Origin of the sequence: Burkholderia sp. Ac-20353, from assembly GCF_017104785.1 — a bacterium.
Taxonomy (GTDB): domain Bacteria; phylum Pseudomonadota; class Gammaproteobacteria; order Burkholderiales; family Burkholderiaceae; genus Burkholderia.
Genome location: NZ_JAAGPL010000013.1, coordinates 1 through 57671 on the forward strand (window position 1 = coordinate 1; position 57671 = coordinate 57671).

The window sequence follows — 57671 nt, forward strand, 5'->3', positions numbered from 1 at the left end:
TACCACGTCCGTTGCGTTGCTTTGCATTTCCTGTGTACACATGACGCCCTCCGGTGAGGAACTTCACGACACGCTGATTTTACCGATATGGCTTCGTTGCCCCTTGCTGTACATAGGATCTATCTGGACATGCTTTCCCGGTAACGGGGCGGTGCGAAGCGCTGGTGACTTGCCCCTTGGTTAGGGCCAGCCTGCTTCTAGCAAAGTCCTTTTGAGCCAGGCGGAACTGCGGGGCGCGGTCCAGCGCTCGAATGACGTGCACGCCAGAAATGCCATGGTCCACGACGATATCGACAGCCTCCTTGGTGAAATCGTCAACGATGGTCAGGCACTTCAGACGCCGCCCGTTCGACGGCGCGCCCATCACAAATCAATAGACCAAACCTCGTTGGCCCCGCTCGGCAAAGCCAACTGGACTAAGGCCGGAAGTTTTATCATCCGAAAGCTGGCGAGTCCACCCCCTTAAGAATGCTGTACTCGGGGTGACAGAAACTAAAGATTTCCCCAGTGGAACCACGAGTTTCCTGTATTCCTTTAAAAGATAACTTCGACTAAAGTTGCTTGGACCGCCGCAAGTTGATGTCTGTTGAAAAGGTACTTCTTGGGGGGTGGTTTGTTATGGCGGTGGCATCGGTTATTTGGTGAGGCTTCCAGTCTGTATCTTAGTGCCTGGCACCATGTGCCAAGTGCGGCAGCACGGATGGTCATAAATGTGCTGCGATTAATATTTGTCGAGTGATTTAATTGAGGCCGCAAATTATGAAATTGATGCATCTTCTGAATTCCGCTGGGGCAGTAATTGTTACGGCGGCGCTCTTCGCGACATCTGCGTCGGCGGCGCAATCGAGTATCGAAGCAGAGCTTCAAGCGAGGCTGGCGGTTATCGAAACTTCTTGGGCAAAGCACGATGCTCGTTCGGTCGCGGATGTGTACGCGCCGTCGGCTATGGCAACTGGTCAGGATACGCCAGATGTAGCCCAGGGGCGTTCCGGTATTCAGGGGTTGGTCACGGAGCTTATGAAGGGCACGAAATCAACGCACATTGAAATTTATGAGGCTAAGCGTCTCAGTCAGGAAGTTGCAGTCTCGTGGGTAACCTGGAACGTGGTAACGGATGACCCGGCAAAGCCGGGATTTAAAACGAAAAGTCTTTTTGTTTGGCAGAAGATTAATGGAACCTGGTTGATTATTCGCGACATGTACGCGATGGGTCCAATGCCGACGAAATAGCCTTCTTCAATTGGAAGGGGGCGAGGGCAAGGGCGCGGGAAGATGGGCCGCTTTTCAGTGTCACGGGTGATTCGCTGAGTCGAATGTGGTCATCTGTCTTGCCCCCTTGATTAGGGCCAGCCTGCTGCGAGACCCTTGAACCAGTGCTCGTTGAGGCATTCATCGCGGAACTTGCCGTTGAACGATTCGATGTCCGCATTCTGCGTCGGCTTGCCCGGCTGAATCAATTCCAACGTGACGCCGTTGGCGTAAGCCCGTTGGTCGAGCGCCCGGCTCGTAAATTCCGGGCCCTGGGCCGTTCGTAGCGCTTTGGGATAACCTCAAGCGCGCTGCTCGGTCAAGTGCTCGAGCGACGTACACCCGAGATGTCGTGGTCCACGACGTTATCGACAGCTTCCTTGGTGCAATCGTCGACGATGGTCAGGCGCTTCAGACGCCGCCCATTCGACAGCGCGTCCATCACTGATCAATTGATCAAACCTCGTTGGGCCCACTCAGCAAAGCAAGATGCTCGCGTCCAATCATGATGCCGTGGCGCCGGCGACGGCGCCGCACGGCGAGCCCTGCTTCACGATAAAGACGTTGCCCGCGCTTGTGGTTCACGTGGATAACAGGCGCTGGCAGTCATTTTTCAACAGACTCTAGCATTCCGAGGGGCAGGTTTCACGCATAAAGAACAGCGTGATGAGTGTCAGCAGTCCCAAGAAAATCAAAAAGCATGCGACCGGCCAGTAAGCTTGGTAATGCGCCAGCAGAGCAGTCGCTATCACCGGGGAAAGACCACCGGCAAAAATCGACGCGACTTCGTGTCCGAGCGCAACACCGGAATACCGGACTTCGGTGCTGAACATCTCGCCAACCAACGCGGGAAGCGTCCCGATCATGGCTCCGTGACAGAACGCGGTTCCCAAGATGAACGCGCAGTAAATCAGGGCCGGTTGCTTCGAATTGATAAGTAGGAAGAATGGGAATGCCATGAGAATCAGGCCGAGCGTGCCGATTAGATACACCGGCTTGCGACCAATCTTGTCGGAAAGACGCCCCCATAGCACCATCGTGATCATCTCAACTATGATGGCTGCGGTGACGCTAGAAAGCATGAGGGGCGTAGGCAAACCAAGGTATTTTCCATATACCAACGAAAAAGCGAGAAAGATATAGGCCGCGCCGTTTTCAGCCATGCGTAGGCCCATGGCCATCAGGATTTCTTTCGGATGGCGTTTAATCACATCGAGGATCGGCATCTCCGGTTTCTTCCCTTGAGACTCGGCCTCGGCGAAGTCGGACGTCTCGGGGAGTTTGCGTCGGATGAATACCCCGATTGCAAAAATCACGATGCTGAAAAGAAACGGAAGTCGCCATCCCCAAGCGAGAAAGTCCTCTTTGGGGAGCATCTGCACTGCTAGGAAAGCAGTCGACGATAGGACGAAGCCAGCTCCTACGCCCAACTGACTATACGCAGCAAGATATCCTCGTTGATGTGGCGGGGCGCTCTCACTGATCATCAGCACGCCGCCGCCCCACTCGCCGCCGGAAGCCACCCCCTGAAGAATGCGCACCAGAACGAGCAGTGCAGGAGATAGCAGTCCGATCTGGGAATACGAAGGCAGCAACCCAATCATAAAGGTCGCGAAGCCCATAATGAAGAGCGTCCATACCAATGAGGCTTTGCGGCCGTAACGGTCACCAATATGGCCGAAAATTATGCCCCCAACGGGCCGCGCGACGAAGCCGATCGCGAAGGTGGCGAAGGCACTTAGCGTACCGATCAACGGGCTTGCGTTTTTGGGAAAAAATATCTGTCCGAAGACTATGGCAGCTGCAGTACTGTATGCAAAGAAATCATACCATTCCATAGCGTTTCCACCGACAGAGGCAATCACAATTTTGCGCAACGTTGCCTTGCTAAGGTCGGAAGTAGCTACGTCTTGTGCCACGATTGACTGGCTTGACATGGGGAACCTTTAGACGCTCAAAATTAAGGGACTGTGGCGACAGTTCGTAGGCGCTGCAAATTAATCAAATTGGACGAGAGCCTCAGTCAGTCTGGTTGCCGTTGTTCGAAAGGCAAGAAGGCTGTTATCGCCCTCACGCTGTGAGACAGCGCTAAGTTGGATAGGGCAGTGAAGGAGCTACAGACAGGTAAAGCAAGCCCGTGCCGCTACTGGCATCAGAAGAGATGTCGAATGCCAGCAAGCGCGGCGAACTGAGAGTGCGAGTTCGAAGGCGTTGCAAGGAACAATACGGCAGGTGCGTATGTGAGAGGCCCCGAGCTTCTGATGGAGTTGGCCCAGATTGCAATGTCTGTCCGCTTGGACAGGCTGTAGTCAAGCGAGATCTGTCCTTGATTCCAGTGGGGGTTAACGTTCAGACCGCTATAGCGTCCGGTCGTGTAAAGATATGCTAGAGACAGAGACAGTGCCGGCGTAAAGCGGTACCTCCCGATCAGATCGAAGTTGTCGAGATGCAGTCCAGTGTGGTCAAGGTACTCGTATCGTACGTCCGAGACGATCCCTGAAAGCACAAATTTGCCGACGCTGTACATACCGCCAACAGCAGCGACACGCTGGTGTTCGACGCCCACCTTTGAATCGAGTGGGCTTGTATGGAAGAGAGCGAAGCCGGCACCTTGGTAGTCGTCGCTCACCGCGCCCATGGAGTTGGCAAGACCGGGACGGTCGATATCGAGATACGCAGCGACGATTCGGTATGACGGCGTCACGTAGCCAGCACCGAAGCTATACGCCCGGTTTTGGGTGAACGCGCCGGCTTTGTTGCTGAAGGCGTACAGTCCCTCAAATGTGAATCCCCCGAAATCCGGTGATCGGTACTTGAGAGAGTTGCTATATCGGAAGTTACCCTCAATATTGTCGTTAGATCCAACGCTTACGCCAAACCCGGGGCCCATACCCTGAGGCTCAAGGTAGTCAAGGTAGTCCCACATCATGTCGTACTGTCGTCCGGCGGTTAGAGTACCGTATTTTTTGTCGCTCAAACCGACCCAAGCCTGACGGCCGAACATGCGGCCACCTTGCCCCAAGGCCCCAGTGGAGGAATTGAAGCCGTTTTCCAATGTCGCCATTGCCGATGTTCCGTCACCAAGGTCTTCGCTGACACGCAAGCCCCACCGGTTATTCTGAAGCGGGCCACTGACCATCTGGACGCCACTCTTTCCACCTTGATTGCTTACGTACGAAATGCCAGTTGAGATAATCCCGTAGAGGGTAACGCTGCTTTGTGCTTTCGCGGGGATGGGTAACACCATGGGAGTGACGGCCGCCAGAATCGCGGCGCATAACGCCGTGGTAGTTGCGCCTTTGTCGGCGTGTCGACTATCCAAGCGGAGCGATCTTCTTAACATTCAATTTCTCCAATTTTTATGTAGGAATACATATGGATTGAATTTGATTTTTTCGCATCCGACCTCGCCGATAAATCTAAGTAGCGTGCGAAGGTGGCGGTCGCGGAGCGTACGCTGACTATCGAGGGTCAATGTGACGACGTCAAATCGGTCGAAATTGGGCCCACTATCAGCGAGGTTGATGGGGGCTGGTGGGAGATGGAGTTGACCCAGTAGTCCGAGACATGACCTCACACTACTGTTGTGAATCCATCGAGCGCGGAGACTCGCTTGGCGAGGCGCGAAAGCTGGCCGCTACTAAGGAGTGGGCCACGCCGTCGACGTTGATCAATTTCGTGTTGCTGGGCTGCGCGTCGGGTTTCACGCTCGCGACGGCGTGTGCGGCATGGTTCGCGCCTTCTTTGATCGCGCCGCTTGCAGTAGGGGCATGCAGCCTGACGGTTGCAGGATGTGCATCACGAGCCGCGTCGTCGGTGCGCAATGCGCGGCTCAGACCCAGATCGATCGTGCAAAGCGCGACGGGTATTCGCGGCGCGCTAGTTGAGCAGAAGTCGCGGGGCTTCACGGCGGGAGCATTCAATCTTCGCGAGTTCTTCCACGGAAAGACGCCCCAGAAATTGAAGCGGATCAAGTGGACCTTTCTGACTTCCGCGTTCGTCATGCCGTTCTTTCTGAACGCATTCGGCGGAAGCGTGCGGTCGATCGGGCTTTCATTTGCGCTGCTTTGCGCGGCTTCTGTGATTCAGTACGCGGGTCTTGTTGCCGAGCGGTGGTTCTTCTTTGCGGAGGCGCGGCACCCGCAGAATCTTTACTATCGACAGGCGTAAGGCAGCTATGCGGTGACCTGCAAGCAGGCACGATGGGACCGTCAGACGCGCAGCAGAGAACATGCGCTCCGGATTGCCCATTGCACAAATGGAGTGTGAGCATGTCGGGTAGTCCCGGACGCGCTGATCGTCCGGGAGCGGCCGCTCGAGTTCACGATTCGAAAAACGGGTATGAAAAGGGTAAGCGTAAATTCCTATCATAAGCCGCGTTATTGATTTTGGAATTTACTTCGCCGATTCCGTATATAGGCTCAGCCTTGCCGAGCGCTATTCAGCGCCTGCAGCGATCCCAAGCCGGCCGCGATAGTCGGCAAGCAGCAATTGCTGCGCGTCGAGCCGGGCTGCAAGCGTCGCTCGTTCGGCCGCCACAGACTCGAGCGTGCCGCGCGCCTTCGCCAACTCGTCGGCCTGCGTGTTGAACGTGACGCGCAACGCCTCGCGCTCGGCCTCGACCCGAGCGTGGTCGGCGAGCGCCCGCGTGAGTGCCGTCTGCAGCTGCTCGCCGTGCGCTTGCTGCTCGCGCAGGCCTTTGGTGGCAGCGGTCTTCGCTGCGAGATCGGAGAGTCTACACGCCCGAGTCCGTGGCCGAATCGACTACGTCCAGCCGGGTCGCCGATCGCCGGAGTGCCTCCGGCGTCACGAGTGGGAACGGCGACACCAGCGCCGAGCAGGGGCAGTAAGTACTCTGTCGCGATGAGGCCTGCGATCTACCGAGCCTCGAGTGAATCCACGCAGCAGAATAGGACATCGCATTGGCCAGCTGCGATAACTGATGATCGGACTGTAGTGATCGATTTATGATGTTCGCCGCACGTAGGTCAACTGTTCAACAAGGTGCAGCAGGGCTTTGATCGTATTCACCTAGATGCAGGGGAGAATCGACGGGAGACGATCCATGTTCCGCAGAGACAGCTTCAATACTGGTCCACTTCGTATCAGAGATGGGTCACTGAAGCCGCAGGGCGGAACGTGTTTGTCGGTGCTTCGTCCCGGGATATTCGACTGACAGGTTCCATAGCCGAAAATTGATTCGCTGGTGGCTCGTTGGTGGAATGCGAGGTAAATTGACCTCACCTCGCTGAGTAATCGGGTAGCCGCACTCCTGCCGGAGTGCGGCCCCGAAGAACACTGCGAGCGAATTTCACCGGACCACGCTCGAAACAGTATTCACTGTCGTAGCGACGCCGGTTCTGCCTGTTACGCGGGCCTTTCACAGGCATTCACGTTGCTGATCTGCGTTATTGGTCAGACATGGATCGGCTGATTGAGCCGCTACGACAGCCGCGCAATGACGTCGAGGATAGCGCGCGACTGGACTTCTCCCGAGGCAGGCCTGATTGTACGCACATACAGCCAAGGGTATGAGTGCGGCCACGGGCATACTCGTGCAACCGCCTGACTGGATCGATTGTGCGAGTGTGTTTGCCGCATCTGGATGAGGGATCAATCCTTGGCGATATCGTCCCAACAGAGGTATTTGACTTCAAGGAACTCCTCGATGCCGAGGTGCGAACCCTCACGCCCGAGACCGCTCTGCTTCACGCCTCCAAACGGTGCTACCTCGTTTGAGATTAGGCCGCAGTTGATTCCGACCATTCCCGATTCGATTCGCGCGGCGTTTCGCCAGATGCGTGAAGCGTCGCGACTATAGAGGTACGCAGCCAGCCCGTACTCGCTGTCGTTGGCCATGGCGATCGCGTCTTCGTCGGAATCGAAGCGGAACAGCGGTGCGACAGGACCGAACGTTTCTTCGTGGGCGATCAGCATGCCGGGCGTCACGTCGGCAAGCACCGTAGGCTCGAAGAAGAACCCGCCTAGCGAATGCCGGCGGCCTCCGTGCAGCAGCCGGGCGCCCTTGGCGAGCGCATCGTCCACGTGTTCTTCAACTTTTATTACCGCAGCTTCATCGATCAGTGGTCCGAGCTGCACGTCCGGCTCCAGACCGTTGCCCACGCGCAGTTGCGCGACGCGTTCGACGACGCGCACGGCCAAAGCATCGTAGACGTTCGACTGCACCAGAACGCGGTTCGCACTGATGCACGCCTGGCCCGTGTTGCGGAATTTCGCGGACACGATGCCGTCAGCGGCGGCGTCGAGATCGGCATCGTCGAACACGATGAAGGGCGCATTGCCGCCGAGCTCCATCGAGCACTTCTTGACGGTCTGCGCGGCCTGCGCGAGCAACGTACGGCCGACTTCGGTCGACCCGGTGAACGTGACCTTGCGAACCAGCGGGTTGGCCGTCAGCTCGCCGCCGATCGAGCGCGTGTCGTTGCCGGTCATGATGTTGAGTACGCCAGACGGAACCCCGGCGCGCTGAGCCAGCACGGCAAGAGCGAGCGCGGTCAACGGCGTCTGGCTCGCGGGCTTGACCACCATCGTGCATCCCGCGGCAAGCGCCGGCCCGGCCTTGCGCGTAATCATGGCGGCCGGGAAATTCCAGGGCGTGATGGCTGCGCATACACCGATCGGTTCGCGAAGCGCGATGATCCGCTGCGTCTCCGTGACCCCGGGGATCACGTCGCCGCGCACGCGCGTCGCTTCCTCCGCGAACCAGCGCAGGAACGATGCCGCATAATCGATCTCGCCGCGTGCTTCGGCCAACGGCTTGCCTTCCTCGAGTGTGATGAGCGTCGCGAGATCTTCGCGGTGCGCGATCGTCAACTCGTACCAGCGCCGCAGCACTTCGCCGCGGTGCTTCGCGGTCGTACGTCGCCACGGGCCGAATGCTTCATCTGCGGCGTTGATTGCGCGCCGCACTTCTGGCTCGCGGCAGCGCGGCAGCTCGACGAGCAGCGACTGGTCGACCGGGTTGCGGAGCGCGTAGCGGCCGTGCGGCGTTTCTTCGACCCATTCGCCGGCGATGAATGCACTTTCCCGCCACAACGCAGCGTCTTTTAGCAGATGTTTCATCGTTAGCTGTCTCAGCAGGGGAAACGTCCCACCATGAAGGCGGAATCCGGGTCGGAGGTCACGGGCAGTTCCGAGGCCACGAGCCCCTGGCGCAGCGTCTTCATGATCCGGTCCGGCACGCGCATCGCCGGCGCGCGCAGCGGGCCGCCGTTGAAGCCGGCCAGCCAGTCCTGGTATTTCCACATCGTGCGGTTGAGCACGCCGGTGCCGCCCGCATAGGACTGCGCCGCGGCGCCGTTTGCATTGCGCGCCGGGTTGACCTTCCAGTACATCGCCATCGCCTCTTCCCATTGCCCGTTGCGCGCGAGCTCGAATGCCTTCGGGTAGTAGCCGCTCATCCAGGCGGTGTTGCTGGTGCCGGAGAACTGGAGCTTCATCAGGCTCATCAGCGGAATCGCATCGCCTTCGATCGGACAACTGATCACGACTTCGTCTCGGAAGTGGTGGTACATCTCGCAGATCCCGGCTGGCAGTGGAAAGCCTTGCTCCGACTTGATGGCGACGATATTGGGGCAGTCGTCCAGCAGGCGACGCACCAGCTCCACCGACATGCCAGCGGGATGGATGCGCTCGAATCCCCACAGCGGAATCGGGAACAACATCACTGCCAGATCCGTTGCGTCGCAGAAGGTCTTCGTGTAGTCATAGATATCCTGCTCAGTGGTCGGCCAGAACTGCGGCGGGTACGAGAGCAGGACGATGTCGGCGCCGGCATTTTCCGCGAGCTTCACGGCCTCGATGTTCTCTGCCAGCGTGCCGAACGCGGCATGGAAGAAGAGGCCGAGCCGGTCACCCGCCGTGTCGCGGGCCCAGGCCGTGAACTGCGCATTCTCTTCCGGCGTGATCGCCACTTCGCTGCACAGCAGCGTGTAGCGGAAACCGAATTCCATCGCGAGCTCGATGTCGTGACGAATGCCGCGCTCGTTGAGGCGCTTGAGGTCCGCACTATAGCTCGGGATCGTGACGGCCGAGCAGCCGGTGAGGTGTTCTCGCGCCCAGGCGCGGGCGTCGGACTTCTTGTAGCTAGCCATGAAGATGAGTCTCCTTGAGTGAGTTCTTGAACGGGTTCTTGACCGATAGGGAAGGCTATTTCTCAACCGGCGCGATGCTGGCTGGAAGCGGCAAGCCGACGCCTTGCTGAACGGCGTGCGCGAGCAGCATTTCGGCGATCACGACATCCTGGAGCGCGGACCCGACCGACTTGTAGACGACGATGTCGGTGTCGGCACAGCGCGGCGTGATGTGTTTCCCTGCCAGCTCGGCGAGCGGGAAGAGCTTGTCGGCGAGCACGACACCGGCACGCGCGGCAGCGATGGCGTCGCCGGTGTCGTGCTCGACTTCATCCGGCATGTCGGCGACGATGCAAGCGGCGCGAGCCATCGTTTCTTCGTCGACCTCCCGCTGCTCGGGTAGGGTCGAGCCCAGCGAGACGACGGTCACACCCGGCGGCAGCCAGGCGCCGCGCAGTACCGGCGACTCGTCGCGGCTGCGCGCGGCGCAAATGACGACGTCGGCGTCTTGCACGGCCGCTTCGGGGACGTTTGAGGCGGTGATATCCATTACATGACGGAAGCTTTCGGCGAAGCGCTCGCGGCTCGCCGGCGTCGGGCTGAATACGCGCACGCTGTGCAGCGTGCGCACGGCATGCAGGCATTCGAGTGCGCCGCCCGCCTCGAACCCAGAGCCGATCACCGCGACGCGCAGCGGCCGGTCGGGCGCCAGCAGCGTAACCGCCAGCGTGGCCGTCGCCGCGGTGCGCAGTCCCGTCACGCGGTTTCCGTCGATCAGCGCCCGCAGATCCATGGTCTGCTGGTCGAACAGCGAGATCAGATAGCTGGCTCGGCGGGCGCGCGTATTGGCGGCGATCAGTTTGCAGCCCATGTGCCCGCCGCTCGGCGAGATCGCGGTCAGGCTGCGCAGCCAGGTTCCGTCGCCGCGCGCCATCGAGCGCGGCGGCACCATCGCGGCGGAGACGGGCCGCGCATATGCATCGGCGAGCGCCGCGACGGCCGAAGGCCAGTCGGCGAGCGACGCGACATCGGCGTCGCTCAGGAAAAGCGTGGGGGAGGAGGGTTCAGCGTTGACGGCGTCTGACATGGCGCGGGCCTGGAAGTGAGTGGCCGGCACACGATAGAACGCGCTACCCGTTTGGGGTACTGCCAGAGGTCGAAAGCAGCTATGACGAAGATCGATGGCTGGCGCCGCCGCCTTCCAGCGATTCGGCCAGGCGGCAGAGCAGGTGCCGCACGGCGCGGGTTGCGCGCGTATGCGGGCGGCGCGGCGACTCGGCGAGCACGACGAACCGTTCGAGGACCGGCTCGACGATGCGCGACGAGGCGAGCCGCGCATCGAGCTTGCCGGGAAGCACAGAGGCGATCGTATAGCCTCCGCCGGCTACCACGACTTCGTATTGCAGCCGCAACGAGTCCGCTTCGACGGCGGCCTGCAGCGTCAACCCATGCCGCACGGCGAGCCGGTCGAGCCGCGCGCGCAGCAGGTGCGGGCGGCCCGGCACCACGAGCGGCAGCCCGGAAAGCGCGGCGAGCGGCACGTCGCCGCTGCCGACGACGGGATCGTCTCGGCGGCCGATCAGATGCAGCGGCACCCGCACGAGCACGTGGCAATCGCCGATGCTCGCTTCGTCCTCTTTCAGCACGATGGCCATGTCGAGGCGGCCTTCGCGCAGGTGCTCTTCGAGTTGCGCGCTGGCGGCTTCCGTCAGATGGAGCCTGACGGCCGGCAACTCGGCGCGCACCGCCGCAAAGAGCGGCCCCGCAAGATGGTTCACCGCCGACGGCAGCAGCCCCAGCAGCACTTCCCCCGCGGGCTGACCGCGGGCGCTGCGGATGTCGTCGGCGAGCGCATCGGCTTCGGTCGCGAGGCGCGTGACGCGCGGCAGCATCTGCTCGCCGAACTCCGTGAGGACGACGCCGCGCCCGGTCCGGCGAAACAGGCGTTCTCCGCACTGCTGCTCGAGCTGCGCGATGTTGCGGCTGACCATCGACTGCGGCATGTCGAGCGCCGCTGCCGCCTTGCTCAGGCTGCCCGAAGCCGACACCTGCAGGAACACGAGCCAGCGAGGATCGACGATAGTCGGCGCGCCGGGCGCCGCCTGGCCGGTTGGGTCTGCCTTAGCGAGCGTCATCACGCGCTTCGTCCATCGCCGCGACGGCCTCGTTCAGCAGCCCACGCAACCAGGTGAGTCCGGGGTCCGAAGTGCGATGCTTGTGCCATTGCATGGCCTGCTCCATCGTGGGGACGGGAACCGGCACATCGCGCAGCACGATCGGCAAGCTGCGTGCGGCCTCTTCGGCGAGCCGCCGGTGCATGGTGGCAATCCGGTTCGTGCCGGCCAGCAGATGGGCCGGCGACACGAAGCTGTAGGTGCTCGCCTCCACGCGCCGCACGACTCCGAGCCGTTGCATGAACCAGTCTTCGAGCGCCGTTTGCCCGTCACCGACCTGCACGACGACATGCCCGGCCGCCATGTAGCACTCGGTCGTCAGGTCGCCATTGGCAAGCGGGCTTCGCTCCCACACCACGCAGCAGTACGTTTCCTCGAGCAGCACCTCGGCCGGATGCTCGGTCGAGCAGTACTCCTTGGGGATGATCAAGAGATCCGCCTCACCGCGCTCCAGCACGCGGTGCGGATAGGCGACCTGCGAGCGCAGCTCGAAACGGATGCCGGGCGCCTGCTTATACGCGAGCGCGAACAGATGCGGCATCAGCGTCGTCATCGTGTAGTCCGAGACGAACAGGCGGAACAGTCGATTCGCCTGCGCAGGCACGAATTCGGGCTGGGCCGCCACCGTCGCGTCGACGCGCACGAGGATGTCACGCACGGCGTCCTTGAGCGTCTCGGCGCGCGGCGTCGGTTCCATCTTGCGGCCGACCTGCACCAGCAGCTCGTCGTTGAAGTATTCGCGCAATCGCGACAGCGCATTGCTCATCGCCGACTGGCTCAGGTGGATCTTCTCCCCGGCCCGGCTGATGTTCTGTTCGCTCAGGAGCGCATCCAGCGCAACGAGCAGGTTGAGGTCGAGCTTGTTGAACCGCATGCGTGCTGTCTCCGTTCCCCTTTTTCATGGCCGGCAGCCTTCGCGCCGCACGCGTCTCCGTCGGGCGCGGTATCAGGGTTTAACCTGAAAGTATTGATGCCGCCGATATTGGCAATGGATCGAATCCATTTTTAGGATGCCTCGGCCTATCTTAACCTACGCCACATCTCGAAGCGAAGGCGGCATGAGCATCGCATCGGGAGACCAGCGTCAGGGCACTTTCGGATCGAGCGTACCGCCGTACGTCGACCGTCCGCCCCGAGCTTTCCACTATTAAAGAGACGCCGGGCGGCGCAAACGCGCCCCCCAGGCTGAGGAGACAGCATGTCCACGAAATTGATCGCGGCCGTCGTCGGCAGCGCCGTGTTGGCACTCGGTTCGATGAACGAGGCCCAAGCGTTCGAAGGCGGCGTGTCGCCGTATCCGGCCGGCGCCGTCGGCACGAACATCGCCAACCTGCCGCCGATCCCCGGCCTGTTCGCGCTGGAGCAGTTGAACTACAGCTTCGCGAACGCCCTCTACGGCAACGACGGCAACAAGCTGCCAATCCCGTTCCGTTCATCGGTGTTTTCGGAAACCACCCGTCTGCTGGCGGCGTATCCGTTCCACCTCGTCGGCGCGAACGTCTATACGCAGCTGGTCATTCCAGTCGTGTCGCTGCATACCAGCGTCTTCGGGCAATCGGGCACGCAGAACGGCCTCTCCAACATCACGCTGACGCCGGTGTTGCTTCAATGGCATCTCTCGCAGAACCTGGCGATCGCGTCAGGTATCGACGTTGCATTCGAGACCGGTTCCTATAGCCCGGTCAAGTCGAGCGTGGCGGTGGGCTACACCTCGGTGCAGCCGGTGTTCTCGGTTCGCTACAACTTGCCCAACGGCATCGACCTCGGCCTGTCGAACCGCTTCCTGCTCAACCAGAAGAACGGCACGACGAACTACCGCTCGGGCGACGGCTACGTCGGCGAGTTCGAGGCTGGCTGGAACTTCGGCCAGTGGAAGCTCGGCGTGGTGGGCGCGTACCTGAACCAGTTCAGCGACGACAAAGCGAACGGCGTGAACGTGGGCAACCGCATGAGGACCTTCGGCGTCGGTCCATCAGTCGTCTACGACGCCAGAAGCTGGAATGTCAACCTCAACTATCAGCAAGGCGTCTATGCCGCGAACACAGCCAAGAGCAGTAGCGTCTGGCTGAACATCGCCATCCCGCTGTGGCCGGGCTTCGGGCGGAAGGGCTGAGCACCGTCGATTGGCCCGGACAGCGCGCACACGCCGTCATCGAGCAATCCGCAATTTCAACCGAGGCAATCAGCATGTTTCGCTACTTTCCTACCAACTACGTCTGGAATCTGTCCGTCAATCTCGCCATCGAAATGGGTGCGCGCATCGGCGAAATCGAGGACATGTGCGGGCCGCTTCAGGAAGCGGCCAAGCAGCCGGACGCGGACGGCACTCGCGCGTTTCGCGAGGCGTGGGTCGACAAGGCCGATCGTCTCTGCGATCTCGCGCAGGAAGACGAAACCCAAGGGCGGCTGCTGTCAGCGGGCGAGAAATACAAGCGCGCCGCGATTTATCTGATCACAGCCGAGCGCATGCTGGCGCTCGATGCGCCCGGACGCATCGAGCTTTACCGGCGCTCGCTCGATACGTTCGGCAAGGGCATCGCGCTTTCGGGCGACAACTGCGAGCGCGTCACCATTCCGTACGGCGACAAGTATCTTTCTGGACTCCTCGTGAAAGCGAAGAATGCCGACGCGCGCAGTTCGCTGCTCGTGCAGGTGAACGGGCTCGATTCAACCAAGGAGATGAAGTACCTCGTGGGCCTGCCGGCATGGCTCGCCGCGCGTGGCGTGTCGTCGCTGATCGTCGACCAGCCCGGCACCGGCGAAGCGTTGCGTCTGCACGGCATGCACGCGGTGTACAACTCGGAGGTCTGGGCAAGCTGGATCGTCGACTGGCTCGAAGGCCGTGACGATGTCGATCCGAAGCGGATCGGTTTGGAGGGTGTGTCGCTCGGCGGCTACTACTGCCCGCGTGCGGTCGCCTTCGAGCCGCGTTTTGCGTGCGGCGTGGTATGGGGCGCCAATCATGACTGGCGCGACGTGCAGAAGAAGCGCCTGCAGCGCGAGGGCAACTTCCCGGTGCCGCATTACTGGAAGCACGTCTGCTGGGTCTGGGGCGCGAAAGACATCGACGATTTTATGCGCATCGCCGAAGACGTGCATCTCGACGGAGTGCTCGATCGCATCAAGGTGCCGTTCCTCGTCACGCATGGCTCGAAGGATTCGCAGATCCCGGTCGCCTGGGCGCATCGCACCTACGAGCAGCTCGTAAACAGCCCGAAGCGCGAACTCAAGATCTTTTCCGAACGTGAAGGCGGGGTGCAGCACTCGAGCTTCGACAACTCGATTAACGCGGGGCACTTCATCGCCGACTGGATCGCAGAAACACTCGGCGGACGTACCGCGCTTTGAACCATCCACCTTTTTTAAGCACGCACATCTCATGAAAATCATCGGACCCGATACGCTGGTCTTCGGCGTGGACGACGTCGCCGCCTGCAATCAGTATCTGATCGACTACGGCCTGCTGCCGGTTCGCAGCGACGATACGGGCGGCCGCTTCGAGGCGCTCGACGGCACGGGCATCGAAATCGCGCGCCGCGACGATACCGGCCTGCCACCCGCGCTCGGCACGGCGAGCATGCTGCGCAAGACGGTCTACGGCGTCGCCGATGCCGCGACGCTCGATGCGATCGCGGCGGAGCTGCACCGCGACCGCGAGGTGCGCAAGCTTGCCGACGGGTCGATCGAATCGGTCGACGACATGGGCTTCGCGATCGGCTTCCAGATCACCACGCGCCGCTCGCTCTCCCTGCCCGCCGAGCCGGTGAACGCGCCGGGCGCGCCGGCGCAGCGCGCGCCGAACGTGGTGGGCGTGAGCGACGATGCGGTGCTCACGCCGCGCACGCTGTCGCATGTCGTCTATTTCGTGCCCGACGCCGCCACGGCAGAGGCGTTCTACGTGGAGCGTCTAGGCTTTCGCTGCACCGACCGCTTCACGGGCGTCGGCCCGTTCCTGCAGCCGGCCGGCACGCTCGACCATCACACGCTGTTCATGATCGAGACCCCGCCGTTCATGAAGGGCTGCGAGCACTTCACGTTCCATATGGGCGGGCCGACCGAGGTCATGCAGGCGGGCACCCGCTTCGTCGCGAAGGGCTACCAGTCGTTCTGGGGGCCGGGGCGTCACCGCTTCGGCTCGAACTGGTTCTGGTACTTCAACAGCCCGCTCGGCTGCCATGTCGAGTACGACGCCGACATGGACCTGCACGACGACGCATGGGCCGCACGCGAAGCGCCGATGGGCGCCGACACATCGCAACTGTTCCTGTTCCAGCATCGCGAGAAGTGGGCGCCAAGCGGTCCTCCGCCGGCGGCGGCGGAAGCAGCGGCCAAGGCTGACTGAAGACACGCGTCGTACGGCCATGTCCAAGCGATTCCCTTCGATTCGCCTCGCGAGCGTCGACGATCTGCCCGATCCCGGCGCGCGCGGCTTCGATCCCGACGGACTCGGACGCGACACATTGTTCGTCGTCCGCCGTGGTGCTCAGATTCGCGCGTATCGCGACGCGTGCCCGCATTTCGGCGACACGCCGATGGCCTGGCGCAAGGACGCCTATCTGAACGGCGACGGCACCCGCATCGTCTGCCACGCTCACGGCGCGCAGTTCGACATCGCGAGCGGCGAGTGCCTGCTCGGCCCTTGCCTGGGCCAGCAGCTGACGCCCGTCGAGATCGACGTGACGGGCGACGGCGACGTCATGCTGGCCGCGACGTGACAAATCAATAACAGACGTAAGTAAGGAGACACCCAAATGACATCCCCTCTTCAACACGTCCTCGTCATCGGCGGAGGTTTCTCCGGCATGGCGACAGCGATCCAGTGCGCGAAGCTCGGCCTCACGGTCGACCTCGTCGAGATCGATCATGGCTGGCGCTCGTACGGCGCCGGCATCAGCATCGGCGGGCCGACGCTGCGCGCGCTGCGCACGATAGGCGTGCTCGATGCGTTCTTCGAGCGCGGCTACGGCGGCGACGGCGTGAACCTGTTCACCGCCGGCGGCCAGCCGGTCGGTACGCTGCCGACGCCGCACGTGGCCGGCGAGGATGTGCCTGGCGGTGGCGCGATCATGCGTCCGGTGCTCGCGGACATCCTCGCCAAGGCCACGCGGGCGGCGGGTGTGCGCGTGCGGCTCGGCTGCACGTTCTCGCAGATCGAGCAGCGCGACGACCAAGTGCATGTGGCGCTTACGGACGGCACGCAGAGCAGCTACGACCTCGTGGTCGGCGCCGACGGGCTGTACTCGAAAGTGCGCGACACGGTGTTCCCCGATGCGCCGAAGCCGCACTACACCGGCCAAGGCGTGTGGCGCGCCGTGGTTCCACGTCCGGTGGACATCGTCTGCGCGACGATGTGGCTGGGGCAGAAGGTCAAGGCAGGCGTCAATCCGGTCTCGCAGGAGGAGATGTACCTCTTCGTCACCGACGACCGGCCGACCAACGAGTACATCGATCCCGCCGAATGGCCGCGCATGCTGTCCGATCTGCTGGCGCCGTTCGGCGCGCCGCTGATCCAGTCGATTCGCACCCAGCTCGGGGCGGAATCGCGCTGCAACTATCGCCCGCTGGAAAGCCTGCTGATGCCGCGGCCCTGGTTCGGCGAACGCGTGGTTCTGGTCGGCGACGCGGTGCATGCCACCACGCCACATATGGCGGCGGGTGCGGGCATCGGCATCGAAGATGCGATCGTTCTCGCTGAGGAGCTGGGGCGCAGCGCGACGGTAGAGGCGGCCTTGCAGACGTTCCAGGCGCGCCGCTGGGAGCGCTGCCGCATGGTGGTGGAAAACTCCGGACGTCTCGGCGAGATCGAGATTGCCGGCGGCGACAAGGCGGAACACACCCGCATCATGCACGAGACGCACATGAGTCTCGCGCAACCGATCTGACCGAGTGGAGGCACGATGGAAACGAACCTTTCTCCCACGACGCCGGCGCATGCCGATCTTGCGGCCGGACCTGACGCCGCGGCACGACTTGGCGCGCTCGGCACCATTGCGTTGATGATCGCGCATTGCGCGGGCATGGTTGACCTGGTCGCCTTGCCGGTCTGGGTCGGCACCTTGATCGGCGCCTATCGACTCGATCCTCAGCAGGCGGGCTTGCTCGCCACGCTGTTCCTGGCCGGCGCCGTCCTGAGCAGCCTGTTCTTCTCGCCGCGCCTGAATCGCCTGCCGACGCGCGCGATGGCGACCATCGGCTTCGGCGTCGCGACGCTCGCGTTTCTCGGCATCGTGTCGATCGACCGGTATCCGGTGATGGCGGTTTTGCACACGGTCGCAGGCATCGCCGTCGGCTGCGGCCTGAGCTTCACGCATGGCACGATCGGACGCAGCCGCAATCCGCATCGTCTGTTCGCGATCGCAGGCCTCGCGCTCGGGGTCTTCGCGATTACGTTTCTCGGCGCCACGCCGGGGCTGATCGCGATGCATGGCGGCCCGACTCTGTTTCGCGTCTTCTCGGGTGTCATGGGCGTTGCGACGATCGCTTGTGCGCTCGCGTTTCCGTCGATCCACGCGCGGCACAGTGCGGCCATGGCCGATGAGCCCCGCTTCGAGCGGGCCGTCTGGTTCGGCATGGTTGGCGTCGGTTGCATGGCGCTGACCCAGGCGATGCTGTTCAGCTTTGTCCAGCGTATCGGCCTCGACCGCGGATTCGGCTTTAGCGCGGTGACCGCGACGCTGATCGCGCTCGGCCTCGTCAACCTGTTTCCCGCTCCTGTCGCGGGGCTGCTGGAAAAGCGCGTTCCGGGCCGCAGAGTGGCGCAGGCTGGAGCCGTGGTGCAGGCCGTGCTCGCGCTGATCATCACGCAAAGCGCGACGTTCGCGCCGTATGCGGCGGCCACCTCGGTCTTTGCCGCCGTGATGATCTTCACCCACACCTTCGCGTTCGGCATGCTGGCTCGCATCGACCGCACCGGCCGCGCCGTCGCCGCGACGCCGGCCATGCTGATGACGGGCGCCGCGATCGGCCCAGTTCTCGGCGGCACGCTGGTCAAGCAATCCGGCTATGGCAGCCTCGGGATCGCCGCGGTGCTGATCGCCGCCGCGGCAGTGTTCTGCTTCTCGCGGCTCGAGCGCCGTTCCGATTCTCAAGGAGTCCGAGTATGAAGCCCGTTCTCCGGTTCGTCGATCTCTCCATCTTTCTGGAGAACGATGTTCTTTCCGATCCGCCGCCGCTCGCGCCGAAGATTACTTACCAGAAGCATGCGGACACGCTGCCGGAATTCATGGCGATGCTGCCCGGCACGAAGCCCGAGGACTATCCGGATGGCGAAGCGGCTGCTGCGGAGTGGGTCACGCTGACGACCCATAGCGGCACGCATCTCGACGCGCCCTGGCATTTCCATTCGACCATGGATGCGAGCCTGGGCGAGGCACGACCTTCCATCACGATCGATCAGGTGCCGCTGGAATGGTGCTTCCAGCCGGGAGTCAAGCTCGATTTCCGGCATTTCCCGGATGGCTATGTGGTGACGGCCGCCGACGTCGAAGCGGAGCTGGCGCGCATCGGACATGAGTTGCAACCGCTCGATATCGTCGTCGTGAACACGCGTGCCGGATCGCGTTACGGACACGGCGACTACGTCAACGCGGGCTGCGGCATGGGCTACGAGGCGACCATGTCTCTGCTGGAGCGCGGCGTGCGCTTGACGGGCACCGATGCATGGAGCTGGGACGCGCCGTTCTCCTATACCGCGAAGAAGATCGCGGAAACGGGCGATACGTCGCTGATCTGGGAAGGGCACAAGGCGGGGCGCGACATCGGTTATTGCCATCTGGAGAAGCTGCACAACCTCGAAGCATTGCCGTCGACCGGCTTCCTGATCAGTTGCTTCCCTCACAAGATTCGCGGGGCGTCGGCTGGGTGGACGCGCGCCGTTGCGATCTTCGATACTCCCACGGAGGAGGCCGCAGCATGAGCTTTCCCGCGATTCGTCGTGTGGTAACGGGGCACGATGCAGACGGCCGCGCGGTCGTCGCCTCGGATGGCCCCCTGCCGACCGTGGTGGAAATCGCCGCGATTCCCGGCACCGTATTCCACGAAGTGTGGAGTACGTCGGAAAACCCGGCTGCCGTGGACAACGGCGCCGATCCCACGGTCGGCGCGTTGATGCTGCCGCCGCCGAAGCAAGGCACGCGGATGCGCTTCGTCGACATACCGCCCGACACGCCGGAATTCCTCGCGCACGGCGCGACGAAAATGCACGACGCGTTCAGCCAGATCGGCGACGCCGAAGCGTCGACGGTGAAGGCCGGCTCGCCGCATCCGCTGATGCATCGCACCGAGTCGATCGACTATGGCGTGGTGATCGAAGGCGAAATGACGCTGGTTCTCGACGACGCCGAGGTTGCGTTGAAGCCCGGCAGTGTGGTGATTCAGCGCGGGACCAATCATGCCTGGGCGAATCGCTCGGGTCGCCCGTGCCGGATGTTGTTCGTGCTGGTCGACGGTGTCTACGATCCGGCGATTGCCGCCGCGCTCGATGCGCCCGCGCAAGGAGACGCGCGATGAAATTTGCTACGTTGCCAGGCGGCGGCGCCGATGGCCACCTGTTACTGGTGTCGCGCGACCTGCGCCATGCCGTGGAGGCCTCGCCGATTGCGGGAACCTTGCTCAATGCGCTCGAACGCTGGGACGACATCGCGCCACGCCTGCAGGCGCGTTACGATGAACTGAACGCCGGTCGCGTGCCCGAGGCGTTTCCGTTCTACCCGGCGGCGTGCGCCGCGCCCTTGCCGCGCAGTCCCCAGTGGTGCGACAGCTCGGCATTTCTGAACCACGGCCGCCTGATGGAGCAGGCGTTCAACACGCCGCCGATTCCCGAGTTCGATACGGTGCCGGTCATGTATCAGGGCGCCAGCGACGATTTCCTCGGCCCGGCCAGCGACGTGCCCTTGCCCCACGAGGCCGACTGCATCGATTTCGAAGGCGAATTCGGCGTGGTGGTGGGGCGCGTGCCGTTGGGTGTATCGGCAGCCGATGCGATCAAGCACGTTCGCCTGATCGTGCAGCTCAACGACTGGAGTCTTCGGGCGTTCGGGCCGCGCGAGATGAAGACCGGATTCGGCTTCCTGCAGGCAAAGCCTTCCACGAGCTTTGCGCCCGTCGCCGTCACGCCCGACGAGCTCGGCGAGCACTGGCGCGACGGCCGCGTGCATCTGAGCCTGCACGTCGAATGGAACGATCGCTGGTTCGGCCATCCGCATGGCCGCGAGATGAACTTCGGCTTCGGCGAGCTCGTCGCGCATGCCGCGCGCACGCGCAGGCTGTCGGCGGGGACGATCGTCGGGTCCGGCACGGTGTCGAACGTGGACCGCAGCGCGGGCTCGGCATGCATTGCCGAGCGTCGCGTGATCGAGATGATCGACGAAGGGAGCGCGCGCACCCACTTCATGCGCTTCGGCGACCGGGTCAGGATGACGGCCCGCGACGACGCGGGCGGCGCGCCGTTCGGCGTGATCGACCAGCGGGTAGTGCATGCGCCGCTCGCCGGCGCGGAGGAGCCGCGGTCATGAGAGCGCTGGTGACGGGGGCGGGCGGATTCGTCGGGACGGCGCTGGTCGACCGGCTGCTGCGCGAGGGGATCGCCGAGGCGGGCGACGTGTCGGAGCTGCTGCTGGTCGACCGGCAATTCGGCGCGCCGCACAGCGATGCTCGAATCACGGCGCTTGCCGGCGATTTCAGTAGCGCGGAGATCCTCGAGCCGCTGCTGTCGAAGCCCGTCGACGTCGTCTTTCATCTGGCTAGCATGCCTGGCGCGCAGGCCGAAGCCGAGCCAGCCGAGGGCGACAGTGTGAATCTGTGGGGTACGCTTGCCCTGTTCGAGCGCCTTGCGAAACAGGCCACGGAGCACGGATGTGCGGTGCGCGTCGTTTATGCCAGCAGCGTGGCGGTTTACGGCGACTCGCTGCCGGCGGCCATGGACGAGCACACCGCCGCGCGACCGACGATCAGCTATGGCGTGCACAAGCTGATCGGCGAACTGGTCCTCTCCGACTGGACGCGGCGCGGCAAGCTGGACGGCCGCTCGCTGCGGCTGCCGGGCATCGTGTCGCGCCCGGGGCTTTCCTCGGGACACGGCTCGGCGTTCATGAGCCAGATCTTCCGCACGGCACAGCGAGGCCAGGCCTACACATGCCCCGTTTCGCCTTCGGCAACCGTGTGGTGGATGTCCCGCGGATGCTGCGTCGACAACCTTCTGCACGCAGCGCGCATGTCTTCCGAGAGCTTGCATGCGGGCCGGGTCTGGGCGCCTCCGGTTCTGCATCTGTCCGTGAAAGAGATCGTCGATGCGCTGGCGCGGCGCTTCGGCTCGTTCGAGATACACTACGCTCCGGTAGAAAGGATCGAGCAACTTTTCGGACGACAGCCGCCGCTGAACGACCGTCCCGCGATCGAGGCCGGATTCCGGCACGACGGCACGATCGACGACCTCGTCGAGCGCGCGCTCGAGTTGGCGTAAGTCCCGCGGCGAACCTTATGGCGAACGATTACCTGAACAGGCATTGTCACGTTGGTGATCTGGTCGGTTAAGATTGGTCGATGAAAGGGAAATCTCTCTACCACGGCCACCGGTTCCCGGCGGCGATCGTCAGCTGCGCGGTACGTTGGTACTTCCGGTTCCAGCTTAGCCTGCGCGACATCGAGGAGCTGCTGTTCGAGCGCGGAGTGACGGTAAGCTACGAGACGATCCGCCGATGGTGCGAGAAGTTTGGCGCGAGCTTTGCGCGTCGTGTGAAAGCGGCGCGATGAGACGGCCGCGCAGCGTTTCTTCAAGCGCGTGCTGCGCTCGAACCCGGTGCCACGCGAAATCGTTACCAATCAACTGCGCAGCTATCCGGCGGCGAAAGCCGACATCCCGGAGCTGGTCGACGTCAAGCATGTGTTCGTCAATGTGGCAGCCCGGGTCAACAACCGCGCAGAGAACAGCCATCAGCTCACGCGGGAGCGCGAGCGGCGCATGCGGGGTTTTCGCGACCCGAGGCGCGCATGGGCCTTCCTGTCAAGCTACGGGCCAATCCGGCAGCACTTCGCATTGAAACGCCATTTGCTGTGCGCTTCTCTCTATCGCAAACAGCTTGCGATGAGGGCCACCGCATGGCACGAGCTTACCAACGTCACCCAAACTCCGTCGAATGCTTTCTGAGCCATAGTGGCTCTACGCATCGTCATCGACGAACTACGGTAAGTTGACAGGGCCCGCGGAGGTGCTGGATTCATGTTCCGATGAGTGTGGGCTAGAAAGCGGCGTGCAAGGTCGTAGAATCTCCGGCGCGCATGATCGACACACGCGATCTTACTGATGCCCGGATCGAATCCGGCCTTGTAGCCCATGAGCTTACCGCGCCAGGCTCTCAGGAACTTTCGGGCATGTTCGTTGGCGCGGCTATCGGTGAAGGAGTGGACCATGGCCTTCAGTTCGCACCAGCTGCTTGAACGTGAATGAGTTCGCGGTGATGGTCACAGCTCGGCCATTTGTCCGCTGGCCGGTCCGAATTGATGCCGCAATATTCGACGTGCGGCATGTCCAGCCACCAATTGCGTCGCCGTATACGTTGGCGCTGCTCGGCTGCAGTACAACGCACAGAGCTGGCGCTTCACCGGCAGGAAGCTTCGTTGCGAACTTCGGAGTGTCGTTCCTTCCAGCGTGCGATGTTACACACTTGGAGCGCAACTGTTTGGCTAACCGTAAACGTTGGTCAGCCAGTGTTCGTGCGCAGGAGGCCGCCCGGCGACCACTTCGAAGTAGCGGGCTTGCAGCATCTGCGTGACTGGTCCGCGTATGCCGGCGCCGATGACCCGGTCATCGAGTTCGCGAATTGGTGTAATCTCGGCGGCCGTTCCGGTGAAAAATGCTTCGTCGGCACAGTACAGCTCATCTCGCGTGATGCGCTTTTCGACAACAGACAGTCCCGCTTCTTGCGCAAGCTGGATGACGGACGCACGCGTGATGCCGTCGAGACAGGACGCGAGGTCCGGCGTGTAGAGCTGATCATTACGCACGACGAACACGTTTTCACCGGCGCCTTCGGAGACGTAGCCTTCGGTGTCGAGCAGCAACGCTTCGTCGTAGCCGTTGCGGGTTACCTCGCGATTTGCGAGGATCGAGTTGATGTAGTAGCCGCTCGCCTTCGCGCGGACGAGCGACACGTTTACGTGATGGCGCGAGAACGATGACGTCTTCACGCGAATACCATGCGTGAGACCTTCCTCGCCAAGATAGCTGCGCCAAGGCCATGCTGCAATGCCGACATGTACAGTGTTGCCGCGTGCGCCAAGACCCATCTGCTCGCTGCCCAGCCAGACGAGCGGGCGGATATAGCAGTCCCTGAGCTGGTTGCGGCGGATCACTTCGAGCTGCGCTTCGCGTACGGTGGCGAAGTCGAACGGGATTTCCATTTCGAAGATTTTGGCCGAGTTGAAGAGGCGGCGCGTGTGATCGTCGAGCCGGAACACTGCACAGCCGCGTGCGGTTTCGTATGCGCGCACGCCCTCGAATACGCCCATGCCGTAATGCAGCGAGTGCGTTAGAAAATGTAATTGCGCGTCGCGCCAGCTGACGAACTCGCCGTCGAGCCAGATGTAGCCGTCGCGGTCATTCATGGAAGGTTTCATTTCGGTATCGTTGTCCGTTAGAGATCGAGTGGATGCGCCACCTTGGCGGCTGACGCGTTGTCGTAGTCGGCAAGCAGGCGCATCCGTTTCGCTTCGACAGCCCGGAGATTGCGCTCCTTGACATGACCAAAGCCGCGGATCTCGTCGGGCAGGTTGGCGAGCTGGATGGCGGGTTCGAGCCGTTCGCGATCGAGCGTTGCGCAGAAGCGATCGATCATCGCCATGTACTGATTGATCAACTCGCGTTCCTCGCGCCGCTCTGCCGTGTTTGCGAACAAGTCGAACGGCGTGCCGCGCAGCGCCTTGAGCTTTGCCAGTACGCGGAACATGGGTAGCACCCACAGACCATAGCGGCGCTTGTTCAGGTGGCCTTGTGCATCGCGTTTCGCGACCAGCGGCGGTGCCAGGTAGAAACTGAGTGTGTAGTCCTTGCCGGGTTCGCCTTCGAACTGAGCGCGCAGTTTGTCGAGATACGCCGGGTCGCTGTAGAGGCGCGCCACTTCGTACTCGTCTTTGTAGGCCATCAGCTTCGCGAGATTGCGCGCGACAGCTTTCGTCAGGCGCAGTCTTTTTGCGCCTTGTATGTGCGTCTCGATGTCCCGAATGCGCGTGACGGCAGCACGGTAGCGCGCCGCGTAAGCCGCGTTTTGCCATTCCGTTAGCCACGCCGCATTGCGATCGACGATAGTTTCGAGCGATTCCGGCAATTGCACTACGATGGCCTTCGACCTAGCTTGCTGTGCGCTTTGGCTAAGGAACACCGTTGCTGCGCCGACGCCGTGATGCGCGAGATAACGGCCCCATGAGAACGCCAATTTGTTCTTTTCGATGGCCACGCCGTTCAGCTCGATCGCGCGCATCAGGCTTGCATGGACAAGTGGGACGAGCCCTTCCTGCCATGCGAAGCCGAGCAACAGCGGGTTGGCGTAGATCGTGTCGCCGAGTAGATTCAGCGCCAGTTCATTCGTATCGACGAACGTGCAGGCGTCGCCGATACTTTCGCGCAGCGCGCGTTGTGCGTCGTCCCCCGGAAACACCCACTGCGGGTTGCCTATGAAATCCGCCGTTGGGGTTGCGCCGCTATTGACCACTGCGCGTGTAACGCCACGGCGAATTTTCGATCGCGCTTCGGCAGAAGCGGACACGATTGCATCGCAGCCGAGGATCGCGCGGGCTTCGCCGGAGGCAATTCGGGTGGCATGCAATAGATCGGCGTTGCCCGCGATCTGGACGTGGCTCAACACGGCGCCGCCTTTTTGCGCGAGCCCGGCCATGTCGAGCACCGATACGCCCTTGCCCTCGAGATGAGCGGCCATGCCGATCAGTCCGCCGATCGTCACGACGCCCGTGCCGCCCACGCCCGTTACGAGCAGGCCATAAGGCTTGTCGAGCGGCGGGAGGCCGGGAAGGGGCAGCGAGGCGAAGTCGGGCGTGACGGCTTTGCCGGTTCCTGCCGGCTTCTTCAGTTGCGCGCCTTGCACGGTGACGAAGCTCGGACAGAATCCTTCGACGCAGGAAAAATCCTTGTTGCACGATGACTGGTTGATCTTGCGCTTCACCCCGAACGGGGTGGTCAGCGGTTCGACGGACAGGCAGTTCGACTTTACCGAGCAGTCTCCGCAACCTTCGCAGACAGCGTCGTTGATGAACGCTCGCTTTGCCGGATCAGGATAGCTGCCGCGTTTCCTACGCCGCCGTTTCTCGGTCGCGCAGGTCTGATCATAGATGAGCACGGTCGTGCCGACGATTTCGCGCAGTTCGCGCTGGATGCGGTCCAGTTCGCGACGGTGATGCACTTCGACGCCTTCGGGCAGCGCGATGTCGCCCGTGTACTTGTGTGGCTCGTCGGTGACGACAACGACCTTGCGCGCGCCCTCGGCGACGACCTGGAGCGCGATCTGCGGCACTGTTAACACACCGTCGACAGGCTGGCCGCCCGTCATCGCGACTGCGTCGTTGTACAGCACCTTGTAGGTGATGCTGGCGTGCGCCGCGACCGATGCGCGGATTGCGAGGAGGCCGGAGTGGAAGTAAGTTCCATCGCCGAGATTGGCGAATACGTGTCGCTCGCCGGTGAAATGCATCTGCCCCAGCCAGGCCACGCCTTCGCCGCCCATCTGGCTGAACGTCTCGGTGCTACGGTCCATCCACATCGCCATGTAGTGGCAGCCGATGCCTGCCATTGCGCGCGATCCTTCGGGTACCCGCGTCGACGTGTTGTGAGGGCATCCGGAACAGAACCACGGCATACGCTCAGACAGCGGCGCGGGCGTTGCCGCTTCACGTTCTTTCTCGTCGATAACCGCGAGGCGTGCTTCCAGACGCGCGCGCAGATCGGCGGTTACACCGGCCTTCAGCAGGCGGCGTGCGATAGCCTTCGCAATGATGGCCGGAGACAGTTCATGGTGAGCGGGCAGCAGGGAGGGGCCACGCGGTACCGACCATTCGCCGCCTTCGTCGCCGTCGCGTTGATCAAACTTGCCATAGATATTTGGGCGCACATCCTCGCGCCAGTTGTAGAGCTTTTCCTTGAGCGCGTATTCGAGTATCTGGCGTTTCTCCTCGACCACGAGAATCTCATCCAGGCCGGTTGCGAAACGGCGTGTGTCCTGCGCATCGAGCGGCCATACGCAACCCACCTTCAGTACGCGGATACCGACCTGCGCACAGGTTTCATCATCGAGTGACAGGTCTGCCAGTGCCTGACGCACGTCGAGGTATGCCTTGCCCGCCGTCATGATCCCAAGACGCGCGTTGGGCGAATCGACGACGATGCGATTGAGCTGGTTGGCGCGCACGTAGGCAAGTGCTGCGTACCACTTGTGATTCACGAGGCGCGTTTCCTGCGCGAGGGGCGGGTCGGGCCAGCGAATATTGAGGCCACCAGGCGGCATCTCGAAGTCGTCGGGCGTGACGATCTCCACGCGCCCGGGGTCGAGTTCGACCGAGGCGCTTGACTCGACAACGTCTGTCACGCATTTCATCGCAACCCACAGGCCGGAATAGCGGCTCATTGCCCAGCCATGCAGACCGTAATCGAGATACTCCTGCACATTTGACGGATAGAGCACCGGTATTCCGCTTGCAATGAACATGTGCTCGGACTGGTGTGCGACCGACGACGACTTGGCGGCATGGTCGTCGCCCGCGACCACCAGCACGCCGCCACGGGGATCGGTGCCAGCCGAATTCGCATGTTTGAAGACGTCGCCGGTGCGGTCCACGCCAGGGCCTTTGCCATACCACATACCGAATACGCCATCTACCTTTGCGCCCGGCCACAGGTTAAGCTGCTGCGAGCCCCATACCGCGGTGGCCGCGAGGTCCTCGTTTACGCCGGGTTGAAACACGATGTCGTGGGCGTCCAGATGCTTCTTGGCCTTCCACAGGCTCTGGTCGAGCGCACCGAGTGGGGAGCCGCGATAACCGGAAATGAAACCGGCGGTGTTGAGTCCGGCGCGGCGGTCGCGTTCGCGCTGCAGGAGCGGTAAGCGCACCAGCGCCTGCGTGCCGCTCAGGTAGACGCGGCCTTTTTCCAGCGCGTATTTGTCTTCGAGCGTTACGTTGGTCAGAGCTTCTTGCAACTGTGGGGAAAGGGGGGCGTTCACCTTGGTTGTCTCCGGTCCTCGATCGACGCGGAGTATAGGAAGCCGATTTGCTATCGTAAAATAACAAATATCGAAACCGGGTATTCGAAAAAGACATGGCCAAGGACGTAACGTTGCGCCAGTTCCGCTACTTCGTGGCGGCGGCGCAGAACGGGCAATTTTCGATGGCAGCGGCCGTCGAGCACGTATCGCAGTCTGCGATCACGAATGCGGTGCTCGCGCTCGAGGAGGCGCTGGGTACGCGGCTTTTCATACGTCTGCCGCAAGGCGTGGAGCTGACTCCGGAGGGACAGGACTTTCTCAATCACGCGCGACACGTGCTCGAGTCGGTTCGCGATGCGCTGCACAAGCCGCCGTTTCGTGCGCACAGTCTGAGTGGCACAGTGCGTATCGCAGCGTCCTATACGCTGCTGGGCTACTTTCTGCCGGATCTGCTCGCGCGTTTTCGTTCGACTTACCCCGAGATCGAACTCGATTTGCGCGACCTCGACCGCCCCGCCATCGAGGCAGCGGTTCAGGCGGGGGAAGTCGATCTGGGGGTGGCACTGCTCTCGAACGTCGAACGTCACTCGCGCTTCGGCCATCACGTGCTGATTCGGTCGCGCCGCCAGCTATGGGTCGCGCCGACCCATCCGCTCATGCAGCTCGGAGCGCCCACACTGCGCGACATCGCGCGATATCCGTACATCCAGCTGACCGTGGACGAGGGGGAGCGGTCGACCCTGCGCTACTGGAAAAAGAAGCGTCTTGCGCCCAACATTGCGTTTCGCACGAGCTCCATGGAAGCGCTGCGGGGTCTCGTTGCACACGGCTTCGGGGTAACGATCCTGTCGGATATGGTGTTCCGGCCGTGGTCGCTGGAAGGCAAGCGGATCGATGCTCGTGCCGTACACGATGCGATTCCGCAGATGGAAGCCGGCATGCTCTGGCATCCGAGTGTGCCGCTGAACGATCCGGCAAGGGCGTTGCAGCAGTTTCTGATTCACGCTTGCGGTAGTTGATGCAGCGGAAACGTGCGAGACACCCATGCGGGCTAAGGACTCTATCCAACAATTTCTGCCAGAAGGCAGTGCCAATGAAGTTGGGCGAGCGAACGCGCGGTGAAGAAGGGTGGCAACTGACTTTACTAGTATTTCTAAGAAGTCGCTGGTTGCGCGCCATAGATGAAAGTAGTCGGTACGTGGTATCAGCGAGCTCCGGGATTGGGAAGAGGGAGCATGCGATCATCCTTCACCGCTTTCAACGAAAAGCTTGAATAAAGCTCCTTCACGCCCGGCAGTGCTTGAAGCACATTTCGAGCGAACTCGCCGAACGACTTCAGGTCGACTGCGACAACTTCCAGCAGGAAGTCGTACCTACCCGAGACGTGGTGGCACGAGACTATCTCGGGGATTTCTGAAATGCGCTTCTCAAATTGTCGGACCACGTGCTGGCCGTGGTCCCCCATCATTACATTCACAAACGCCGTCACCCCGTAGCCGAGTTGTTCGGGCGACAGGATCGCTCGATAGGCTCGTACCAGCCCGAGTTCCTCGAGGCGCTTGACTCTCCGCCAGCAAGGCGACGATGTCAGCGACACGCGTTCGCCCAACTCGGCCACCGTCAGCCGAGCATTCTCCTGGAGAGCTTCTAAAAGGGCGCAATCGGTGCGATCCAGAGTGTTAGATGTGGTCATGGGCAAATTATTCCAATAACGCTATTTGTGGCAACAGAATCATGCCTTGATATTCATCTCTTGGTCAACAATTTGGGAGCAAATTCTATGAGTTGGGGCATAGACTTTGTGTACCCAAACTAGGAAGACCATGGAGGTGTCCAATGTCCGAAAAGAGCGTGAGCTCAGGCTTCAGCACTCGAGCAATTCATCACGGTTACGACCCGATTAAGAACCAGGGCTCCCTGGTTCCCCCAGTGTACCTGTCGGCTACATTCGCATTTCCGTCGGTTGAATACGGTGGTCGCTGCTTCGCAGGCGAGGAGGACGGCTACTTTTACACGCGTATTTCCAACCCCACGCTGTCGATTCTCGAGGCGCGCATGGCAACGCTCGAGGGCGGTGAGGCAGCCGTTGCGTTCTCGTCGGGAATGGGCGCAATTACGTCGACTCTTTGGACGCTCGTTCGGCCTGGCGACGAGATTCTGGCGGACCGCACCCTGTATGGCTGTACCTTCGCGTTCCTGCAGCATGGCATTGGGAACTTCGGTGTGCGAGTGCGGCACGTTGATATGTCCAATCTCGACGAAGTCGCTGCCGCAATCACGCCGCAGACGAAGGTCATCTACTTCGAGTCGCCGGCCAATCCCAACATGCGACTCGCTGACATTGCGGCCATTGCCGAGCTAAGCCATAGAAACGGAGCAAAGCTCGTCGTGGACAACACGTACTGCACCCCGTATCTGCAGCGTCCACTCGAGCTCGGCGCAGATGTTGTGGTTCATTCGGCAACGAAATACCTCAGTGGCCATGGCGATGTCACTGCCGGCATTGCCGTCGCAAGCAAGGAAATCATCGACCAGATCCGCCTGTATGGACTCAAGGACATGACCGGTGCCGTGATGTCGCCGCAGGATGCATTTCTGCTGATGCGTGGCTTGAAGACGCTCGCCATTCGCATGGAACGGCATTGCGACTCGGCGGAGCTGATTGCCGGCCTGCTGGCCAGCCACCCGGCCGTCGCGGAAGTGTATTTCCCCGGGCTTTCGTCGTTCCCGCAGCATGAGCTGGCGACGCGGCAAATGCGTCGGTATGGCGGAATGATCGCGTTCGAACTCAAAGGCGGCGAGCCGGCCGGCAAGCGATTCATGAATGCGCTGAAGCTGTTTACTCGCGCCGTGAGTCTTGGCGACTGCGAATCCCTGGCACAGCATCCGGCAAGCATGACGCACTCCACGTATACGCCGGAAGAGCGCGCGGCCCACGGCATCTCGGAAGGGCTGGTGCGCTTGTCGGTTGGCCTGGAAGACGCTCCCGACATCCTTCAGGACGTTACGCAAGCCTTGGATGCATGCCATCAGTGAACACGTTGCAAAAGCAATAGTGCGTCGTAGCCCACCGGCAAATCGACCTGGTGGGCGCTTCCCTGATCACGCACAGCCTGAAATTTCCCTAGGTTGTCTCTAACCGCTTCGATGCTAGAGCATATGGATATGTCAGTTACTCGCTCTAAGGACTCGGTCCGGGCGGAACCGATGGTGATGAGTGGTGCCGAAATGATTATCGAGGCGTTGCGTCTCGAAGGGGTCACCAGTATCTGGGGATATCCCGGCGGTGCCGTGTTGCCGATATACGACGCGCTTCGCGGGCAATCGGGAGTTGATCACATCCTGGTCCGACACGAGCAGGCAGCCATTCATGCTGCGGATGGCTATTCGCGGGCCACGGGAGGCGTTGGCGTCGCGCTTGTGACGTCCGGCCCTGGTGTAACGAACGCCGTCACGGGTATCGCGACTGCCTATTTCGATTCAATCCCGCTTGTCGTGATTTCCGGCAACGTTCCGTTGCCGATGATTGGGCAGGACGCGTTTCAGGAGTGCGACGCGGTCGGAATTACTCGACCGGTCGTGAAGCATAGCTTCCTGGTTCGCAGTGTCGACGAACTTGCGCAGACCCTGAAGAAAGCGTTTTACATAGCTCGTACCGGGCGCCCTGGGCCAGTTCACGTTGACGTGCCTAAGGATGTCGCGCTCGCGAAAGGTCCGTTTATCTACCCCGACAAGGTCAAGCTTCGCTCGTACCGTCCCACGGTCGACGGGCATCGCGGACAGCTGCGCCACGCCGCTCGCCAGATTCGTGCTGCGCGGAAGCCCCTGATTTATACAGGCGGGGGTGTCGTGTCGTCAGGAGCTGGTACCGAGGTCATGGATCTTGCGGTGCTGCTGAACGCACCCGTGACCAGCACGCTGATGGGGCTGGGTGCGTATCCCGCGTCCGACCGCCGGTTTCTCGGAATGCCCGGTATGCATGGGACCTACGAGGCAAACCAGGCGATGCAAGAGTGTGACGTCGTGATCGCTATCGGTGCGCGCTTTGATGATCGTGTCATCGGCAATGTTGAGGACTATTGCTCTCGCCAGCGAGAGATCATTCATATCGATATCGATCCTGCCTCCATTGCAAAGCGGGTGCGTCCGACAGTACCGATCGTTGGTGATGCCAGAAGTATAGTCAAGGAATTGAATCAATTGCTTCGCGCAGAGCATTTGCCCGCGTTCGCCAATGCCGAATGGTGGGCGCAGATTGAGATGTGGCGCGCGAGGAAATGCCTCGCTTATTCGCAGACAGACGACGCGATCAAGCCGCAATACGTGATCGAAAAGATCTCGGAACTTACACAAGGGTTGGCGTACATCTGCTCTGACGTAGGCCAACATCAAATGTGGACGGCGCAGCATTATGGCTTCGAGCTGCCCAGACGATGGATCAATTCCGGCGGGCTCGGGACGATGGGCGTGGGGCTGCCCTATGCAATGGGTGTCAAGCAAGCATTTCCGAACGAGGATGTCTTCACGATTACTGGGGACGGTTCTATCCAGATGTGCATTCAGGAGTTGTCGACCTGTAAGCAATATAACTTGCCGATCAAGATTGCGTCCTTGAACAACGGCTACCTCGGAATGGTGCGCCAGTTACAGGACGTGGAGTACGAAAGGCGGCACTCGCAGTCCTACATGGAGGCACTGCCCGACTTTCCAGCCCTGGCGAGGGCGTATGGCCATATTGGCTTACGGATCGATCGAAAGGCGGATGTCGAGCCGGCGATCCGGGAAGCGTTGGCTTTTCGTGATCGAACCGTGTTCATGGATTTTCATGTGGATTCCACCGAGAACGTCTGGCCGATGGTACGTGCCGGCAGGGGGCTTTGCGAAATGCTCTTACAAACCGATTCGCCCACGCTTGAAATGAATTAGGAGCGGCGGACATGTTGAGAAACTCAAATATGGCAGATGCTATGCAGGAGGCAGCTATGAAGCGGCATATCGACGCGGGAGATAGTCACGAGCACTTCGGTGGAGCGTTCGTCGACGACGATATTCAGGAAACTGAGGAATGGCTTGAGGCACTGGATGGGGTCTTGAAGGCCGCCGGTCCGGATCGTGCCCGCTTCATCCTTGATAACCTTGATCGGCACGCCAAGAATCTGAAGATTCGCAAGTCGCAGCATCCTTATTCGGCGTATCAGAACACCATCTCTCTCGAAGAGCAGCCGCGATATCCGGGCGATCTCGCGATCGAGCAGAAGCTGACATCCATCATCAGATGGAATGCGCTTGCGATGGTTGTGCGGGCGAACAAGTCCTATGGGGAACTGGGCGGGCACATCGCGAGCTACGCGTCGGCTGCGGAACTGTTTGAGGTCGGCTTCAATCATTTCTTCCGGGCAGACTCCGAGACCGAGAAGGGGGATCTGGTCTATTTCCAGCCACACTCTGCTCCCGGTGTCTACGCACGTGCTTTTCTGGAAGGGCGACTCACCGAGGGCGAGCTGTCGAACTACCGTCAGGAAGTCGGGAAGAATGGGCTTTGCTCCTACCCGCACCCGTGGCTGATGCCGAATTTCTGGCAATTCCCGACCGGGTCAATGGGCATCGGTCCGATCAGCGCGATCTATCAGGCGCGGTTCCTGCGTTATCTGGAACACCGCGGGCTCGCGACGACTGCTTCGCGTCACGTGTGGGGCGTCTTTGGCGACGGTGAAATGGACGAGCCGGAGTCCATCGCGGCACTGTCGCTGGCTGCGCGGGAACGTCTCGATAATCTGACTTTCGTCGTCAACTGCAATTTGCAGCGGCTTGACGGGCCCGTGCGCGGAAACGGGCAGGTGATCAATGAGCTTGAGGCACTTTTCTCGGGAGCCGGGTGGAACGTCATCAAGGTCGTTTGGGGATCCGAGTGGGATGCGTTGTTCGCGCGTGACAAGAATCACGCGTTGCTTCGCCGTTTCTCCACTATGGTGGACGGCGAATACCAGACGCTTGGAGCAAAGAATGGTGAGTACAACCTCGCTCACTTCTTTGAAACGGACCCGGAGCTCAAATCACTTGTCAGTGGCCTGACGACTGCCGAAATCGATGGGCTCCGCCGTGGCGGGCACGACTTCAAGAAGCTGTATGCAGCGTTCCATGCCGCCAAAAATCACAATGGTGCTCCGACTGTCGTCCTGGCAAAGACCAAGAAGGGATTTGGGATGGGTGCGGCCGGGGAATCGAAGATGACTGCGCACCAGCAGAAAAAGCTGGATGTTGACGCACTTCGCGCATTCCGGGATCGCTTCTCTTTGCCACTGGACGACGCCGCCGTGGGGGAAATGAAGTTCTACAAACCGGCCGACGATTCTCCGGAGATGGAGTATTTGCGTTCGCAACGCGCAGCGCTTGGGGGCTACCTGCCTCGTCGTATCGGGAAGGCGGAGAGTGTCAAGGTTCCCGGTCTCGACGATTACGGACAATTCGCGTTGCAAGGCGACGTGCGAGAGTCGTCGACCACGACCGGTCTTGTCCGACTCTTCACTAATCTCATCAAGGACAAATCCGTCGGACCTCGCGTCGTACCGATCGTCGCCGACGAAGCACGCACGTTCGGGATGGCGAATCTCTTTCGGCAAATCGGTATCTATTCGCCGATGGGGCAGATGTATGAACCGGAAGATGCCGGCTCGATGCTCTTCTACAAGGAGGCCGTCGACGGTCAGTTACTGGAAGAAGGGATCACGGAAGCGGGCGCAGTAGCATCTTGGACGGCTGCTGCCACGTCATACAGCGTAAACGGCATCGCAATGCTGCCGTTCTACATCTACTACTCGATGTTCGGCTTCCAGCGAGTGGGAGATCTGATCTGGGCCGCGGCGGACCAGCGTGCGAGAGGGTTCCTCATTGGCGCGACATCCGGTCGAACGACCCTGGCAGGTGAAGGACTGCAGCATCAGGACGGGACCAGTCATCTGATTGCGTCGACAGTGCCGAACTGCCGTGCGTATGACCCTGCGTTTGTGAGCGAAGCGGCGGTGATCGTTCATAACGGCGCAAAGCGCATGCTCGAAGATCAGGAAGACGAGTTTTACTACATTACCGTCGGCAACGAAAACTATCCTCAGGCCCCACTCTCGGAAGACAAGCACGAGGCGGTGATTAAGGGGATGTATCTGTTCGACGAACGAAAGGCGGATGGCAGTTCCATGCGCGTGCGGTTGCTCGGCTCCGGCGCAATTCTGCGCGAAGTCATCGCCGCAGCCGATTTGCTTGCGACAGATTGGAACATTACTGCGGAAATCTGGAGTGTGACCAGCTTCTCGGAGCTCGCACGAGATGCACGAGCGTGCGAGCGCCGTCGCATGTTCGGTGGCGATGCGGCCGCCGAGTGCCATCTTGAAAAATGCCTGGCGGGCGAGACACCAGTAGTGGCCGCCACCGATTACGTTCGCGCGTACCCGCAGCTGATCGCGTCGTACGTCGCTGCGCCGTTCACAGCTCTGGGTACCGACGGATTTGGGCGCAGCGACACACGTGCCGAGCTTCGTGGATTCTTTGAGATCGACCGCCACCACATCGTCGCCGCAGCCGTGCATGCCGTGGCGCCGGAGAAGCATGCTGAGGTTCTGAGTCGCTATGGAATCAAGGCAAGTGCATTCGCACCGTGGGAGATCTAAGTCCGTAGCGAACAAAGCCGCACGAGAGTCCGGGGCATCGGCACAGGATAAATTTCCTATCTGTGCCGTGCCCTTTCCAAAGAAAAACACAATCGGCGAGCCACGGTGCAGCCTGATGGGCGGCGCTGGCCATCAAGGATCACACGAAGAATGAGTCAAGCAAGCGAAATTAGAGTTCCGGATATCGGCGACTATAAGGGTGTGCCGGTCATCGAGATTCACGTGAAGCCGGGTGATGTCATCCAGGCCGAGGACGCCGTTGTGACGCTTGAGTCGGACAAGGCGACAATGGACGTGCCAACGCCAGCAGCCGGTACCGTCAAGGAAGTCAAGATCAAGGTTGGTGATGAGGTGTCGGAAGGCTCACTGCTGTTGATCCTCGAGACCGCAAATGCTACCGCTGAAGTGCCGTCGATCTTGGAGAGTGCATCCACTTCGGTAGCGTCGCCGGCACCCGTTCCGACCGCACAAGCGACGTCGGTGGCGCCTCCATCAGTGACGGCGCCGGTCGCCGCAGTTGTCACGTCGACACCAGTGCATGCCGTGGTAACCAGCTCGGGAGGGCACGCCAGCCCGTCGGTGCGCATGTTTGCACGAGATCTGGGCGTCGATGTATCGCGCGTTCCCGCCACGGGGCCGAAGGGCCGCGTCACGCAGGACGATGTCCGGCGCTTCGTGAAGGGGGTGATGATTGAGCGGACGGCGGCGCCGACCCACTCGATGGCTGGACACGGCGCTGGCAGTGAACTGAATCTGTTGCCGTGGCCGAAGGTCGATTTTACGCGCTTTGGCGAAATCGAAAGTCAGCCGCTGTCGCGCATCAAGAAGATCTCCGGCGCTAACCTTCATCGCAATTGGGTCATGATCCCGCACGTTACCAACTGCGAGGAGGCCGATATTACGGATCTGGAAGATCTGCGCGTCAAGCTCAACAAGGAGAATGAAAAGCAAGGCGTCAAGGTCACCATGCTCGCCTTCTTGATCAAGGCGGCCGTGGCGACGTTGAAGAAATTCCCGACGTTCAACGCCTCGCTCGACGGCGACAACCTGGCGCTGAAGAAATATTTCAACATCGGCTTCGCTGCCGATACGCCGAACGGGCTCGTGGTGCCGGTAATCAAGGACGCTGACAAGAAAGGGGTGGTTGAGATCGGTCAGGAGATGGTCGAAATGGCCAAGCTTGCGAGAGAGGGGAAGCTCAAGCCGGACCAGATGCAAGGTGGCAGCTTCTCCATCTCCTCGCTCGGCGGCATCGGCGGCACCTACTTCACCCCGATCATCAACGCGCCGGAGGTGGCCATCATGGGTGTGGGCAAGTCGTATCAGAAGCCAGTCTGGGACGGCAAGCAATTCGCGCCGCGCCTGACGCTGCCGCTATCCCTGTCCTGGGACCATCGCGTAATCGACGGCGCGGAAGCCGGCCGCTTCAACGCTTACTTTGCGCACTTGCTGGCCGATTTCCGCCGCATTCTGCTTTAAGGCTGCAGGGGCAGTACTACAAAGAACCCGAGCGTCCCTGCGAGGCAAGCCGCTATGGCGTGACCTGCACGACGCGTAAGTTCAAAAGCCGCCGGAGGTACTGTGCGAGTGGAGTGTGAGTAGCAAAGTCGAAGTGGGCGTGAAGTCAAAAATTCCGACTGCCTATGTGCATGCACATTTTTTGCGAATCCGCGAAAAAGACGACGCAGGCGTCTGCAAACGCCAACTACGACGCTGTCACCTTCATTTTGGTCGGGCGGCGCATTGAGGAGCAAAGGATGAGTGTGATCGAGGTCAAGGTGCCGGACATCGGCGATTTTGATGCAGTGGACGTAATCGAAGTGATGGTCAAGCCCGGCGATCAGGTCGAGATAGATCAGTCCCTCATTGTGTTGGAGTCGGACAAGGCAACAATGGACGTGCCGTCCACCGCTGCTGGCGAGGTGATCGGCGTGTGCGTCAAGGTGGGTGACAAGATTGGCGAGGGTGTGTTGATCTGTACAGTCGAGGGGGCCGTGCAGGTGCCGCCTCTATCGGAGCAATCCAAGAAATTGCCTCTCGCGGCGCCAGTCGCGATACCTATGCCGGTTGCGGCGATGCAGAGCGGCAGCACTGACATCGAATGTGAAATGTTGGTGTTGGGCGCTGGTCCGGGTGGCTATTCCGCCGCGTTCCGTGCCGCTGATTTAGGCATGAAAACGGTGTTGGTCGAACGTTTCGCTACGCTTGGTGGTGTTTGCCTTAATGTCGGTTGCATTCCATCCAAGGCGCTGCTGCACAACGCGGCTGTGATCGACGAAGCGAAGGCGTTGGCCGCCCATGGCATCGTGTTCGGCGATGCCAAGATTGATCTGGACGGCCTGCGTAACTACAAGCAGTCGGTGGTTAGCAAGCTGACCAATGGTCTCGCGGGTATGGCCAAGGCACGCAAAGTGCAGGTAGTGCGCGGCATCGGCAGCTTCGTCGATCCGCATCACCTGGAGGTCGATCTGACCGAGGGTGATGGTAAGGCGAGTGCGGGCAAGAGGACTATGATTCGCTTCGAGAATGCCATCATTGCCGCCGGAAGCCAGGCGATAAGACTGCCGTTCATTCCCGAGGATCCGCGCATCGTCGATTCAACCGGTGCACTAGAGTTGCCCGAGATACCTGAAAAGATGTTGGTCATCGGTGGCGGGATTATCGGTCTCGAAATGGCGACTGTTTACAGTACCCTGGGTGCGGAAATCGATGTCGTCGAAATGCTTGATGGCTTGATGAATGGTGCCGACCGGGATCTCGTCAAGGTCTGGGAGAAGAAGAACAAGGACCACTTTGGCAAGATTATGCTGAGGACCAGGACGGTTGGAGTGGAAGCCAAAGCCGATGGCATTCATGTGAGGTTCGAAGGCGAGCAGGCGCCGGCCGAGGCTCAGCGCTACGACCTTGTATTGGTTTCGGTTGGACGATCCCCCAACGGCAAGCGCATCGGCGCAGAGAAGGCCGGTGTGGCTGTGACCGATCGCGGATTCATCGACGTGGACAAGCAGATGCGCACCAATGTGCCGCATATCTTCGCGATCGGCGACATCGTCGGCCAGCCGATGCTTGCGCACAAGGCCGTTCATGAAGGGCATGTGGCCGCTGAAGCGGCGCATGGCGAGAAGGCATATTTCGACACCCGACAGATCCCGTCGGTTGCTTTTACCGATCCGGAAGTGGCATGGGCCGGCCTGACCGAGGACCAGTGCAAAGAGCAGGGTGTGAAGTACGGGAAGGGTATGTTTCCGTGGGCTGCGTCCGGGCGCGCGATCGCCAATGGTCGTGACGAGGGCTTTACCAAACTGCTGTTCGACGCGGAGAACCATCGCATCATCGGCGGCGGCATTGTTGGTCCTCACGCCGGCGATCTGATCAGCGAGATCTGTCTGGCGATCGAGATGGGCGCAGACGCTGTCGACATCGGTCGCACGATTCATCCGCATCCTACGTTGGGCGAATCCGTGGGTATGGCCGCCGAGATTTACGAGGGCGTCTGCACTGACGTACCGCCGCCGCGCAAGCGCTAGCAGTCGGGCAACAGTGGCAACGCCGTCATTTCTCGCCTGCGTAAGGTTTCAATCTTCGCTTAATACAGAGACAAAACAACGGAACGCCTGGGTTTCTGGCGTTCCGTCGTTGTAGCCGTGTCTCGCGCGACAGGCGGTCGGCGTCGTCCCTTCCAATCCGCTTCTTAAACGACGCCAAGCTAAACGCAGGCACGCAATTGAAGCCGAGCGATTGTGAAATCCCGTCCATGGGATTCCGACCACGCCTCAGGTCCCGGATCGCGATGCGACATCGAAGTCTGTCCCTTAATTCCTGAAACGTGGCGTCCTCTGCAGCCGGCGTGCGAATCAAGGATCGGTCGGCCTCGTGACGGCACCGGAACAGTGCGGTGCCGTTTTTGTATCCGCTCCGGCGGCAGGTCCGCCTGTACAGTCCGGGCGGCGCGCGCCGGGACGATCAACCCTTACCGGTCTTTTCTAGTTGCCCGCAGTGCCGTCGAGGCGACGTGATTCCTCGCTTACCCGCCAGGCGCAGCGCCATCCGGCAGCACGGGCCAAGGAGCTTTAAATGGATATTTTCGTCCAGCAGATCCTCAACGGGCTGGTGCTCGACAGTGTCCACCCCATCATCGCGTCTATCTAGTTTTCATTGATACCGGCTTGCTCCGCGCTAACTCTTTGATATTGGCGCAGGGTAGTGAGGCACGCTGGTAAACCGAGCCCTACCATTGCTCATCCATCAACTTATTCATGCAAGGCATCAGAAAATTTCGATTTCGGTCGTATTTTCATCGCCATAGGTTAGATAGTGCGTCGTCGATTGGTCGATCTAGTGACGAGGCAGACATGTTCACGCGGATCTCGCGTGTCTTCCAGTTGCAACGAAATCTTCAAGAAAGGGTTTGGATATGATTCGGGCAATTCGTCGGATTTTTGGTTGCATTTCTCTTCTGACAATCCTGTTACACACTACGGCCTCCATGGCTGCTGATGAACCGAAGGTGTGTAACGGAGGAAAGCCTATCCGCTTCGCTCAAGTGACTTGGGAAAGTGGAGAAGTGTTTGAGGAGATGTTCAGATCAATTCTGGAAAAGGGGTATGGCTGCAAGACTGAACTCGTAACCGGTGCGAGCTTTGTCATGTACTCCGCAATTATCAACGGTGATGTCGATATTTTTTCGGAGGTCTGGCGAAATAGAGTTCCAGCCGTAGAGAAAGCCGCCACGGAAGGGAAAATTCAGCTTGTTGGCAGTTTGCTTAAAAGCGCGGGCGGTATTGAAGGCTGGTTTGTCCCTGAATATGTGATCAAGGGAGATAGTAAGCGGGGTATCAAACCGTTGGCTCCAGATCTTGTGACGGTGGAAGACCTGAAGAAATACGCTTCGATTTTCCGTGACGACGAAAATCCGAATAAAGGACGTTTCTATAATTGCCCGACAACTTGGCAGTGCGAGCGTGATAATACGGAGAAGATGAAAGCGTACGGGATGGAATCGTCGTATGTGAATTTTCATCCTGGAACGGGGGCAGCCTTTGATACGGCAATCACTTCAGCGTACAAACGCGGCGAACCCATTCTGTTCGCCTACTGGAAACCATCCGCTCTCATGGGGCAGGTAAAAACGGTTCAGTTGAAGGAAAAGGCGTACAACGAGGCGTGCTGGGAGACGATCAAAACCGGACAGCCGAATCCGTGCGCCTCTGCCACGCCGGAAACGGCATTGAGCGTAATGGTCAATCAAGGCTTTGCCAGCAAGAATCCAGACGCCGTCGAGCTTTTTAAGAAACTGTCAGTCCCTCTCGAGGATCTGAACGGTGCGATCGCGGCGATTCTGCCGCCCGCCCGCACGCCGGCGAGAAAGATTGCAGATGATTTTATTCGCAGCCATCCGGATCTAGTTAGTCAATGGGTATCGGCTGATGTGGCTAAGAAAGTGAATGCCGCGTTAAGGTAAAAATCGGATTTGCGTGTCCCGTCCCGTATTGTGGTAGGGGCACGCATCGAGAAATTTAGGAGATCTGTAGTGGCTACACGAGGATTTATAGGCCGCCGGCCACGTCAAGAAATCGCAACGCGGGTTCCGCCAGGTCAGCACGAGACTACGGAGTTTCCCGTGCTATCGATTGGCCCCACTCCGCTTATCGATATGGCGAAATGGTCGCTTTCTATTCGGGTGGAGCAGACCTTGATCGTATCGTGGCAGTGGGATGAATTCAATGCACTAGATCTGTTCGATTGGACTGGTGACATTCACTGCGTTACGCGCTGGTCAAAGTTCGATACGCAATGGAGCGGCGTGAGCATCGATACGATGCTTGAGACAGCGGGTCTAAAAGATCCTCCGCCGTACTGCACCGCCGTGTCGATGGACGGGTACTCATCAAATTTGCTGACGAGCGATCTCGCTGATGGAAGAGCCATGGTCGCGACGCATTACGAAGGTAAGCCATTGGATCGGCATCATGGAGGCCCCGCCAGATTATTCGCTCCTCATCTTTATTTTTGGAAAAGTGCGAAGTGGATTTGTGAGTTGAATTTCAGCAATATTGAAAAACCGGGATTTTGGGAGTCGCGCGGATATCATCTTTACGGTGACCCATGGCGCGAGCAACGATTTATCGAGGGTGAATAATTCTATGTTGGCTGAAGCGCCTATTCTTCTTCAAAGCACTCCCATCTGGATCGAGGTGGAGATTGAGAAAATATCTCAACTCACGCCTACTATTAAATCTCTTCGCTTTCGTGTGCCATGGGGTGCCACGTTCAGGGCGGGCCAGGCGGTGGATTTCCGGCTCACAGCCGAAGATGGGTATAGTGCGCAGCGCTACTACTCGATTGCTACTGCTCCGTGTCCAGATCATTATGTAGAGGTGATGGTTGAACGGAAGGAAGGTGGAGAAGTATCCTCGTTCTTTCACGACACACTTGAGGTTGGTGACAAAATTGAGGTGCGTGGGCCTATTGGTGGGGGACCATTTACGTGGCAGCCGTCTGACCCTGGTCCTATCATGCTGATTGGTGGTGGATCGGGAGTTGTGCCGCTGCTCTCAATGCTCAGACATCGACATGCAGTAAAATGTTCGACGCCTTTTACTTTGATTTATTCGGCAAAACAGCATTCCGATGTGCTGATGAAGAATGAATTGCGGGAAATGTCTGATTCTGATCATTCGCTACAAGTTGCTATCACCCTTACTCGAGAAAAAAACATGCCGCCTGGATTCAATTCGGGAAGAGTGAGCAAGGCTTTGATTGCTGGTGCATTTTCGGGAGATTGGAGTGATCCAAAAACATGTTTCATATGTGGATCGAATTCGTTTGTAGGTGATATTTGTGATCTGCTACTGGAATTGGGGATGCCGATGCACCAGGTACGAACAGAACGGTTTGGAGGGTGAGCATCTGCGATTAGCGCACTCGTCAGTGCAGGCGGAGCTCTCGAGGAAAGATGAAAGGACGCGCTTATGGAGGTAGTCGACGCTGGACCATATGAATTGGTCCAGCTGCTTATGGGGATGTTGATCGCAAGGCTTATTGTCGCATTTTGGAGCATTTCGCCAGGTGGACGACGGCGTGGAAGCGGATATTTTGCCAATCGGAGGCGTATGTATGGTGCGCCGCATGCTTACGCCTTCTCGCCGCAATGAATAGATTTGTCACCGCTCCCGCAGCGAGCGAGGAGGAATTATGATATGTGGCGATATGTATTCCAAATGGCAATAGGAGAACATTCTGATTTGAGCGTTGCGGTGAAGTGCATGATTAATCTTTGATTTAGCTGTTATCAGGAGTAAGCGCGGTAAGCTGGTGTCTTAATCCAATAAAACTGGGTGGTTCGAGGATGCGAAAACGTTGAAAGTTAGCATCGCGCCTGTTAAGAAAATCTAGGAGCCCAGATAATGTCGGCACATATTGTTCTCGACGAGGAAAGTGCAGGGGGTGTTCTCACGCCATCTTCGCTGGAGGTTATGCGATTATATCGCAAGAGTCGCTTGGTTCGGCAACTCCAGCTGCGCGATTTGCCTGCGATTCTTTTGTATGATCCTTTGAATATACGTTACGCTACCGATCTGTCCAATCAGCAGGTGTGGTGTCTTCATAATTTTTGTCGTTACGTGCTAGTCTTCGCAGATGGATACACTATTAATTTTGAATTCAGCGGCTGTGAGCATCTATCCGAACGGCTGTCTACGATACAGGAAGTCCGAAACAGCATCGGCTGGTTATTTTTTTTATCTGGTCAGAATCTGAACAGCGACGCCAACGCATGGAGTGCTCAGATTTCGGGCGCGTTGGCTGAACGAGGTTGTCAGGGCTTGCTCGCCGTTGATAAACTTGAACCGCTGGGTGTGGCGGCGCTTGCCAAGCGCGGGATTGAAATTGTCGACGGACAAAATCTTACTGAGTCTGCGCGATGTATAAAAAGCGCTGAGGAATTATTGGTTATTCGCAATGCGATCAAGGTCGCTGAGTCCGGTTTGAAGAGAATGTATGACGCCTCTTATCCCGGTATGTCCGAACAGGCGATTTGGGCAGAGCTGCATCATGAAAACATCTCAAGGGGTGGCGAATGGATCGAGACCCGGTTGCTAACCGCAGGTCCGCGAACGAATCCCTGGTTTCAGGAGTGCTCCAATTACGCATGCCAGTCAGGTGATATGTTGTCAGTCGATACGGATATGATTGGTCCGTACGGCTACTGTGCCGATTTGTCCCGGTCATGGACCATTGGCCACACACCGTTCACGCCCGAACAACGTGTTCTTTATGAAACTGCGCTTGAACAGATACATCACAATCTTGAATTACTGCGTCCTGGACTCAGCTTTGCCGAATTCAATCAAAGATCGTGGCGAATCCCTGAGAAATATCTCGACCGACGATATGTGGTCGCGATACATGGCGTTGGCCTTGCCGACGAATTTCCTATCGTCAGACTACATCCGGATTTCGAGGAGAGTTATGCCGGGCAATTCGAGGAGGGCATGGTCGTTACGGTGGAAAGCCTCATTGGCGAAGTCGGCGGCCGCGAATGCGTCAAACTCGAAACGCAAGTGCATATCACAAGAAGCGGCGCGGTACGTCTCGACACATTTCCCTTCGAATGCATGTAGTTCGAGCCGTACCAACGTGCAGGAGGATGTGCGAGCGTGAGTCGCACGCGCGAGGCGAGGTGAACGCTGCCTGTCGCCCAATCGGGAACTGGTGATGGATGAGTGCATCATTGTCCGCCACAAGGAGCAACTAGCCGCAGTCGCGCGGAACCGATACTTGGTTGCCTGCGAACGGGTGCACCCTTTCATCATGGCCGGCAAGCGTTTGAAAATTGTGACGGGATCGGAAACCTTGCGCATTGATCTGAACATAAACGCTCCTCCGACGATCATCCCTTCCTTCGATGATGTCGGTGTAACGCGGCGGCTCCTTGCATCAGTATTTTCATGCAATGACTCAGATCTTTTGTATTGACCGGCAATTTATGTACCGAAAATATCAATCGTAGAAAAACGGGTGGGAGATCATGATGTCTCGGAAAGTGGTGAGCGTGATGGCGCTTATGATGCTTGGTTGTTGCGGTGCCGCACTGGCCCAAGAGGTGGTCAAGATTGGGTATGCGGGACCAATAACCGGTCCGGTGGCGCAAATCGGGAAGGATTCAGAAAATGGTGTCCGACTTGCGGTCGACGAGGCGAATGCACAAAACATCCGGATCGGAGGCAAGGCGGTACGGTTTGCAGTGGATCCCCAGGATGACATGGGTGACCCGAAGACCGCGACAACAGTTGCCCAAAAGCTGGTCGATGACGGGGTGGTCGGCATCATCGGTCACTTGAATTCGGGCGCAACGTTGCCGGCGTCGAAGATTTACTCGGATGCGGGTATAGCGCAGATTTCGCCCGCGTCGACGAACTCCTTGTACACCCGACAAGGCTTCAAGACGGCCTTCCGCGTTATTGGCGATGATCGTGACGTCGTCAAGGTTCTTGTGGGTTACGTTCTCGGGAAGATGCATGCCAAACGCATCGCGGTCGTCGATGATCGTAGCGCTTATGGCCAGTCATTTGCCGATCAGGTGGTCGAAGAACTCAAGGTAAGGAATGTCACTCCCATCGATCGGCAATATGTCACGACGCAGACCGTCGATTTCAGAGGAATCCTGACAGAATTGAAATCCCACAATCCTGACGTGTTGATCTATGCGGGTGTGGATGCTCAGGCTGGCCCCATGCGTAAGCAGATGGTCAGTCTGGGGATGGGGAAAACGCAGATCGCGGGTTGCACAATCGAGACTGACAAGTTTATCGACCTTGCGGGCGGCCCGGCGAACGCGCAAGGAACAGTGTCGTCGGAGTCCGGCTATGCGCTCGCCAGCATGCCGAAGGGCAAGGACTTTGAGCGGCAGTTCGCGAAATATGGCAAACCGGTTCTGTTCTCGCCCTACGCCTACGATGCGACCTGGGCTCTTATCAAGGCGATGCAGGCCGCGAATTCCGTGAAGCGTGCGGACATTTTGGCCGCACTTCGGCGCGTGAGTTTTGAAGGGGTTACGGGCCCCATATCCTTCGACGGCAAGGGCGACCTTCAGACTGCACGGGTGACCATATTCAATATGGTTGACGGCCGCTGGAAAGGGGTAGAGACGGTCGCAGTGTCAAAATGAGTCTCCTTGGTGTTGATTGGGCGTGCATCCGGATCACTTCCGCTTGCACGCCATTTTTCTGAGGGAGACTCCGGCTCGACTCACGGTCCGTATGCTTGAGATACGACTTCGCTCCACGACTGACTTCACATGCGGTGCCTTTCGATTGGCAGGAAGGGATGGTATTTCCCAGTTCAAACGTGCATGCCGCGGCCGTGCGTGCTGACTGGATGATTGGGAATAACCCTTGCTCGCGTAGTAGGCGCCAACGTTAAGCTTGGGCTTGTTCGTTCGCGATTTCAGCGTGAACTTTTTATCAATCCAAGTAAATTTCATGATTTGGCACGTCTCGATTCATGAAAGGTTTTACCGGTTAACTCATCGTAAATTTCCACATGCGCCAGTTCTACCGGCGATTTCATTATTTCGTCCAGCGCATGGGTGAGGAAAGCATCGGAGTCGGGTGCTCCAGCGGTCATCAGCGCGTCACGCATGATGTTGTAGTCAAGGACATCTGTCAGTTCGTCGCCACTGGAACTGGAGTTTTCGTATCGAACCCAAATTTCGACGTTGACAATCCTGGTACTTGGGCAACCGTCTGCAGAAACACATCTCCAGCCGCGCAGGTAGATTCGGCGCCAGTCCACAGCCTCTTCTGCGGTCGGTCCAATAGTATCATTCATCGTCATTTTCCTGAAGGTTTACAAACAAATATATAAATTTTGTACGTAATTTATAGGCAACGATTGGATCGTGCAAACATATAAAAACAAGTGCAAACGTACTTTTTGCATGCGAAAAAATGGTGCTGATGCTGAGCAATTGAAGGTGTAAATTTATGTGAATTTTGGGTGCCATTATGGCATCTGGTTCGTTGAATAGTCGTGCGAGTGCGGAGTTGAAATATGAGTCAGGCAGAAATCATTGATGGTGTTGCGGTTTCCCAGCAGCTACGCGAAGAGGTTTCGCGGCGAGCTGCTGAGTTGACGCGAAAGGGAGTCACTCCGGGGCTCGCAGTTGTACTGGTTGGCGATGATCCGGCGAGTGCGGTTTATGTGCGCAACAAGGTTAAGGCCTGCGAGCAGCACGGCCTGCACTCGACGTTGGACCGCCTTCCTACCGAGACCTCAGAAGAGGCATTGCTCGCTCGCATCCGGGAATTAAATGAGGATCCGAAGATTCACGGGATTCTCGTGCAGCTTCCGCTTCCGGCGCACATCGACAGTCACAAGGTCATTGAATCTATTGCGGCTGAGAAAGATGTGGATGGATTTCACGTTGCCAACGCTGGCGCGCTGATGACAGGCCGCCCGCAGTTCCGGCCATGTACCCCATATGGGGTGATGAAGCTTCTCGAAGCTTATGAAATTCCGGTTTCCGGCCGGCAGGCCCTGGTCATCGGTCGTTCGAACATCGTTGGCAAGCCCATGGCGATGCTTCTTCTCGAGGCTGGCGCGACAGTTACCATCTGCCACAGCAAGACCGCCGATCTTTCGGCTCACACGAAGGCCGCGGACATCGTGGTCGCCGCGGTCGGCAAGCGGAACATTCTGACGGGCGCCATGGTGAAAGCCGGTGCAGCGGTTATCGATGTCGGGATGAACAAGACCGATGAGGGAAAGCTTTGCGGCGATGTCGAGTTCGCAACGGTTCGCGAGGTGGCGGGTTACGTTACTCCGGTTCCGGGCGGAGTGGGGCCCATGACTATCACCATGCTCCTCGTCAATACACTGGAGTCGGCAGAGCGTGCTGCAATGCTGTAACGTGCCCACTTGTCGTCCGCCGCTTTAGAGGCGGACGACGCACGAGCCACGCAGCCAGGGTGACAGGAAGTCAGCGATGCCTGTCGGTTGTGAGACGTGGTCACTTCCTGCGGCATCGTAACCCTTCTGGTCCACGCTCGAGCACGCTTTCGTGTATCGAATGCAGCATTCGTCCATCGAGAATCAATGCGACGGATTGGCGTTGATGCCCTTGATCTACGCGCAGTACCGAACGCAAGCCATGAAGCACCGCTTCGAAGCGGTCTGCGCGCAGCTGTCATAGTGTTTGTCGATACACCGTCGCGCAACGTGGACATTGGTTGTCAGCCATGCGCAATGCAACCCCCATCCGCACGGTCATGGCGAGACGGTAGGCGGTTCGCGTGTTTTTTTGCGCCTTCGTGCCATGTGTTCTTTCGTCAACGTCACATACGGTTTGTCGAAGCCCCTTTCTTCATCCTTCACGTTACTGGGGCAGGAGCCGCGTTTTTCCATCCCACTATGACCGCATAAACGCAAAAAATGTATAGCATGCCCTACGCTCCGATCAAATCGCTGCTCATTGCCAACCGCTCGGAAATCGCGATCCGCGTGATGCGTGCCGCGGCGGAATTGAACATCCACACGGTCGCAATCTATTCGAAGGAAGATCGCCTCGCGCTACATCGTTTCAAGGCCGACGAGAGCTACCTGGTCGGCGAAGGCAAAAAGCCACTCGCGGCCTATCTCGACATCGACGACATCCTGCGCGTCGCGCGGCAGGCCAAGGTCGACGCGATCCATCCGGGCTACGGTTTCCTGTCCGAGAATCCGGATTTCGCCCAAGCGGTCATCGACGCCGGGATCCGCTGGATCGGCCCGTCACCAGATGTGATGCGCAAGCTCGGCAACAAGGTCGCGGCCCGCAACGCCGCGATCGCCGCCGGCGTGCCGGTGATGCCCGCCACCGCGCCGCTTCCACAGGACCTCGACGAATGCAAGCGCCTGGCGGAAACCGTCGGCTATCCTCTGATGCTCAAGGCGAGTTGGGGGGGCGGCGGGCGCGGCATGCGGGTGCTCGAGAGCGAGCAAGATCTGGCGACGTCGCTCGCGGCCGCGCGCCGGGAAGCGCTGGGTGCGTTCGGCAACGATGAAGTCTATGTCGAAAAGCTTGTGCGCAACGCGCGCCACGTTGAGGTCCAGGTGTTGGGCGACCTGCACGGTACGTTGGTGCACCTCTACGAGCGTGACTGCACCGTGCAGCGCCGCAACCAGAAGGTCGTCGAACGCGCGCCCGCGCCGTACCTGGATTCTGCCGGCCGGGAAGCGCTGTGCAAAGCGGCGATGCGGCTGATGCGCGCGGTCGGCTACAGCCATGCCGGTACCGTCGAATTCCTGATGGATGCCGATACCGGCCAGTTCTACTTCATCGAGGTGAATCCGCGCATCCAGGTCGAACACACGGTCACCGAGATGATTACCGGGGTCGACATCGTCAAGGCGCAGATCCGCATCACGGAAGGGGGCAGGATCGGCCTGACCGAGGATCTGCTCGACGTACATGGAACTGTGGCGACGCATGCGGCGGGGGTGCCGGCGCAGCCGGACATTCCGCTGAACGGACATGCGCTGCAATGCCGGATCACGACCGAGGACCCCGAGAACGGCTTCTTGCCCGACTACGGACGACTCACCGCGTACCGTAGCGCAGCAGGCTTCGGCGTGCGTCTCGACGCCGGCACGGCCTATGGCGGTGCGGTCATCACTCCGTATTACGACTCGCTGCTGGTCAAGGTCACGACCTGGGCGCCGACGGCCGCCGAGTCGATCCGGCGGATGGACCGGTCGTTGCGCGAGTTCCGCATCCGGGGCGTCGCGTCGAACCTCCAGTTCCTCGAGAACGTCATCAACCACTCGGCCTTTGGTGCGGGCGACGTCACGACCCGCTTCATCGACCAGACGCCTGAGTTGCTCGCCTTCACGAAACGGCGCGATCGCGCTACGAAGCTGTTGAGCTATCTGGGCGACGTCTGCGTGAACGGACATCCCGAGATGAGTGGCCGAGCACTCCCCGCGTTGCCGCTGCCGAAATCCATCCCGCCGGCCGTGGACACGGCGCTGCCATTGCCGTCCGGCACACGCGACCGGCTGCGGGAACTCGGGCCGGAGAAATTTGCGCGCTGGATGCTGGACCAGAAGCGGGTGCTGCTGACCGACACAACGATGCGCGACGCGCACCAGTCGTTGTTTGCGACGCGCATGCGCACCGCCGACATGCTCCCTATCGCGCCGCACTATGCGCGCGAGCTGTCGCAGCTTTTCTCGCTGGAATGCTGGGGCGGCGCGACGTTCGACGTCGCGCTGCGTTTCCTCAAGGAAGACCCGTGGCAGCGCCTCGCGCAGTTGCGTGAACGGGTGCCCAATATACTGCTCCAGATGCTGCTGCGCGGTTCGAACGCGGTGGGTTACACGAATTATGCGGACAATGTGGTGCGCTTCTTCGTCCGGCAGGCGGCCAACGCCGGAATCGACCTTTTCCGTGTGTTCGATTCGCTGAACTGGGTGCGCAACATGCGCGTCGCAATCGACGCGGTATGCGAAAGCGGCGCGTTGTGCGAAGGTGCGATCTGCTACACGGGAGATTTGTTCGACAGCAAACGTGCGAAGTACGACCTCAAGTATTACGTGGGCATCGCGCGAGAGCTGCAACAGGCCGGCGTACACGTGCTGGGTATCAAGGACATGGCGGGCATCTGTCGTCCGCAAGCTGCTGCGATGCTCGTGAAGGCGCTCAAGGACGAAACCGGCCTGCCCGTGCATTTCCACACGCACGATACGAGCGGCATCTCGGCGGCATCCGCATTGGCCGCGATCGCGGCGGGCTGCGATGCGGTGGACGGCGCGCTTGATGCGATGAGCGGCCTTACCTCCCAGCCGAACCTGTCGAGCATCGTGGCGGCGCTCGCGGGTAGCGAGCGCGATCCGGGGCTCGACATGGATCGGCTGCATGAGGCGTCGATGTACTGGGAAGGCGTGCGTCGCTACTACGCGCCGTTCGAATCGGAGATCCGGGCCGGCACCGCCGATGTTTACCGCCACGAGATGCCAGGCGGACAGTACACGAACCTCCGGGAGCAGGCCCGCTCGCTCGGCATCGAGCACCGCTGGACCGAGGTGTCGCGCGCGTATGCTGACGTGAACCGGATGTTCGGCGACATCGTTAAGGTGACGCCGACATCGAAGGTGGTCGGCGATATGGCGCTGATGATGGTGGCTAACGACCTGAGCGTCTCCGATGTGCAGGACTCGGCCAAGGAAATCGCGTTTCCCGAATCGGTTGTCTCGCTGTTCAAAGGCGAACTGGGTTTTCCGCCCGACGGCTTCCCGGCAGCGCTTGCGCGCAAGGTGCTCAGGGGCGAGCCGCCGGCACCTTACCGGCCCGGCGACCAGCTTCCGCCGGTCGATCTTGAAGCGGCGCGCGCACAGGGCGAGGCCGCTTGCGAGTCTCCGCTCGACGACCGGCAGCTCGCTTCATATCTGATGTATCCGAAGCAGACGATCGACTACTTCGCACACGTGTGCACGTACAGCGATACTTCAGTTGTGCCAACGCCAGCGTTCCTGTACGGCTTGCAGCCGCAGGAAGAAGTGGCGATCGATATTGCGCCGGGCAAGACCCTGCTCGTCGCGCTGCAGGGGCAGCACGCCGACGTCGAAGAGGGCGTAGTCAAGGTTCAGTTCGAGTTGAACGGGCAATCACGCACCGCACTTATCGAGCAGCGTAGTACCGCTCATACGAGCAAAGTCCGGCGTAGCCAGCCGGTTGCTGATCCGGGGAATCCACTGCATGTCGCTGCTCCTATGCCGGGCTCGGTCGTTACGGTCGCGGTTCAGCCCGGGCAGCGCGTCGCGGCCGGTACCACACTGATCGCGCTAGAGGCGATGAAGATGGAAACCCACATCGCCGCCGAACGTGATTGCGAGATTGCGACGGTGCATGTTCAGGTGGGCGACCGCATCGCGGCCAAGGATCTCCTGATCGAGTTGAAGGAGGTGGGTTGACTGTAAGCCTCCTGCCGGTACCGTCTGGCTGGACTGCACAGAAGCGGAATTGGGTCCCACCGTATCTACGCTTGTGGTGGGAACGAGCCACTGCACGCGGGCCTTCATTTTAGTAATTCTGGGCTACCGTCAGGATGTAGTCCTATGGACTCGCGCAGTACACATAGCTGCGACTCAGTCCAACTGCGACATGTAGCCGGACGGGTGCTTGTCGCCGCCGCTTAGCTTTCCGATTATTCAAGAAATTCATCACCATGAATTCCGTGCAGTCAGGCGTCAGGTTGCACAATCACCCGCGAACTCTGCACGGATTCGGCCGATGAACTCACGATTTAACTAGGAAAGCTAAAGATAATTTGGAGAGGGTCGATATCTTGCATGGGGCGCACCAGATGAAAATTGGCATTGGGGTTCGAGTGAGCTAGTGTTCAAGGTGTGCACACGGGTTGCTTGAGGTTTCCTTTCCATTTTTAGATGGTCCTGTCCGGGGCGATTTTCCAGGAAGGCGAATTGTCGATAACGAGTCTTCGCAGGCTGTCCCATTCCACATTGCAAGTGCCCATTCGATTGCCGCGCATGATGCGGCCCGCGTGTCGTAGTGATCGGTGATTCCGTCGAGGAGAGACCTTTGAACATGAATTCGCGTTCCATTTCCGTCAGGTTCAGCTTGATATTCGGTGCGGCTCTGGCTGCCGCAATCGTTGCGATCACCCTGTTTGCGACATGGAACGTCCGTCGCCAGGCAGTCGGCAGCTTCAATACCGCGAGCATGGGCCAGATTCGCCAGATCGACGCGAGCTTGAAAGACACGTTCAACCGCGTTCGCGACAACGTCGTGTTTTTGGCGAATTCGCCGGTAGTGCAGTCGGCGAACGATTCGGTGACGAACTACCTGACGCACGGTGGCCCGATGACGCCGGACGCGAACGGTGGGGCGGAAAGCGAGATTTTTTCGTTGCTGAAGCGTTTTGGCGACAGCCATCCGGACCTTCGCTACGTGTATCTCGGGACGAAGTGGGGCGGCTATATTCAATTTCCGAAGGACGAGCTCAAATCGAACCACTACGATCCTCGCGAACGGCCGTGGTACGAGAAGGGCATCCAATCCAGGGGCGAGGTGAGCCGCACGGCTCCTTATACGTCCGCGGAGGGTCACGAGGTCATCATCAGCTTCGTTCGCACCTTTCAGGATGCGCAAGGCAAGCCGCTCGGCGTGCTTGGCATGGACATCTCGCTTGCAGGCCTTGCGAAGATGGTTTCACAAGTGCGCTTCGGCGAAACCGGCTACCTGATGATCGCCGATGACAGCGGCACAGTGCTCGTCGATCCACACGATCCGTCACACGGGTTCAAGCCGCTGAAAGATCTCGGTGCCGGCTACAGCGATCTCGCGCAGCTCGCCAATGGCACGCGCACGGTCGACCTGAATGGCACAAGCTACGACAGCGTCGTCTATACGGCGCCGGACCTGGGCTGGAAGTACATCGGCCTGATCCCGCACGGGGAAATGATGGCGCTCGCGAATCGGCTGACCCTCGTGTTGACGTTCGGCGGCGCGCTGCTGCTTATCGCCGCGCTCGCGTTGACGATCACCCTCGGGCGCCGCATGACCGGGCCGCTGCGGCAACTGTCGGACGGGATGCGCGACATCGCGTCGGGCGACGGCGACCTGACTCGACGCCTGCCCGTCACGAGCGGCGACGAAGTCGGGATGCTGGCCGGGCAGTTCAATGCGTTCGTCGAGAAACTGAACCGCATGCTGCTCGACATCCGTGCAAGCAGCGAGACGCTGCTTGGCGCCACGGGCGAAATCGCGGCGGGCAACGCCGACCTGTCTTCGCGCACCGAGCAGCAGGCCGCGGCACTCGAGGAGACCGCCGCCAGCATGGATCAACTGACCTCGACCGTGAAGAACAACGCGGACAATGCGCGACAGGCGAGTGCGCTCGCGGCTGAAGCGACCGACGTCGCGCGCCGCAGCCGCGACGTCGTCGAGCGGGTGGTCAATACGATGAGCGAGATCAACCTGAGTTCGAGCCAGATCGCCGAGATCACGACGCTGATCGAAGGCATCGCGTTCCAGACCAACATCCTCGCGCTCAATGCGGCGGTCGAAGCCGCTCGCGCGGGTGAACAGGGGCGCGGTTTCGCGGTCGTCGCGGGCGAGGTGCGCAATCTCGCGCAGCGCTCGTCGGTGGCGGCGAAGGACATCAAGGATCTGATCGGCGCGTCGGTGAGCAAGATCCAGCAGGGCTCGGTGCTCGCGAGCGAGGCGGGGCAGACGATGTCGGAGGTGACGCGGGCGGTCGGCCGGTTGGCGGACATCATGGGCGAGATCGCGAGCGCATCGGACGAACAGAGTCGCGGGATCGAGCAGGTCAATCTCGCGATCGCGCAGATGGACGACGTGACGCAACAGAACGCGGCACTCGTGGAGGAAGCGGCAGCGGCGTCGAGTTCGCTGGAAGATCAGGGACGTCAGTTGAATGGGGTGGTCGCAACGTTCCGCCTGCGGCAGCGCGATTAACCGGGCTGCTTGCACGGTAAGCACGTTGGGACCGTGCGGTCATGCTATTCGACCCGACGGGTCTGTCCAAGGTCGTTGCCATTAGACTCACCACGCCGGGCAATCTGCGCGGCGATGTCGGCAGCGTGCAGTGGCATGCGATATTTGTCGTGGTCTTAGCCGTGATCGGCCTGCACGACGACAGGCTTTGACAGCGGCCGCCCACGCTTGCCGCAAATGGGCGGAATAGCCTCAGAGAGGGTGCAGTTGTGTGAAGTCGTTGTGGTTAGCGCCTTTGAGGATCAGCGCGATCGGGATGCCCTGCGCTTCGGTAACGAGATGGTGATTTGAACCGGGGAACGCCCGATCGGTGGGATTGGGTCCGGTTCTTGACCCGATCACACTGCGCGAATGGAGGACGAATCGACGATCACACGCTACCAGTGTAAGCGTTGCCTCCGCACCGTCTGTTCATGAAGGTCCATAGACGGCAATCTGATTCCCACCACAGCGCGCCGGAGATCGAGACGGCGCAAAGGCCAGCGAGAACCAGGGAAGCGGATTCCACGCCATGCAGAACGATGGCGCAGGCGAGCAGGGTACAAAGGAAGATGAACACGCTTGAGTTCACCCAGGCCGACCGGGCGAACGTCGCATGGCGCGCGGCCAGGCTTGCTTCACTCAGACCGACTGCGTGGTATTTCCGAATGAACACGTCCGGGTCGGGCGGGGCGTCGAGCTTCGACCATTCCGCGCGCGGTACAGGCGTAAAAACCAGTCGAGTGGCGTTGCGCAGATGCTCGATGGTCTCGCGGTGCTGCCGCTCGCCGATGAGGGTGCCGGCATCGTAGCGCAGCGCCTTCGCAATTTTGAGTCCCATGCCGTACTCCGTCGTTAATACCCCCCGGTGGGGCTCAATTGACGTTACGGGAGGGGAGGTATGGGCAACGCGGACGGTCAGAAAGCCAGGGAGCGGTCTATTCGGCAGCACGGTACATCGGAGCGTGCTTCGGCAACGTCAACGTATCTTTCCGTCGTTCGTTAGTTTGACAAGGTGCTTGCCTTCAGGGCGTAGCGCGAGCAACAGGTCCTTTAATTCTTGCGGCTCATCTGCCGATGCTCAGAAAATCGATACTCAATGCATCAATCATCGCCGTGGCGAGCCTTTCGGCCTGCGCTTCCCAACCGGCAAACGATCACGCCAGCAGAGACCGGCAGCACGCTCCGGTGGCCGCGCAAGCGATGTCTGGTGTCGAAGCGATGCCGTTCGTGCATCCGGGACTGCTGCACAGTGAGCAAGACTTTGAGCGCATGAGGATGAACGTGGCGCAGGGGAACCAGCCCTGGCTACAAGGATGGCAGCGCTTGATCGCAAACCGCCACGCGTCCCTGAGCTGGACTCCGCGCCCGCAAGATGCCGTCTATCGCGGCAGGAACCCCGAGCACGCCGAGAACTATTCGCTGCTGTTCAACGATGCGGCGGCGGCCTATGCGCTCGCGCTGCGCTGGAAAATCTCCGGTGACGACGCCTATGCCGGCAAGGCCGTGGCGATCCTGAACGCGTGGTCGGAAAACCTGAAGACGATCGGCGGCAATTCGGACAAGTTTCTCGCGTCCGGAATCTACGGCTACGAACTAGCGAACGCTGCGGAAATCCTGCGCACTTGGCCGCAATGGCGAACAGCGGACTTCCACCGTTTCCAATCGATGATGCTCTCCGTGTTTTATCCGATGAACCACGACTTCCTGACCTATCACAACGGCGCGAAGATCGATCATTACTGGGCGAACTGGGATCTCGCCAACATGGCTTCGATGCTGGCGATCGGAGTCCTCACCGACCGCTGGGACATCTATTCGGAAGCGATCGAGTATTTCAAGCACGGCGCGGGCAATGGTTCCATCGAGCACGTCATCTGGAAGCTTTATCCGAACGGGCTCGGCCAGGTCCAGGAGAGCGGCCGAGACCAAGGGCACACCATGCTCGACTTCGCACTGCTGGGCGCGTTCTGCCAGATGGCCTGGAATCAGGGAGGCGATCTGTTTGGATATGACCACAACCGTCTGCTGAAAGGGGCTGAATACGCCGCGCAGTACAACCTCGGCCAGGACGTGCCCTACACCCCATATTCCAACAGCGACGTGACCCAGCAGGGGATTTCGCCAGCAGCCAGAGGCGATACGCGGCCAATCTGGGAACTGTTCTACAACCATTACGTGGTGTTGAAAAAACTCCAGGCGCCAGCCATTGCCGCGTATGCTCAGCGCACTCGCCCGGAAGGCGGCGGCGGCGACTATGGTCCGGCCAGCGGCGGGTTCGACCAGCTTGGTTATGGCACGTTGACATACGCCCTCAAGTAAGGCAGTCGAAGCGGAGAGGCAGATCGGGGCGGCTCGACGGCCGGGCGATGATGTCAAGGTTTGCGAGCCGCCCCGACGGTGGGTTCGGTCAGGCCGACCTCGTCATCCCAAGCTCAATCGCCATCGCTTTCCATCCGGCGTTACCCGTCCAAGCTGTCCAACGAGGCCTGGAACACTGCCAGGCTCCCAGCCAGGGTGGGTTTGCACTCGGTGATGGGGCGCTCCGTGATCTCTGCGACGCGCTCAGCCGGTTTCTCCGCTGACGGCTGCGATTCGCTCGTCAGCGTCGCACCGTCCTGCGGTTCCTGGCTATGAACTTGCTCTCGCGGGTGTGGGTAATTGCAAGGCTGGGTACTCGCTTACCAACCAGTCGACACGATCGGCGGCTCGAAGCTTCGCCAAAAGTGCCTGGGGCGCCGATCCCAGACGCCAGCCACGCAGCCTGTGCCAGCAGCTCATGCCCGAGCCGCAACCCATTTCCTGCGAAAGCATTTCCCAGGGGAATGTCAAACAGCTACCGCGATTCATTTTGTTAGAGCGTTTTAGGCGGCCGATGCGCTTGGGCTTTCTGCATAGCGTTGAGCGTTAGTCGTCGACGCTTTTGATGCCTTCGGCCGAAGGCCGAAGTCACCGGTTCGCTCGAACCGGAGTAAGCGCATCGAGCAACGCCTTAGCGTCCCGCAAGTCGGCGGTGTCGAAGCCTTCTGTAAATCGACCGTAGACGTCCGATAGCGCTTGCCGGGCTTCCGCAATTTTGCCCTTGCGCTGCCACAGCCGGGCCAGGCTCGACACCGCGCGCAATTCCAGCGATCTGGCACCCTGATGTCGAGCCACCGCGATCGCCTCGCGAAAACAATCCTCGGCGGCGTCGTAGCACGCGGATACGTCATCGTTGTTGTTCAACCCATCGAGCAGCAAACTCCCCTTTAGCCGATGCAGCTCGGCCTCGAAGAAATGCTCCCCGGTTCTGTCCATTATCGCCATTGCCTCATCCAGCATCCCGAGGCCGGCGTCAATGTCGCCCGCGCTCCGGTAGCTGTTGGCAACGAGGGCGAGAAAATACGAGCGCTGGTCCTCGCCACCGGTGGCTCGGTCGGCGGCCAAGCCTTGACGCATTTGGGCGATTCCCTCTTGGAGGCTTTCTCGTTCGGTTAGCGCCCAGCCCCGAAAAATGGTTCCCCATGCGAGCCAGTACGGTAAGCCTAGTTCGGTCGAGAGAGTGATGACAGCTTCCGCATGCTCGCGAGCCAGCGATACCTCGCGCCGAAGCTGATGCAACTCGGCCGCGTAAGCCAGAGCAAATGCCAGGGTTGGTCCATAGACAAGCTTTTGCGCGAGGGCAAGTGCTTCCTGACTTCGCTCGTGCGCCTGCTCGGGATATCCTTGAAGCCACAAGGTCAGTGCCAGGCAATTCAAGGCCCGGATGCCGGGATCCACGCCGTGCGCGAAGACATGAGCCTGATGCTGCTCAGGGT

Annotated in this window: 41 protein-coding genes and 7 pseudogenes (1 of these 48 running past the window's edge); 29 read left to right on the top strand and 19 right to left on the bottom strand. The window is 60.1% G+C overall.

Annotated elements, in window-relative coordinates:
- Positions 1 to 235: 235 nt before the first annotated feature.
- A pseudogene (locus G3N94_RS06215) lies at positions 236 to 381 on the bottom strand (transposase family protein); the annotation flags it as partial.
- A 378-nt stretch (positions 382 to 759) separates the two neighbouring features.
- On the opposite strand from G3N94_RS06215, the gene G3N94_RS06220 reads away from it, so the two are divergent.
- Positions 760 to 1230, top strand: a complete 471-nt coding sequence (locus G3N94_RS06220) for a DUF4440 domain-containing protein (RefSeq protein WP_205791231.1) — start codon at positions 760 to 762, stop codon at positions 1228 to 1230.
- A 137-nt stretch (positions 1231 to 1367) separates the two neighbouring features.
- Here the strand turns inward: G3N94_RS06220 and G3N94_RS06225 are convergent.
- The 3 genes and pseudogenes from G3N94_RS06225 to G3N94_RS06235 all read right to left on the bottom strand — a co-directional run.
- Positions 1368 to 1842 (bottom strand): annotated as a pseudogene (locus G3N94_RS06225) (DDE-type integrase/transposase/recombinase); the annotation flags it as partial.
- Positions 1843 to 1871: 29 nt separating this feature from the next.
- Positions 1872 to 3185, bottom strand: coding sequence for an MFS transporter (locus G3N94_RS06230; RefSeq protein ID WP_205791232.1), 1314 nt, complete (start codon positions 3183 to 3185; stop codon positions 1872 to 1874).
- Positions 3186 to 3400: 215 nt separating this feature from the next.
- Positions 3401 to 4591, bottom strand: a complete 1191-nt coding sequence (locus G3N94_RS06235) for a porin (protein WP_241021634.1) — start codon at positions 4589 to 4591, stop codon at positions 3401 to 3403.
- Positions 4592 to 4890: 299 nt separating this feature from the next.
- On the opposite strand from G3N94_RS06235, the pseudogene G3N94_RS06240 reads away from it, so the two are divergent.
- A pseudogene (locus tag G3N94_RS06240) lies at positions 4891 to 5418 on the top strand (DMSO reductase); the annotation flags it as partial.
- A 267-nt stretch (positions 5419 to 5685) separates the two neighbouring features.
- Here the strand turns inward: G3N94_RS06240 and G3N94_RS06245 are convergent.
- The 6 genes from G3N94_RS06245 to G3N94_RS06275 all read right to left on the bottom strand — a co-directional run bounded on the left by G3N94_RS06245 (position 5686) and on the right by G3N94_RS06275 (position 12389).
- Positions 5686 to 5850 (bottom strand): hypothetical protein, encoded by a 165-nt coding sequence (locus G3N94_RS06245; RefSeq protein ID WP_205791233.1) that lies wholly within the window; start codon positions 5848 to 5850, stop codon positions 5686 to 5688.
- 1011 nt (positions 5851 to 6861) lie between these two features.
- Entirely contained in the window at positions 6862 to 8331 is a 1470-nt protein-coding gene (locus G3N94_RS06255) for an NAD-dependent succinate-semialdehyde dehydrogenase (RefSeq protein WP_205791235.1), read from the bottom strand.
- A gap of 11 nt (positions 8332 to 8342) precedes the next feature.
- Positions 8343 to 9362, bottom strand: a complete 1020-nt coding sequence (locus G3N94_RS06260) for a dihydrodipicolinate synthase family protein (protein ID WP_205791236.1) — start codon at positions 9360 to 9362, stop codon at positions 8343 to 8345.
- Between the two features lie 55 nt (positions 9363 to 9417).
- Positions 9418 to 10428: an NAD(P)-binding domain-containing protein gene (locus G3N94_RS06265; RefSeq protein ID WP_205791237.1), complete on the bottom strand. Its 1011-nt coding sequence runs from the start codon at positions 10426 to 10428 to the stop codon at positions 9418 to 9420.
- A 79-nt stretch (positions 10429 to 10507) separates the two neighbouring features.
- Positions 10508 to 11476: a LysR family transcriptional regulator gene (locus G3N94_RS06270; RefSeq protein WP_205791238.1), complete on the bottom strand. Its 969-nt coding sequence runs from the start codon at positions 11474 to 11476 to the stop codon at positions 10508 to 10510.
- A complete protein-coding gene (locus G3N94_RS06275) occupies positions 11463 to 12389 on the bottom strand; it encodes a LysR family transcriptional regulator (protein ID WP_205791239.1) in 927 nt (308 codons plus the stop codon). The genes G3N94_RS06270 and G3N94_RS06275 overlap by 14 nt, the downstream gene beginning before the upstream one ends.
- Before the next feature lie 324 nt (positions 12390 to 12713).
- On the opposite strand from G3N94_RS06275, the gene G3N94_RS06280 reads away from it, so the two are divergent.
- The 11 genes and pseudogenes from G3N94_RS06280 to G3N94_RS06330 all read left to right on the top strand — a co-directional run bounded on the left by G3N94_RS06280 (position 12714) and on the right by G3N94_RS06330 (position 22658).
- Positions 12714 to 13628, top strand: a complete 915-nt coding sequence (locus G3N94_RS06280) for a transporter (RefSeq protein ID WP_205791240.1) — start codon at positions 12714 to 12716, stop codon at positions 13626 to 13628.
- Positions 13629 to 13702: 74 nt separating this feature from the next.
- Complete coding sequence (locus G3N94_RS06285) at positions 13703 to 14863, top strand: prolyl oligopeptidase family serine peptidase (protein ID WP_205791241.1); 1161 nt, start codon at positions 13703 to 13705, stop codon at positions 14861 to 14863.
- Positions 14864 to 14894: 31 nt separating this feature from the next.
- Complete coding sequence (locus G3N94_RS06290) at positions 14895 to 15857, top strand: VOC family protein (RefSeq protein ID WP_205791242.1); 963 nt, start codon at positions 14895 to 14897, stop codon at positions 15855 to 15857.
- 19 nt (positions 15858 to 15876) lie between these two features.
- The gene (locus tag G3N94_RS06295) at positions 15877 to 16230 is read left to right on the top strand and encodes a Rieske (2Fe-2S) protein (RefSeq protein ID WP_205791243.1); all 354 of its coding nucleotides are present in this window, start codon (positions 15877 to 15879) and stop codon (positions 16228 to 16230) included.
- 36 nt (positions 16231 to 16266) lie between these two features.
- Positions 16267 to 17397: an FAD-dependent oxidoreductase gene (locus G3N94_RS06300; protein WP_205791244.1), complete on the top strand. Its 1131-nt coding sequence runs from the start codon at positions 16267 to 16269 to the stop codon at positions 17395 to 17397.
- Positions 17398 to 17412: 15 nt separating this feature from the next.
- Complete coding sequence (locus G3N94_RS06305) at positions 17413 to 18618, top strand: MFS transporter (RefSeq protein ID WP_205791245.1); 1206 nt, start codon at positions 17413 to 17415, stop codon at positions 18616 to 18618.
- Positions 18615 to 19430, top strand: a complete 816-nt coding sequence (locus tag G3N94_RS06310; protein ID WP_205791246.1) for a cyclase family protein — start codon at positions 18615 to 18617, stop codon at positions 19428 to 19430. Before G3N94_RS06305 ends, G3N94_RS06310 begins: the two co-directional genes overlap by 4 nt.
- Positions 19427 to 20023: a cupin domain-containing protein gene (locus tag G3N94_RS06315; protein ID WP_205791247.1), complete on the top strand. Its 597-nt coding sequence runs from the start codon at positions 19427 to 19429 to the stop codon at positions 20021 to 20023. Before G3N94_RS06310 ends, G3N94_RS06315 begins: the two co-directional genes overlap by 4 nt.
- Positions 20020 to 21027, top strand: a complete 1008-nt coding sequence (locus G3N94_RS06320) for a fumarylacetoacetate hydrolase family protein (RefSeq protein WP_205791248.1) — start codon at positions 20020 to 20022, stop codon at positions 21025 to 21027. Before G3N94_RS06315 ends, G3N94_RS06320 begins: the two co-directional genes overlap by 4 nt.
- Positions 21024 to 21974, top strand: a complete 951-nt coding sequence (locus G3N94_RS06325) for an NAD-dependent epimerase/dehydratase family protein (RefSeq protein WP_205791249.1) — start codon at positions 21024 to 21026, stop codon at positions 21972 to 21974. The genes G3N94_RS06320 and G3N94_RS06325 overlap by 4 nt, the downstream gene beginning before the upstream one ends.
- Before the next feature lie 80 nt (positions 21975 to 22054).
- Positions 22055 to 22658 (top strand): annotated as a pseudogene (locus G3N94_RS06330) (DDE-type integrase/transposase/recombinase).
- A gap of 107 nt (positions 22659 to 22765) precedes the next feature.
- Here G3N94_RS06330 and G3N94_RS42230 read toward each other — a convergent pair.
- From G3N94_RS42230 to G3N94_RS06345, 3 genes and pseudogenes are all read right to left on the bottom strand, one after another.
- Positions 22766 to 22930 (bottom strand): annotated as a pseudogene (locus G3N94_RS42230) (transposase); the annotation flags it as partial.
- A gap of 264 nt (positions 22931 to 23194) precedes the next feature.
- On the bottom strand, positions 23195 to 24127 hold the full coding sequence (locus G3N94_RS06340) for a branched-chain amino acid transaminase (RefSeq protein WP_205791251.1): 933 nt from the start codon (positions 24125 to 24127) through the stop codon (positions 23195 to 23197).
- A 17-nt stretch (positions 24128 to 24144) separates the two neighbouring features.
- On the bottom strand, positions 24145 to 27735 hold the full coding sequence (locus G3N94_RS06345; RefSeq protein ID WP_205791252.1) for an indolepyruvate ferredoxin oxidoreductase family protein: 3591 nt from the start codon (positions 27733 to 27735) through the stop codon (positions 24145 to 24147).
- A gap of 95 nt (positions 27736 to 27830) precedes the next feature.
- On the opposite strand from G3N94_RS06345, the gene G3N94_RS06350 reads away from it, so the two are divergent.
- Positions 27831 to 28736 (top strand): LysR family transcriptional regulator, encoded by a 906-nt coding sequence (locus G3N94_RS06350; RefSeq protein ID WP_205791253.1) that lies wholly within the window; start codon positions 27831 to 27833, stop codon positions 28734 to 28736.
- Between the two features lie 185 nt (positions 28737 to 28921).
- Here the strand turns inward: G3N94_RS06350 and G3N94_RS06355 are convergent, their stop codons facing one another.
- Positions 28922 to 29410, bottom strand: coding sequence for an Lrp/AsnC family transcriptional regulator (locus tag G3N94_RS06355; protein ID WP_205791254.1), 489 nt, complete (start codon positions 29408 to 29410; stop codon positions 28922 to 28924).
- A 143-nt stretch (positions 29411 to 29553) separates the two neighbouring features.
- Here G3N94_RS06355 and G3N94_RS06360 point away from each other — a divergent pair, with 143 nt between their 5' ends.
- The 11 genes from G3N94_RS06360 (at position 29554) to G3N94_RS06410 (ending at position 45546) form a co-directional block, all read left to right on the top strand.
- The gene (locus G3N94_RS06360) at positions 29554 to 30753 is read left to right on the top strand and encodes a methionine gamma-lyase (protein ID WP_205791255.1); all 1200 of its coding nucleotides are present in this window, start codon (positions 29554 to 29556) and stop codon (positions 30751 to 30753) included.
- A 177-nt stretch (positions 30754 to 30930) separates the two neighbouring features.
- Entirely contained in the window at positions 30931 to 32643 is a 1713-nt protein-coding gene (gene ilvB, locus G3N94_RS06365) for a biosynthetic-type acetolactate synthase large subunit (protein WP_241021635.1), read from the top strand.
- 56 nt (positions 32644 to 32699) lie between these two features.
- Entirely contained in the window at positions 32700 to 35378 is a 2679-nt protein-coding gene (gene mdeB, locus G3N94_RS06370) for an alpha-ketoglutarate dehydrogenase (RefSeq protein ID WP_205791257.1), read from the top strand.
- Between the two features lie 150 nt (positions 35379 to 35528).
- On the top strand, positions 35529 to 36857 hold the full coding sequence (gene aceF, locus G3N94_RS06375) for a dihydrolipoyllysine-residue acetyltransferase (RefSeq protein WP_205791258.1): 1329 nt from the start codon (positions 35529 to 35531) through the stop codon (positions 36855 to 36857).
- A gap of 278 nt (positions 36858 to 37135) precedes the next feature.
- On the top strand, positions 37136 to 38905 hold the full coding sequence (gene lpdA / locus G3N94_RS06380; protein ID WP_205791259.1) for a dihydrolipoyl dehydrogenase: 1770 nt from the start codon (positions 37136 to 37138) through the stop codon (positions 38903 to 38905).
- Between the two features lie 887 nt (positions 38906 to 39792).
- On the top strand, positions 39793 to 40839 hold the full coding sequence (locus G3N94_RS06385) for a glycine betaine ABC transporter substrate-binding protein (protein ID WP_241021638.1): 1047 nt from the start codon (positions 39793 to 39795) through the stop codon (positions 40837 to 40839).
- Positions 40840 to 40998: 159 nt separating this feature from the next.
- The gene (locus G3N94_RS06390) at positions 40999 to 41517 is read left to right on the top strand and encodes a molybdopterin-dependent oxidoreductase (RefSeq protein ID WP_346778657.1); all 519 of its coding nucleotides are present in this window, start codon (positions 40999 to 41001) and stop codon (positions 41515 to 41517) included.
- Positions 41510 to 42283, top strand: a complete 774-nt coding sequence (locus G3N94_RS06395) for a ferredoxin reductase (RefSeq protein WP_205791261.1) — start codon at positions 41510 to 41512, stop codon at positions 42281 to 42283. Before G3N94_RS06390 ends, G3N94_RS06395 begins: the two co-directional genes overlap by 8 nt.
- 501 nt (positions 42284 to 42784) lie before the next feature.
- The gene (locus G3N94_RS06400; protein ID WP_205791262.1) at positions 42785 to 43999 is read left to right on the top strand and encodes a Xaa-Pro peptidase family protein; all 1215 of its coding nucleotides are present in this window, start codon (positions 42785 to 42787) and stop codon (positions 43997 to 43999) included.
- Between the two features lie 94 nt (positions 44000 to 44093).
- Positions 44094 to 44354, top strand: a complete 261-nt coding sequence (locus G3N94_RS06405; RefSeq protein ID WP_205791263.1) for a hypothetical protein — start codon at positions 44094 to 44096, stop codon at positions 44352 to 44354.
- Positions 44355 to 44406: 52 nt separating this feature from the next.
- The gene (locus G3N94_RS06410) at positions 44407 to 45546 is read left to right on the top strand and encodes a branched-chain amino acid ABC transporter substrate-binding protein (RefSeq protein ID WP_205791264.1); all 1140 of its coding nucleotides are present in this window, start codon (positions 44407 to 44409) and stop codon (positions 45544 to 45546) included.
- Between the two features lie 311 nt (positions 45547 to 45857).
- Here the strand turns inward: G3N94_RS06410 and G3N94_RS06415 are convergent, their stop codons facing one another.
- A complete protein-coding gene (locus tag G3N94_RS06415; RefSeq protein WP_205791265.1) occupies positions 45858 to 46208 on the bottom strand; it encodes a hypothetical protein in 351 nt (116 codons plus the stop codon).
- A gap of 222 nt (positions 46209 to 46430) precedes the next feature.
- On the opposite strand from G3N94_RS06415, the gene folD reads away from it, so the two are divergent.
- The 3 genes from folD to G3N94_RS06430 all read left to right on the top strand — a co-directional run bounded on the left by folD (position 46431) and on the right by G3N94_RS06430 (position 53856).
- The gene (gene folD, locus G3N94_RS06420; RefSeq protein WP_205791266.1) at positions 46431 to 47288 is read left to right on the top strand and encodes a bifunctional methylenetetrahydrofolate dehydrogenase/methenyltetrahydrofolate cyclohydrolase FolD; all 858 of its coding nucleotides are present in this window, start codon (positions 46431 to 46433) and stop codon (positions 47286 to 47288) included.
- Between the two features lie 531 nt (positions 47289 to 47819).
- Entirely contained in the window at positions 47820 to 51329 is a 3510-nt protein-coding gene (locus tag G3N94_RS06425) for a pyruvate carboxylase (RefSeq protein ID WP_205791267.1), read from the top strand.
- Positions 51330 to 51963: 634 nt separating this feature from the next.
- A complete protein-coding gene (locus G3N94_RS06430) occupies positions 51964 to 53856 on the top strand; it encodes a methyl-accepting chemotaxis protein (protein WP_205791268.1) in 1893 nt (630 codons plus the stop codon).
- Positions 53857 to 53903: 47 nt separating this feature from the next.
- Here the strand turns inward: G3N94_RS06430 and G3N94_RS06435 are convergent.
- Both G3N94_RS06435 and G3N94_RS06440 read right to left on the bottom strand, forming a co-directional pair.
- A pseudogene (locus tag G3N94_RS06435) lies at positions 53904 to 54272 on the bottom strand (transposase); the annotation flags it as partial.
- Entirely contained in the window at positions 54266 to 54715 is a 450-nt protein-coding gene (locus G3N94_RS06440; RefSeq protein WP_205791269.1) for a hypothetical protein, read from the bottom strand. The pseudogene G3N94_RS06435 and the gene G3N94_RS06440, both read right to left, overlap by 7 nt.
- Positions 54716 to 54951: 236 nt before the next feature.
- Here G3N94_RS06440 and G3N94_RS06445 point away from each other — a divergent pair, with 236 nt between their 5' ends.
- A complete protein-coding gene (locus G3N94_RS06445; protein WP_241021636.1) occupies positions 54952 to 56196 on the top strand; it encodes an alginate lyase family protein in 1245 nt (414 codons plus the stop codon).
- Between the two features lie 366 nt (positions 56197 to 56562).
- Here the strand turns inward: G3N94_RS06445 and G3N94_RS42235 are convergent.
- Together G3N94_RS42235 and G3N94_RS06450 are read right to left on the bottom strand one after the other, a co-directional pair.
- Positions 56563 to 56694 (bottom strand): annotated as a pseudogene (locus G3N94_RS42235) (IS5/IS1182 family transposase); the annotation flags it as partial.
- 129 nt (positions 56695 to 56823) lie between these two features.
- A protein-coding gene (locus G3N94_RS06450; protein ID WP_205791270.1) for an adenylate/guanylate cyclase domain-containing protein crosses the window boundary here: on the bottom strand, positions 56824 to 57671 show its 3' end. 2614 nt of this gene lie beyond the right edge of the window; 848 of the gene's 3462 nt are visible here — the last part of the coding sequence; its start codon lies off the right edge, out of view; it ends in the stop codon at positions 56824 to 56826.

Excerpts from the sequence above, each read along its gene's own strand:
- G3N94_RS06220 (WP_205791231.1), top strand. The coding sequence starts at position 760 with ATGAAATTGATGCATCTTCTGAATTCCGCTGGGGCAGTAATTGTTACG.
- G3N94_RS06230 (WP_205791232.1), bottom strand. The coding sequence starts at position 3,185 with ATGTCAAGCCAGTCAATCGTGGCACAAGACGTAGCTACTTCCGACCTT.
- G3N94_RS06235 (WP_241021634.1), bottom strand. The coding sequence starts at position 4,591 with ATGTTAAGAAGATCGCTCCGCTTGGATAGTCGACACGCCGACAAAGGC.
- G3N94_RS06255 (WP_205791235.1), bottom strand. The coding sequence starts at position 8,331 with ATGAAACATCTGCTAAAAGACGCTGCGTTGTGGCGGGAAAGTGCATTC.
- G3N94_RS06260 (WP_205791236.1), bottom strand. The coding sequence starts at position 9,362 with ATGGCTAGCTACAAGAAGTCCGACGCCCGCGCCTGGGCGCGAGAACAC.
- G3N94_RS06265 (WP_205791237.1), bottom strand. The coding sequence starts at position 10,428 with ATGTCAGACGCCGTCAACGCTGAACCCTCCTCCCCCACGCTTTTCCTG.
- G3N94_RS06270 (WP_205791238.1), bottom strand. The coding sequence starts at position 11,476 with ATGACGCTCGCTAAGGCAGACCCAACCGGCCAGGCGGCGCCCGGCGCG.
- G3N94_RS06275 (WP_205791239.1), bottom strand. The coding sequence starts at position 12,389 with ATGCGGTTCAACAAGCTCGACCTCAACCTGCTCGTTGCGCTGGATGCG.
- G3N94_RS06280 (WP_205791240.1), top strand. The coding sequence starts at position 12,714 with ATGTCCACGAAATTGATCGCGGCCGTCGTCGGCAGCGCCGTGTTGGCA.
- G3N94_RS06285 (WP_205791241.1), top strand. The coding sequence starts at position 13,703 with ATGTTTCGCTACTTTCCTACCAACTACGTCTGGAATCTGTCCGTCAAT.
- G3N94_RS06290 (WP_205791242.1), top strand. The coding sequence starts at position 14,895 with ATGAAAATCATCGGACCCGATACGCTGGTCTTCGGCGTGGACGACGTC.
- G3N94_RS06295 (WP_205791243.1), top strand. The coding sequence starts at position 15,877 with ATGTCCAAGCGATTCCCTTCGATTCGCCTCGCGAGCGTCGACGATCTG.
- G3N94_RS06300 (WP_205791244.1), top strand. The coding sequence starts at position 16,267 with ATGACATCCCCTCTTCAACACGTCCTCGTCATCGGCGGAGGTTTCTCC.
- G3N94_RS06305 (WP_205791245.1), top strand. The coding sequence starts at position 17,413 with ATGGAAACGAACCTTTCTCCCACGACGCCGGCGCATGCCGATCTTGCG.
- G3N94_RS06310 (WP_205791246.1), top strand. The coding sequence starts at position 18,615 with ATGAAGCCCGTTCTCCGGTTCGTCGATCTCTCCATCTTTCTGGAGAAC.
- G3N94_RS06315 (WP_205791247.1), top strand. The coding sequence starts at position 19,427 with ATGAGCTTTCCCGCGATTCGTCGTGTGGTAACGGGGCACGATGCAGAC.
- G3N94_RS06320 (WP_205791248.1), top strand. The coding sequence starts at position 20,020 with ATGAAATTTGCTACGTTGCCAGGCGGCGGCGCCGATGGCCACCTGTTA.
- G3N94_RS06325 (WP_205791249.1), top strand. The coding sequence starts at position 21,024 with ATGAGAGCGCTGGTGACGGGGGCGGGCGGATTCGTCGGGACGGCGCTG.
- G3N94_RS06340 (WP_205791251.1), bottom strand. The coding sequence starts at position 24,127 with ATGAAACCTTCCATGAATGACCGCGACGGCTACATCTGGCTCGACGGC.
- G3N94_RS06350 (WP_205791253.1), top strand. The coding sequence starts at position 27,831 with ATGGCCAAGGACGTAACGTTGCGCCAGTTCCGCTACTTCGTGGCGGCG.
- G3N94_RS06355 (WP_205791254.1), bottom strand. The coding sequence starts at position 29,410 with ATGACCACATCTAACACTCTGGATCGCACCGATTGCGCCCTTTTAGAA.
- G3N94_RS06360 (WP_205791255.1), top strand. The coding sequence starts at position 29,554 with ATGTCCGAAAAGAGCGTGAGCTCAGGCTTCAGCACTCGAGCAATTCAT.
- ilvB (WP_241021635.1), top strand. The coding sequence starts at position 30,931 with ATGAGTGGTGCCGAAATGATTATCGAGGCGTTGCGTCTCGAAGGGGTC.
- mdeB (WP_205791257.1), top strand. The coding sequence starts at position 32,700 with ATGAAGCGGCATATCGACGCGGGAGATAGTCACGAGCACTTCGGTGGA.
- aceF (WP_205791258.1), top strand. The coding sequence starts at position 35,529 with ATGAGTCAAGCAAGCGAAATTAGAGTTCCGGATATCGGCGACTATAAG.
- lpdA (WP_205791259.1), top strand. The coding sequence starts at position 37,136 with ATGAGTGTGATCGAGGTCAAGGTGCCGGACATCGGCGATTTTGATGCA.
- G3N94_RS06385 (WP_241021638.1), top strand. The coding sequence starts at position 39,793 with ATGATTCGGGCAATTCGTCGGATTTTTGGTTGCATTTCTCTTCTGACA.
- G3N94_RS06400 (WP_205791262.1), top strand. The coding sequence starts at position 42,785 with ATGTCGGCACATATTGTTCTCGACGAGGAAAGTGCAGGGGGTGTTCTC.
- G3N94_RS06405 (WP_205791263.1), top strand. The coding sequence starts at position 44,094 with ATGGATGAGTGCATCATTGTCCGCCACAAGGAGCAACTAGCCGCAGTC.
- G3N94_RS06410 (WP_205791264.1), top strand. The coding sequence starts at position 44,407 with ATGATGTCTCGGAAAGTGGTGAGCGTGATGGCGCTTATGATGCTTGGT.
- G3N94_RS06415 (WP_205791265.1), bottom strand. The coding sequence starts at position 46,208 with ATGAATGATACTATTGGACCGACCGCAGAAGAGGCTGTGGACTGGCGC.
- folD (WP_205791266.1), top strand. The coding sequence starts at position 46,431 with ATGAGTCAGGCAGAAATCATTGATGGTGTTGCGGTTTCCCAGCAGCTA.
- G3N94_RS06425 (WP_205791267.1), top strand. The coding sequence starts at position 47,820 with ATGCCCTACGCTCCGATCAAATCGCTGCTCATTGCCAACCGCTCGGAA.
- G3N94_RS06430 (WP_205791268.1), top strand. The coding sequence starts at position 51,964 with ATGAATTCGCGTTCCATTTCCGTCAGGTTCAGCTTGATATTCGGTGCG.
- G3N94_RS06440 (WP_205791269.1), bottom strand. The coding sequence starts at position 54,715 with ATGGGACTCAAAATTGCGAAGGCGCTGCGCTACGATGCCGGCACCCTC.
- G3N94_RS06445 (WP_241021636.1), top strand. The coding sequence starts at position 54,952 with ATGCTCAGAAAATCGATACTCAATGCATCAATCATCGCCGTGGCGAGC.